The 57,671-nt window shown below is 39.4% G+C and carries 55 protein-coding genes, 1 other RNA gene and 1 pseudogene (1 of these 57 running past the window's edge); 22 read left to right on the forward strand and 35 right to left on the reverse strand.

The window, feature by feature from the left end; all coding sequences use genetic code 11:
• Positions 1-406: 406 nt before the first annotated feature.
• Positions 407-706 carry a hypothetical protein gene (locus PSI06_RS08970; RefSeq protein ID WP_273603571.1) on the forward strand — a complete coding sequence of 100 codons (300 nt, stop codon included), beginning with the start codon at positions 407-409 and terminating at the stop codon, positions 704-706.
• 73 nt (positions 707-779) lie between these two features.
• Complete coding sequence (locus PSI06_RS08975; protein ID WP_273603572.1) at positions 780-1,214, forward strand: hypothetical protein; 435 nt, start codon at positions 780-782, stop codon at positions 1,212-1,214.
• Here PSI06_RS08975 and PSI06_RS08980 read toward each other — a convergent pair.
• The 3 genes and pseudogenes from PSI06_RS08980 to PSI06_RS08990 form a co-directional block, all read right to left on the reverse strand.
• Positions 1,207-1,583: pseudogene (locus PSI06_RS08980) on the reverse strand (tyrosine-type recombinase/integrase); the annotation flags it as partial. The gene PSI06_RS08975 and the pseudogene PSI06_RS08980 overlap by 8 nt on opposite strands.
• 188 nt (positions 1,584-1,771) lie before the next feature.
• On the reverse strand, positions 1,772-2,341 hold the full coding sequence (locus PSI06_RS08985; protein ID WP_273603573.1) for a hypothetical protein: 570 nt from the start codon (positions 2,339-2,341) through the stop codon (positions 1,772-1,774).
• A gap of 325 nt (positions 2,342-2,666) precedes the next feature.
• A complete protein-coding gene (locus tag PSI06_RS08990) occupies positions 2,667-3,278 on the reverse strand; it encodes a hypothetical protein (RefSeq protein ID WP_273603574.1) in 612 nt (203 codons plus the stop codon).
• Between the two features lie 102 nt (positions 3,279-3,380).
• On the opposite strand from PSI06_RS08990, the gene PSI06_RS08995 reads away from it, so the two are divergent.
• A complete protein-coding gene (locus PSI06_RS08995; RefSeq protein ID WP_273603575.1) occupies positions 3,381-3,992 on the forward strand; it encodes a hypothetical protein in 612 nt (203 codons plus the stop codon).
• Positions 3,993-3,998: 6 nt separating this feature from the next.
• Here the strand turns inward: PSI06_RS08995 and PSI06_RS09000 are convergent, their stop codons facing one another.
• The 6 genes from PSI06_RS09000 to ssrA form a co-directional block, all read right to left on the reverse strand.
• Positions 3,999-4,562, reverse strand: a complete 564-nt coding sequence (locus PSI06_RS09000) for a YagK/YfjJ domain-containing protein (RefSeq protein ID WP_337944058.1) — start codon at positions 4,560-4,562, stop codon at positions 3,999-4,001.
• 296 nt (positions 4,563-4,858) lie between these two features.
• Entirely contained in the window at positions 4,859-5,302 is a 444-nt protein-coding gene (locus PSI06_RS09005) for a hypothetical protein (RefSeq protein WP_273603577.1), read from the reverse strand.
• Between the two features lie 9 nt (positions 5,303-5,311).
• Positions 5,312-5,566: a helix-turn-helix transcriptional regulator gene (locus PSI06_RS09010; protein ID WP_273603578.1), complete on the reverse strand. Its 255-nt coding sequence runs from the start codon at positions 5,564-5,566 to the stop codon at positions 5,312-5,314.
• Between the two features lie 73 nt (positions 5,567-5,639).
• On the reverse strand, positions 5,640-6,368 hold the full coding sequence (locus PSI06_RS09015) for a hypothetical protein (RefSeq protein ID WP_273603579.1): 729 nt from the start codon (positions 6,366-6,368) through the stop codon (positions 5,640-5,642).
• Entirely contained in the window at positions 6,368-7,606 is a 1,239-nt protein-coding gene (locus PSI06_RS09020; protein WP_273603580.1) for an integrase domain-containing protein, read from the reverse strand. Before PSI06_RS09020 ends, PSI06_RS09015 begins: the two co-directional genes overlap by 1 nt.
• Before the next feature lie 177 nt (positions 7,607-7,783).
• Positions 7,784-8,140, reverse strand: a transfer-messenger RNA (tmRNA) gene (gene ssrA / locus PSI06_RS09025).
• A 266-nt stretch (positions 8,141-8,406) separates the two neighbouring features.
• Between ssrA and PSI06_RS09030 the strand changes: the two genes are divergently transcribed.
• Positions 8,407-10,032 carry a DUF342 domain-containing protein gene (locus PSI06_RS09030; protein WP_054983045.1) on the forward strand — a complete coding sequence of 542 codons (1,626 nt, stop codon included), beginning with the start codon at positions 8,407-8,409 and terminating at the stop codon, positions 10,030-10,032.
• Here the strand turns inward: PSI06_RS09030 and rnt are convergent.
• Positions 10,016-10,708, reverse strand: coding sequence for a ribonuclease T (gene rnt / locus PSI06_RS09035; RefSeq protein ID WP_029774102.1), 693 nt, complete (start codon positions 10,706-10,708; stop codon positions 10,016-10,018). The genes PSI06_RS09030 and rnt overlap by 17 nt on opposite strands.
• A 363-nt stretch (positions 10,709-11,071) precedes the next feature.
• On the opposite strand from rnt, the gene PSI06_RS09040 reads away from it, so the two are divergent.
• On the forward strand, positions 11,072-11,950 hold the full coding sequence (locus tag PSI06_RS09040) for a flagellar protein MotY (protein WP_054983043.1): 879 nt from the start codon (positions 11,072-11,074) through the stop codon (positions 11,948-11,950).
• Positions 11,951-11,963: 13 nt separating this feature from the next.
• Here PSI06_RS09040 and PSI06_RS09045 read toward each other — a convergent pair whose 3' ends face one another.
• Positions 11,964-12,851 carry a DMT family transporter gene (locus PSI06_RS09045; protein WP_273603581.1) on the reverse strand — a complete coding sequence of 296 codons (888 nt, stop codon included), beginning with the start codon at positions 12,849-12,851 and terminating at the stop codon, positions 11,964-11,966.
• A gap of 206 nt (positions 12,852-13,057) precedes the next feature.
• Here PSI06_RS09045 and PSI06_RS09050 point away from each other — a divergent pair, with 206 nt between their 5' ends.
• The gene (locus PSI06_RS09050) at positions 13,058-14,260 is read left to right on the forward strand and encodes an aromatic amino acid transport family protein (RefSeq protein WP_096041392.1); all 1,203 of its coding nucleotides are present in this window, start codon (positions 13,058-13,060) and stop codon (positions 14,258-14,260) included.
• A gap of 44 nt (positions 14,261-14,304) precedes the next feature.
• Here PSI06_RS09050 and ggt read toward each other — a convergent pair whose 3' ends face one another.
• On the reverse strand, positions 14,305-15,978 hold the full coding sequence (gene ggt, locus PSI06_RS09055; RefSeq protein WP_273603582.1) for a gamma-glutamyltransferase: 1,674 nt from the start codon (positions 15,976-15,978) through the stop codon (positions 14,305-14,307).
• 95 nt (positions 15,979-16,073) lie between these two features.
• Positions 16,074-16,610 carry a GNAT family N-acetyltransferase gene (locus PSI06_RS09060; RefSeq protein ID WP_096041391.1) on the reverse strand — a complete coding sequence of 179 codons (537 nt, stop codon included), beginning with the start codon at positions 16,608-16,610 and terminating at the stop codon, positions 16,074-16,076.
• A 57-nt stretch (positions 16,611-16,667) separates the two neighbouring features.
• Here PSI06_RS09060 and PSI06_RS09065 point away from each other — a divergent pair, with 57 nt between their 5' ends.
• Positions 16,668-17,036 carry a hypothetical protein gene (locus PSI06_RS09065; RefSeq protein WP_024032265.1) on the forward strand — a complete coding sequence of 123 codons (369 nt, stop codon included), beginning with the start codon at positions 16,668-16,670 and terminating at the stop codon, positions 17,034-17,036.
• A gap of 235 nt (positions 17,037-17,271) precedes the next feature.
• Here PSI06_RS09065 and PSI06_RS09070 read toward each other — a convergent pair whose 3' ends face one another.
• On the reverse strand, positions 17,272-17,610 hold the full coding sequence (locus PSI06_RS09070) for a P-II family nitrogen regulator (protein WP_004588371.1): 339 nt from the start codon (positions 17,608-17,610) through the stop codon (positions 17,272-17,274).
• 179 nt (positions 17,611-17,789) lie between these two features.
• Between PSI06_RS09070 and PSI06_RS09075 the strand changes: the two genes are divergently transcribed.
• Complete coding sequence (locus PSI06_RS09075; RefSeq protein ID WP_273603583.1) at positions 17,790-18,359, forward strand: GspH/FimT family pseudopilin; 570 nt, start codon at positions 17,790-17,792, stop codon at positions 18,357-18,359.
• A gap of 78 nt (positions 18,360-18,437) precedes the next feature.
• Positions 18,438-18,968, forward strand: coding sequence for a GspH/FimT family pseudopilin (locus PSI06_RS09080; protein WP_273603584.1), 531 nt, complete (start codon positions 18,438-18,440; stop codon positions 18,966-18,968).
• Positions 18,969-18,974: 6 nt separating this feature from the next.
• Here the strand turns inward: PSI06_RS09080 and PSI06_RS09085 are convergent, their stop codons facing one another.
• The 13 genes from PSI06_RS09085 to murJ form a co-directional block, all read right to left on the reverse strand.
• Positions 18,975-19,400 carry a type IV pilin protein gene (locus PSI06_RS09085; protein WP_273603585.1) on the reverse strand — a complete coding sequence of 142 codons (426 nt, stop codon included), beginning with the start codon at positions 19,398-19,400 and terminating at the stop codon, positions 18,975-18,977.
• A gap of 10 nt (positions 19,401-19,410) precedes the next feature.
• Positions 19,411-22,629: a PilC/PilY family type IV pilus protein gene (locus PSI06_RS09090; RefSeq protein ID WP_273603586.1), complete on the reverse strand. Its 3,219-nt coding sequence runs from the start codon at positions 22,627-22,629 to the stop codon at positions 19,411-19,413.
• 1 nt (position 22,630) lies between these two features.
• Positions 22,631-23,161 carry a pilus assembly PilX family protein gene (locus PSI06_RS09095; protein ID WP_273603587.1) on the reverse strand — a complete coding sequence of 177 codons (531 nt, stop codon included), beginning with the start codon at positions 23,159-23,161 and terminating at the stop codon, positions 22,631-22,633.
• Positions 23,149-24,165: a PilW family protein gene (locus PSI06_RS09100; RefSeq protein ID WP_273603588.1), complete on the reverse strand. Its 1,017-nt coding sequence runs from the start codon at positions 24,163-24,165 to the stop codon at positions 23,149-23,151. The genes PSI06_RS09095 and PSI06_RS09100 overlap by 13 nt, the downstream gene beginning before the upstream one ends.
• 1 nt (position 24,166) lies before the next feature.
• Positions 24,167-24,736 carry a type IV pilus modification protein PilV gene (gene pilV / locus PSI06_RS09105; RefSeq protein ID WP_273603589.1) on the reverse strand — a complete coding sequence of 190 codons (570 nt, stop codon included), beginning with the start codon at positions 24,734-24,736 and terminating at the stop codon, positions 24,167-24,169.
• A 265-nt stretch (positions 24,737-25,001) separates the two neighbouring features.
• The gene (locus PSI06_RS09110; protein WP_273603590.1) at positions 25,002-25,706 is read right to left on the reverse strand and encodes a LytR/AlgR family response regulator transcription factor; all 705 of its coding nucleotides are present in this window, start codon (positions 25,704-25,706) and stop codon (positions 25,002-25,004) included.
• On the reverse strand, positions 25,703-26,737 hold the full coding sequence (locus PSI06_RS09115) for a sensor histidine kinase (RefSeq protein WP_273603591.1): 1,035 nt from the start codon (positions 26,735-26,737) through the stop codon (positions 25,703-25,705). Before PSI06_RS09115 ends, PSI06_RS09110 begins: the two co-directional genes overlap by 4 nt.
• A 40-nt stretch (positions 26,738-26,777) precedes the next feature.
• Positions 26,778-27,707, reverse strand: a complete 930-nt coding sequence (gene ispH / locus PSI06_RS09120; protein WP_029774112.1) for a 4-hydroxy-3-methylbut-2-enyl diphosphate reductase — start codon at positions 27,705-27,707, stop codon at positions 26,778-26,780.
• The gene (gene fkpB / locus PSI06_RS09125) at positions 27,707-28,147 is read right to left on the reverse strand and encodes an FKBP-type peptidyl-prolyl cis-trans isomerase (protein WP_273603592.1); all 441 of its coding nucleotides are present in this window, start codon (positions 28,145-28,147) and stop codon (positions 27,707-27,709) included. Before fkpB ends, ispH begins: the two co-directional genes overlap by 1 nt.
• A complete protein-coding gene (gene lspA / locus PSI06_RS09130; RefSeq protein ID WP_004588359.1) occupies positions 28,144-28,644 on the reverse strand; it encodes a signal peptidase II in 501 nt (166 codons plus the stop codon). The genes fkpB and lspA overlap by 4 nt, the downstream gene beginning before the upstream one ends.
• Before the next feature lie 12 nt (positions 28,645-28,656).
• Positions 28,657-31,485 (reverse strand): isoleucine--tRNA ligase, encoded by a 2,829-nt coding sequence (gene ileS / locus PSI06_RS09135; RefSeq protein WP_273603593.1) that lies wholly within the window; start codon positions 31,483-31,485, stop codon positions 28,657-28,659.
• 29 nt (positions 31,486-31,514) lie between these two features.
• Complete coding sequence (gene ribF, locus PSI06_RS09140; RefSeq protein WP_004588357.1) at positions 31,515-32,441, reverse strand: bifunctional riboflavin kinase/FAD synthetase; 927 nt, start codon at positions 32,439-32,441, stop codon at positions 31,515-31,517.
• 84 nt (positions 32,442-32,525) lie between these two features.
• Positions 32,526-34,064, reverse strand: a complete 1,539-nt coding sequence (murJ, locus tag PSI06_RS09145; RefSeq protein WP_407073068.1) for a murein biosynthesis integral membrane protein MurJ — start codon at positions 34,062-34,064, stop codon at positions 32,526-32,528.
• A 294-nt stretch (positions 34,065-34,358) separates the two neighbouring features.
• Between murJ and rpsT the strand changes: the two genes are divergently transcribed.
• On the forward strand, positions 34,359-34,619 hold the full coding sequence (gene rpsT, locus PSI06_RS09150) for a 30S ribosomal protein S20 (protein ID WP_004588355.1): 261 nt from the start codon (positions 34,359-34,361) through the stop codon (positions 34,617-34,619).
• A 110-nt stretch (positions 34,620-34,729) separates the two neighbouring features.
• Here the strand turns inward: rpsT and PSI06_RS09155 are convergent, their stop codons facing one another.
• Positions 34,730-35,113, reverse strand: a complete 384-nt coding sequence (locus PSI06_RS09155; protein WP_004588354.1) for a response regulator — start codon at positions 35,111-35,113, stop codon at positions 34,730-34,732.
• Positions 35,114-35,215: 102 nt separating this feature from the next.
• On the opposite strand from PSI06_RS09155, the gene PSI06_RS09160 reads away from it, so the two are divergent.
• From PSI06_RS09160 to smrA, 3 genes are all read left to right on the forward strand, one after another.
• Entirely contained in the window at positions 35,216-35,653 is a 438-nt protein-coding gene (locus tag PSI06_RS09160) for a hypothetical protein (protein WP_096739284.1), read from the forward strand.
• A 106-nt stretch (positions 35,654-35,759) separates the two neighbouring features.
• Positions 35,760-36,005, forward strand: coding sequence for a hypothetical protein (locus PSI06_RS09165; protein WP_083901815.1), 246 nt, complete (start codon positions 35,760-35,762; stop codon positions 36,003-36,005).
• Between the two features lie 129 nt (positions 36,006-36,134).
• The gene (gene smrA / locus PSI06_RS09170) at positions 36,135-36,716 is read left to right on the forward strand and encodes a DNA endonuclease SmrA (protein ID WP_273603595.1); all 582 of its coding nucleotides are present in this window, start codon (positions 36,135-36,137) and stop codon (positions 36,714-36,716) included.
• Positions 36,717-36,864: 148 nt separating this feature from the next.
• Here smrA and PSI06_RS09175 read toward each other — a convergent pair whose 3' ends face one another.
• Together PSI06_RS09175 and PSI06_RS09180 are read right to left on the reverse strand one after the other, a co-directional pair.
• A complete protein-coding gene (locus PSI06_RS09175) occupies positions 36,865-36,996 on the reverse strand; it encodes a hypothetical protein (protein ID WP_273603596.1) in 132 nt (43 codons plus the stop codon).
• Between the two features lie 96 nt (positions 36,997-37,092).
• The gene (locus tag PSI06_RS09180; RefSeq protein WP_273603597.1) at positions 37,093-38,013 is read right to left on the reverse strand and encodes a 2-hydroxyacid dehydrogenase; all 921 of its coding nucleotides are present in this window, start codon (positions 38,011-38,013) and stop codon (positions 37,093-37,095) included.
• Positions 38,014-38,175: 162 nt separating this feature from the next.
• On the opposite strand from PSI06_RS09180, the gene PSI06_RS09185 reads away from it, so the two are divergent.
• Positions 38,176-39,882, forward strand: coding sequence for a GNAT family N-acyltransferase (locus tag PSI06_RS09185; protein ID WP_029774118.1), 1,707 nt, complete (start codon positions 38,176-38,178; stop codon positions 39,880-39,882).
• 316 nt (positions 39,883-40,198) lie between these two features.
• Here PSI06_RS09185 and dapE read toward each other — a convergent pair whose 3' ends face one another.
• On the reverse strand, positions 40,199-41,383 hold the full coding sequence (gene dapE / locus PSI06_RS09190) for a succinyl-diaminopimelate desuccinylase (protein ID WP_273603598.1): 1,185 nt from the start codon (positions 41,381-41,383) through the stop codon (positions 40,199-40,201).
• A gap of 261 nt (positions 41,384-41,644) precedes the next feature.
• Here dapE and PSI06_RS09195 point away from each other — a divergent pair, with 261 nt between their 5' ends.
• Positions 41,645-42,298 (forward strand): OmpW/AlkL family protein, encoded by a 654-nt coding sequence (locus PSI06_RS09195; protein WP_004588347.1) that lies wholly within the window; start codon positions 41,645-41,647, stop codon positions 42,296-42,298.
• Between the two features lie 60 nt (positions 42,299-42,358).
• Here the strand turns inward: PSI06_RS09195 and PSI06_RS09200 are convergent, their stop codons facing one another.
• Complete coding sequence (locus PSI06_RS09200; RefSeq protein WP_004588346.1) at positions 42,359-42,895, reverse strand: thioesterase family protein; 537 nt, start codon at positions 42,893-42,895, stop codon at positions 42,359-42,361.
• A gap of 103 nt (positions 42,896-42,998) precedes the next feature.
• Here PSI06_RS09200 and PSI06_RS09205 point away from each other — a divergent pair, with 103 nt between their 5' ends.
• Positions 42,999-43,490 (forward strand): hypothetical protein, encoded by a 492-nt coding sequence (locus PSI06_RS09205; RefSeq protein ID WP_273603599.1) that lies wholly within the window; start codon positions 42,999-43,001, stop codon positions 43,488-43,490.
• 18 nt (positions 43,491-43,508) lie between these two features.
• Here the strand turns inward: PSI06_RS09205 and tyrR are convergent, their stop codons facing one another.
• The 3 genes from tyrR to bcsE form a co-directional block, all read right to left on the reverse strand.
• Positions 43,509-45,065, reverse strand: a complete 1,557-nt coding sequence (tyrR, locus tag PSI06_RS09210) for a transcriptional regulator TyrR (protein WP_004588344.1) — start codon at positions 45,063-45,065, stop codon at positions 43,509-43,511.
• Between the two features lie 209 nt (positions 45,066-45,274).
• On the reverse strand, positions 45,275-46,855 hold the full coding sequence (bcsG, locus tag PSI06_RS09215; RefSeq protein WP_273603600.1) for a cellulose biosynthesis protein BcsG: 1,581 nt from the start codon (positions 46,853-46,855) through the stop codon (positions 45,275-45,277).
• Positions 46,856-47,024: 169 nt separating this feature from the next.
• Positions 47,025-48,647: a cellulose biosynthesis protein BcsE gene (bcsE, locus tag PSI06_RS09220; protein WP_273603602.1), complete on the reverse strand. Its 1,623-nt coding sequence runs from the start codon at positions 48,645-48,647 to the stop codon at positions 47,025-47,027.
• Positions 48,648-48,761: 114 nt separating this feature from the next.
• Here bcsE and bcsR point away from each other — a divergent pair, with 114 nt between their 5' ends.
• The 6 genes in view from bcsR to PSI06_RS09250 are tightly spaced (at most 31 nt apart) and all read left to right on the forward strand, a layout consistent with a single transcriptional unit that may run on beyond the window.
• Entirely contained in the window at positions 48,762-48,941 is a 180-nt protein-coding gene (gene bcsR, locus PSI06_RS09225; RefSeq protein WP_273603603.1) for a BcsR/BcsP family cellulose biosynthesis protein, read from the forward strand.
• A gap of 31 nt (positions 48,942-48,972) precedes the next feature.
• Complete coding sequence (bcsQ, locus tag PSI06_RS09230) at positions 48,973-49,686, forward strand: cellulose biosynthesis protein BcsQ (protein WP_273603604.1); 714 nt, start codon at positions 48,973-48,975, stop codon at positions 49,684-49,686.
• A 2-nt stretch (positions 49,687-49,688) separates the two neighbouring features.
• Positions 49,689-52,358 carry a UDP-forming cellulose synthase catalytic subunit gene (gene bcsA, locus PSI06_RS09235; RefSeq protein WP_273603605.1) on the forward strand — a complete coding sequence of 890 codons (2,670 nt, stop codon included), beginning with the start codon at positions 49,689-49,691 and terminating at the stop codon, positions 52,356-52,358.
• Positions 52,351-54,597: a cellulose biosynthesis cyclic di-GMP-binding regulatory protein BcsB gene (gene bcsB, locus PSI06_RS09240; protein ID WP_273603606.1), complete on the forward strand. Its 2,247-nt coding sequence runs from the start codon at positions 52,351-52,353 to the stop codon at positions 54,595-54,597. The genes bcsA and bcsB overlap by 8 nt, the downstream gene beginning before the upstream one ends.
• The gene (gene bcsZ, locus PSI06_RS09245) at positions 54,597-55,724 is read left to right on the forward strand and encodes a cellulose synthase complex periplasmic endoglucanase BcsZ (RefSeq protein ID WP_273603607.1); all 1,128 of its coding nucleotides are present in this window, start codon (positions 54,597-54,599) and stop codon (positions 55,722-55,724) included. The genes bcsB and bcsZ overlap by 1 nt, the downstream gene beginning before the upstream one ends.
• On the forward strand, positions 55,715-57,671 hold the 5' portion of the coding sequence (locus PSI06_RS09250) for a cellulose synthase subunit BcsC-related outer membrane protein (protein ID WP_273603608.1). It continues 1,862 nt past the right edge of the window; 1,957 of the gene's 3,819 nt are visible here — the first part of the coding sequence; it begins with the start codon at positions 55,715-55,717; its stop codon lies beyond the right edge, outside the window. Before bcsZ ends, PSI06_RS09250 begins: the two co-directional genes overlap by 10 nt.

Consider the following 57,671-nt stretch of genomic DNA (forward strand, 5'->3'; position numbering starts at 1 on the left):
TGGTTATGGACTTATAATAATGAACGCCCTAACATGGGCATAGGTGGGATAACACCCATACAAAAACTGGAAAAGTTAAACAACGAAAATTCTACAGATAACCTCCATTAAAAATGGGGAGATTACCCCACTACAAGCACAGAATAAATTAAAGCCATAAAAAAACCGTTATTGGTGGGCTGGGGGGATTTGACCCCCGTCCGAAAAGCATCGATTGTTACAGCTAACGAATAAAAACAATGACTTACTTTAAAATCAAAAGCTTATTTGCTTATGGCATCTTCTAAAGTCTTGTGTAATCTTTTGATTTTGGGCATTATGTGGACATAGTTAAAGTTCAATATTCGATTGAATTTTGAGCTTGTAATCATTAGTTTGCAATAAACTAAACATCAAAGGAATTGAAATGAGCATAACTTTATTCACTACTGAAAATTTACCTGAGGGTTGTACTGTAAAAGAAACTTTTGGGATGATACAAGTCACTGGCACTGTTGAGGTATCTAGTAAAGGAATGATTCGTGGTATGTTGCAGCGCGACAGAAATGAATATCAAGAGGTTATAGATTCATTTGTCGATAATGCACCAATTGAAGCGAATGCTATTCTAGGTGTTCAAGTATCGACATCATCGCAACAGTTCAGTAATGGTACTTTTTTATACATTACTTACATTGGCACTCCGGCAATTATTGAAGAAAAATAAGTCATTTTTTCTTATGTGCTATCCATCTAATCTTCGAAAAAGAGTAGCATTTTTAGAATTATAGGGAGTTAATTTGGTATCTACTTTTTTAAATAATCTGTCAATAATTGAAACTTCACTATTATCGTTTGAGTTAGATGATTTAGACAACGCTGAAGAAACAAGAGCTAATTTATTTGCATTAATCAAAGTTGCATCTAAATTTGACGAGTACTTGGACCAAATAAACAGTGTAAGATTTAAACCAACTGATGTTTTCTATAACAAAGGTCATCATGCATACAAAGATCACTTTAACGCAGCTAAAAACAAATTGCTTATCGTTATTAAGAGTATCCGAAGGGAAGTGAACTATGGTGCTTTAGATTTGGTACCATTATCAAAGCCTGAGACTATATCTCTTCCCTGGTTATGGGAAAACATATCAGTAGGTTCCTTCTGGAAAGTAGGCGGTATTATATTAGTTACTCACGGATTTGCGTTTGGTATTGGTGTTTTGTTTAGCTAATTCTTGGCCCTAATTTGATAGCATCTTCTAAATGACTTGGTGCACAGTGCGCGTAAACCATAGTTTGCTCAATCTTTGCATGACCAAGTATCTGTTGTAACACTAAAATATTACCTCCGTTCATCATAAAGTGACTTGCGAAAGTATGCCTTAAAACCTGGCTACACTGCCCCTTAGGTAAATTAATATCTGTTTTATTTACCGCCCTTTCAAACGCCTTTCGACAATCAGCAAATAGTGGCCCTGATTTTTTAGGGATTTCATTAAACAGCTTTCACTAATTGGTGCAGTTCGATTCTTTTTACGTTTGGTATTAATAAAGGTGATGCGGTAGCTATCGCATGATTTAATAACTTGAAAGCCTTTTAACCCATTAATAAGCTAAGTAACAATTGCTTTCTATTTAGAATGAAAGTCTTAGGGGATTTATTGTTGCTTTGGGTAATGCACCATAAATTAGTATACAGATAATGCACGGTTAAATATCAAAGCAAATACTGTTTCAATCAAAATTATCGTGTTTACATTAAGATTAAACAATGAAATAAATTAAGGAACTAATTTATTTCATTAAATTCGATGCCATTTAATTTTCTTTGAATAACTAATTGCTTAAATTCTTCACCGCAAAATAGCCCTATCCCATCTAACAACTTAGATTTAAATAGTAATTTGCTATTTATATCTGAATCAATAAATGCAAAGCTTTTAAAGCCACTTCTTACTCCTTTAGAGTAGTCCTCAATGCATTTATCTAAATCTTCTTGGCCAAAAACACGCAAGTTAAAAAGTATCATTTCACAGCCATCTACGTCTATTTTTAGGAACTCACCATACTCATTTAAAAGCTGGTATAAATATTCATAAGCTTTCTTAGATAATAATAAAAACCCACCTTGGATAGAAATATCAACTTTTTCATAATCATTAAACAACGGCTTTATAGGCATAACATCTGGCCATATATTTTGAATAGAGTCATTATTGGCATGTAAATCAAAAATTTTAACCATAAACTCTGTTTCAGAAGTGTCTACGTATCTTTTTAGTGATTGATACAATGAGTAAGGGTCAAAATCTAGTATAGCCCCTTGGTCATTCTTACAGTTAATTCTATATACTTTCATGAGCATTATCCTAAAGTGGGGAAGCTACTAGAAATTTAAATAGGTCTATCAGTCATCTTCGCTACAAATTTTGCCTATCAAAAGCGCGATAGTAATTAAAATCTCATTCCACTATTTTTAAAACTATCTCTTTCTTCTTTAATTTTAAAGCAATATTTTAGACAATAAAAAACCCGCTAACCTATGTGGTTAGCGGGTTTCCTGTATCTGTTCGGATGTTATCGAACAGCGAATTGGTGGGCTGGGGTCATCTGAACCTAGCAACTAAGAGGTTGTTTATAATAACAATAGAAATCCGAATAGCTCAATGGTGTTACTTAGTGTGTTACATTAAGTTTTTGTAGCTATCCCAATCTTCTCCAAAAAGTCGATGAAATTGAGAGCTAGCTAACCCCCAAAACTCTTTCTCCAGTTCAATTACTTGAGCCCTTTCAAGCTCATATTTAGCCCAACGCTTGTACTTTGGCTTTGGAAAATACTCAGAGGACTCTATCAAATTATTTATATCGGGAAAGTTATCCCATATTTTCTTTCTAAGCTTTCTAATACGTCTTGCTAATCTCTCCTGCTTACCCTCACTTTGTGACGCATAACTCAGCTTCAAACAGGCTTTACAAGAATATCCTTTTTTAAACTCATACAAATGTTGACGCTTTATCTGGCAATAAGGACAGGTCAAATAAAGTTTTTTGCTAGCGCTTTTATCACACGTAATTAAGCCTATTTCCTGTCTATCTATTGTGTTAATTGTTCTGAAAAATCTAACCCCATTATCTATTTCCTTTAACTCTATAGATATTGAGCTGGATTCATCTGTTAAAGAGTAATTGCCAAGTGGTAATGTTAATAAGTCTTTTAAGTCTTTTGCGAATAACCTTGTGTAGGCTGCTGTATACTGCCGCACAATTAAACGGCCTTGATGAATACCTTTTGCCATAATACATTTACTTTATAACCTTGATGATCATATAGTAACATTTGTTTTAGTACGAAAAACAGGCGTTAAATTAAGTTTATTATTTAAAAAGGAGTTTATGAAATGAACAAAAGCTTACTGTGTATTGGCTTATTATCTTTAGCGGCATTAACTGGGTGCGAAAGTGTTAGTGACTCTCTAAACCAAATGGCAGGCCTAGGTGTAGTATCGCAAGAGCAATCAACGTTTGATAATGAAACAATTATTAAAGTGACACCTAATTTTTTATTTGAATCTCAAAGTGATTGGGGGGCAAATAACGTTAAATTGGGTGCCAGATGGAAAAGCTCTCAACCTGACAATATCATCATTGATTTAGTTTATGATTCGTCATCATCAAGTGGCTCATCTTATGCTCAAATAAATTCACTTGAAATTAATTTAAACAATACTAAACACTCTTTTACAACAAATTCAGCTACTTCATTTGATAATAGTGGTTATAACTCTGTTTCAAAAACAATTTACACCAAAAGCCAAAATGCGGTTGTAATACCTAAAGGACTTTTAGAAAAAATGGTTAGTGCTGACAGTTGTCTCATAAGGATCAATACAAATAAAGGTTATCAAGATTCTAATTTTTTAATAGAAAGATCAGGTGGTGGAGCTCCTACAGCCCTGCTATCAATCAAAGAGTTTCTTGTAGAGGTGAACTCTGAAATTAAAGTTGAATAGCTTTTCCTACGAATTGTTGTTTATCCTGATCCTGCTAGTTCCATAGTTTTTAGTTTGACTCTGCTTATACCCTTTGCCTCTAGTCTTTGCCAAGTATGAAATACGCCATACTGCGCGTTGAATAGAGGCCTCACATTCACGCTTTAAATTATAGTAGCAACGCTTAGGCGTGTACTCAGAGCCTTGTAAGTTGGTTTCCCATACGTCTTTCACTTTAATGAGTATATCGTGAGGGTGACGTACTTTGTGACCATCTAGCATAAGGGCATAGTGATAATGTTGCTGCTTTGCGGTTTCCATTTCACGACACCAAACAAACCCAACACGTTTGAGGCCATATTTACGCTTTAGCCACTTAAACAATATGCGATTAAATTTGCTCACAACCTCATTGTTGTCGGTGTATTTGTATAATCGGAGATCAAAACGAATTAGATGTACTTTGCTATGGTGGCTGAGCATCGCATTTACTTGCCCAATCATCTGTTTTGCCATGTGTGAATATATTCCGCTGTATTTACCATTGACCCAAAACACTGTGTTATTTACTTCAAGATAACGGGTATTCATTCTGTAAGGCATGGGATTCACTAAAGGATATTATTAATTACCTAGTACCAAGTTAGTTATTACTATCACGCTTTATAAGGTTAAAACTTAAGGTTAAATTAGGACTGCCATTTAAAATAAGGTCAAAAACCAATAAATGATGCTTATTAAAAATTTTTTAAGATTAAAGCTATAAGCTTATTGATAGTGTCTACTAACATAATTGTAACGGCAAATAATAAGGTTTATGATAAAAAAGCTGGTGGCGCAATGTCGAAGTTAAACCACCAGCCGCACTTTTAAAAAGTCTACTTAGGTTAGCCCTGAGTAGGCTTTTTACTTTTTATACGCTGTTGGTATTCTTTATCAGCAGCGGCCTTTTCTCTTTTGGCGCGCTCCAGCCTCTCAACAGCGCGCTTAGTGCCATAGTAAGAGCGGTCTTTATATTGTTTACGAGCAATCGCTCTTGCGTCCTTGTCATACTCCCAGTCACACGAAAGATGCCTTTCATCTAACCAATAAAAAGTTTGTTTTTTACCGTTATAAACGTCCTGCTTAGTGTGAATTAGCCAGTGCTGGTAGTGCTCACCCATTAGCTTTTGTAAATAAGCCCTAAAGCCACCACCTAGCTCATTACATAAAAAGTCTCTTGGTAGTTTATTTATTTCATTACTGCCGTATAAAAGCGAAAGTAATTCATACGCTGGGCTGCTAACTTCTGGTAGCGCACCATCAGGCGCAGTAAGTAGTATATTTTCCATATTAGCCCCTTATAGTTTCACTGAGCGATTAGCAACAAGCTCTTTAACCAAGCTTTTTAATTGCTGTTCAGAATAACCAGCAATCATAGCTTGAATAACTTTATCGCATTCACTTTCGACGAAACCTACAGCACGAGCCCCTAAGCTAACTGGGTTTGGAAATAAACCTTCTTGAATACGGTTATAAAGCGTCGACTTTGACCAGCCTGTTGCCTCTAAAACTAATGGACGACGAATAATTTTAAGAAAAGATTGTTTGTACATTGTAAACCTTAAATAGTTGTTATCGGACAGATTTAAGGATACAAAATTATTTTTTGGCATTTTAAGCGTGTTGCTAAAGTTTTTTACGTTCTCTGTAAGCTTTTCCCAAAGTTTCAGCTTTTATATTTCTATTCAGCTGCTCTCTGACGTATTCGCTCACTTTTTCCCACCGCTCACCTTTATTAAGCCTCCTTGTGTCGTTACACGTAGTTTTCTCAAAATACTCAAATGCCTGCTCATATTGTTCGGTGGTTAACCTTGTGTTGCTACCAATCAATGCTTCATTTCTATAATTACCTAAACTTATTTTTGATTCATTAATAGAAAAGTAAAACAGCTGAAAAGCCATAGTTAACCTTAATGAATTTTTTAAGCTAGCTTCATAATCTTCTCTTAAAAAATACTCTCTACAGCAATTTAATTCATGTAAGCAACTGGCAGCTTCTAAAGCTCCTTTAATATCTGGATAATCATCTTTCAGCACTTGTGATAATGATTTAAATGAATAGCGCTCCTGCTCTGTATTTTTAAAATCTTCAACAGGAAGGTTTTTAATTTGTAACCACCCAACGATTTGCTTTTCAATACCGTTAATTAATGTTTCGATATCGTAAGCATCGTTAACACCTTCTGACTCAACTATATTTTTTATATCGTCAAACTCTAGCATTTCATGACTACCAAAAGTCTTACTTTGATTTTTTATAGCTGATCTCTTTCCATAGTTTGAGCCATATTTGTTTTTCATTTCTGTAATCTCTACATCATCCACTGATTTAGTTTGTTTCTCTAATTTACGCATTATGAGCTCCTTCTCACTTTATCTTCTAGCACAATAATATTTTTTACTGGTTGATTAACTATTAAACTGCTCCACCAGTCCATCATTACCCTTCTACGCTCTAAGTAATCAGCCCTGTTATAAGCTCGCCTAACTTCATTTTTATCTATATGGGCTAGTGCGGCTTCAACTACATCAGCATCAAAGCCATGTTGATTTAATGTAGTACTGGCTAAGGCTCTTAAGCCGTGAGCCACCAGCCGCTTTTCATACCCCATTCGTTTAAGCGCCATATTCGCTGTTTGCTCGTTTATATGGCTACGTGGGTTTCTATCTGCTGGAAATAAGTATTCTCTATGACCGCTTAATGGCCTAAGACGCTCTAAAATCTCTAAAGTTTGCTCAGTAAGTGGTACTAAGTGTTCGCGCTTTTTCTTCATGCGCTCTGCTGGGATAGTCCAAAGCTTGTTCTCAAGATCTATTTCAGACCATTTAGCGCCTGCCGCTTCACTTGGGCGCACCATGGTATGTAGTTGCCATTCAAGTAGGTAGCGAGTCACAAGCTTAATACTGGCATAACTAATATCTTTCATTAGCTGCGGCAATTCTTCAGGCGCAATTGTTGGCATGTTTTGTTTTTGGGGCTTTTGAAAAGCAGAGCGTATACCCGCCAAAGGATTCGAATGTATAAGCCCCGTATTAACCGCAAAAGTCATTATCTCGTTTAGCCTTTGGCTTAGGCGCTTAACAGTCTCTAAGCTCCCCTTAGCGGCTATGGGCTTTAATACCTCTATTGTTTTAGGTGCTGTAATTTTGCTAATCGGCAATTTGCCTAACGGTGGGATTAGATGATTTTTAACAGAGCGCCAAAGGTCGATAGCATGCTTTTCACTTACTTGTGTTTGCTTTACTTCAAACCAGTTAATAGCAACGTGAGAAAATGTATTTAGAGCGGCTTCTGTTTGCTGGCGCGTATGCTCTTTTTTGTGCTCATTAGGGTCAATATCTTGTTTAAGTAGTTTTCGGAAGTCTATGCGTATCTTGCGCGCATCAGCAAGACTAACTTCAGGGTAAGTGCCTAAACCTAAATTTGAGCGCTGTTTTGTAAAAGGCTTTTGGTAACGAAATACCCATCGTTTAGAACCCGAAGGTCTAACACGTAATTCTAAACCGTACCCATCAGGTAAGGTATATTCTTTATCCTTTGCCTTTGCTTGCTTAACTTGCGTATCCGTTAGCGGTGTGACTATTTTTGGCATCTTTGTACCACCAATTTTGATTTAAAAGCCCTTGTGGTACTTACGATGGTACATAAAGTTGTGGATTTTATAAACTGTTAAAAACCCTTACTGGAACCACATGTAGGCTACATAGCTGATTATCATTGAATTTTAGGCAAAAAAAAGACGCCTAAAAGGCGTCTTAGTTCTTTGAGATGGTGGAGCTGGGGGGATTTGAACCCCCGTCCGAAAAGCCTCGACCGTCGGTACTACATGTTTAGTATTGTCATTTAATTAACCTTTAAATCCCGGACAAACACGGTAGATAAAGGCGAGGCCGCTTAGTTTTAACGCTTCAACCCCGGCCAGGGTTTCCGTCGCGATCAGGTGTTAGGGTGACACTCCAAAATCCAGTCCACAAGAATACATGGAAGGAGCGCTAGCCAGCCTAAGCTGCTAGAGAGTAGTTATCGTCGTTTGCGATTACTTTAAATTGCGGCTTTTTTACGAGGCAAACCGCACCTCGACATGCACCTCAGGCTTCTTGAATTCCGTCGAATCCTAATCAGCCCCTGAAATATGAATTTCTTTCAGTGAAGGCAGTATAACTGAGTAAACGACTGATACTCAAGGGGTGTGACACTTTTATTTTAGCTAACTGAATCAACTGAACAGTAAACAAGCACAAGTTTGTAAAAAAGCAAACAAATACTGAACATTTACTTAACATACCGGTCAAGTTGTGCTCAAATAAGGAGTTAAATTTTACACTAGCTATAAGGCTTTAGTAGTAAAAGTAATAATCATAATAACAGGCATATTACGTAGGGAATTTATAAATGTCGGTTTTTTTATTTAATGAACAAACGGGTGAGCTGGCGTTATCTGCACACCCTATTGATAATGGATTTCCGGTGACGAGTGCTCAACTTATTGAGCTACTTGAACAGTCGGATTATTGCGAGTTTGAAGTACTCTCTGGCAATATTGGTAAGTTATTTTCACCGAGTAAAAATTATCAGCAAGAATCATTAGTAATTGCCAAAGCTACGGACGCGAGCATTGTTATTAACGTTGATGAAAAAAACATGGTTGCAGAGGCTACGCTTACCACGGCCAAAGGCGGCGCATTACTCTCTATGGAGGCAGCTCAAGCAGCTTTAGTTAAAGCCGGTGTAAAAAAAGGCATTAGTCCTCGTGCACTTGATACGTTTTTAGGTCAACAATTTTCTCACCCTGCAGGTACATCATACAGCGCTATTGTGGCTCATGGCCGAAACCCTAAAGAAGGCAGTGATGCGAGGTTTGTTCGTCTTTGCTCTACTGCGCAAGACCGCGTACTTAGCCCCCAAGCAAAAGAAGGTGGCAAGGTCGATATGAAAGACCTTGGCGCGATTATTACGGTAAAACCCGGCACCCCTTTAATGCAGCGAGTAGCAGCTACTCCAGGTGAAGATGGCTATACGGTTTTTGGCGATATGATCAAGGCAACACCTGGTAAAGAACATCAATTACAGCCCTTTGAAGGCACAAAAATAGATCCTAATAACCCAAACATGCTCATTGCCGATTGTAAAGGTGTGCCTGTGGCCTTACCTAGAGGCATGCGGGTTGACGATGTTTTGTGTTTTCATAACGTAGATGTAAGTACAGGCCACGTTGATTTTGATGGCAGTGTAATTATATCTGGTGATGTAAAAGACGGTATGCGGGTTAAAGCCAATGGCGATATTACTGTATTAGGGTTTGTTGAATCAGGCACGATTGAAAGTCAAAGCGCGGTAACTATTATGCTCGGCGCTATTGGCCGTAAGCGTGAAAATGAAGAAGCATTTACTTGCGAAATTTCTGCCCAGCGTACTATTTCTATTGGCTATGCCCAGTACTGTAATATTAAAAGTGCGCAAGATTTATTTATAGAACGCCAAGCATTACATTGTAATTTAAGTGCAAGGCGCTTAATACGTGTGGGTAAAGCAGGTAACCCTCGCGGCAAAATAATTGGGGGAAATATTCTTGATGCTATGCGTATAGAAACAGGTGAACTAGGTGCGCCGGCAGGGACTAAGACCCGTGTGTTTTTAGCTCAAAACTGGCATGAACTGCGCTCAAAGCAGTCTCAAATAATTGATTTTGAAAAAGTGTTAGCAAGTAAAACATCTGCACTTAAACAAGCTAAAGAAAAAGCGATAAAAATTCCAGTTGCTGCTCAACGCCAACAGCTACTAGATAAAATTGCCGCTAATGAGCAGCATATAAAAACTCGCGCTATGCACGTACAACGTCAAAAAAGATTGGTGAAGCAAAAAATTTCTCAGCTATTGGCAACTAGCCGACTTAAAATTAACGAAATAATGCACCCAGGTGTGGAGCTTAAAATAGCAAAAGACACAAAACAGTTTTCGCGTATTTACCCACCCCACTTAGTAAAACTTTCTGAGGGAAAAATCACTCAGTCGTTTTAGTATCCTCTTCGGTGTTTTCAGTTTCTTGGGCGTCACTTTCAGGTAGTGGCGCTAATGGCCAGCCCCCTAGCTCTTGCCAACGGTTTACTATTAAACAATATAGTTCTGCTGTGCGTTCTGTATCGTAAAGTGCCGAGTGTGCTTGGCTGTTATCAAACTCAATCCCCGCGGCTCTACATGCCTTAGCTAGTACCGTTTGGCCTAAAGCTAACCCTGCAAGCGAGGTTGTATCGAAACTCACAAATGGATGAAACGGCGTACGCTTAATATTGTTACGCTCAATGGCTGCATTTAAAAAGCCATGATCAAAAGCGGCATTATGTGCCACTACAACTGAGCGTTGACACCCAGCAGCTTTTTGCGCTTTACGTACTGCTTTACAAATTTCTTTAATTGCTTCGTCTTCTGGTACAGCGCCGCGCAACGGGCTAAACGGGTCTATGCCGTTAAATTCAATTGCGGCTTGTTCAATATTAGCGCCTTCAAAAGGCTCTACATGAAAATGAACGGTATGATCTATGCTGAGTAACCCTTCGTCATCCATTTTTAAAATTGATACGGCAATTTCAAGTAGGGCGTCGGTTTCTTTATTAAAGCCGGCGGTTTCTACATCAATAACAACAGGAAAAAAGCCGCGAAAGCGTTGTGCGAAAAGTGTTTGCTCAGTATTTGCCATAGTCTTCTTGGTTTATGAGGATAAGCTCACTATTATGTCAAAATTGGGGGCTACTCGGCTAGGGCTTTATAAATTATTTAATTAATATATTGTAGGCATGCTATTTGCTTTTAAATAACTGCTAATTGTATTGGCTGTTATTAATCCCCATCGCATTAAATTACGGATACCAGTATGGCGCTTAAAAAATAGCGCAATAACAAGGCGAAAATTATTTATAGCTTTGTTTTACATCAGTAAGTTTAACGCAGTGAGCGGGCTATTTAATACGATACGAAGATTATGTTTTTAATTAAGTTGGTATAGAGCCCTACTTTAGCCGTACGCCAAAATATTGGCTTAGTAGATTAACCGGAGCGTTTTATGAAGTGTAAGTTGTTTTTTATTAGCGTAAGCCTTGGCACCGCCTTGATGAGTTATTCATCGCAAGCGGCTATGCGCCAATACAGCGCAAATCAAGATAACTCCAATTGGGAAGTTATAAAAACAACGCGCTTACAGTGCCAATTAAACCACGAAGTGCCCTACTACGGTGAGGCCATATTTAAGGCATCGGCTAGTAAAAACAAAAACCTAACCTTTAATCTAGATATGGTTGTGCGCCCCGACAATTACGATATAGCCGGTTTAAAGGCGGTGCCACCAGCATGGCGTTCAGGCCTGCCCGCGCGTGATATAACCACGATGAAGTTACTTAAAAAGTTTGATGGTGAGCTTGGTAATAAAACCGCATGGGAAATGCTAACTGAACTTGAAAAAGGGTTTCATCCTACCTTTTACTACCAGGACTGGCAAAATAGTGCCGACAAAATTGCCGTTGGTATTTCAAGCGTTAATTTTAAACAAGCCTATTGGGCGTTTTTACAGTGCCGCGATGAACTTTTACCATACAGCTTTGAAGATATTTCATTTACTGTAATGAACTACCAATCAAATAGCAGTAAGCTCACTAAAGAGTCGCAAAAGCGCTTAGATAAAATTGCTGAGTATTTAAAAAATGATACCAGTATTGAGTCTATAAGTATTGATTCGTATACCGATAGCTACGGTGGCCGTTGGAATAACTTAGATTTATCGCGTAAGCGTGCTAAAGCTATAAAAGATTATATGGTCAGCTTAGGTGTTGATGAGGGCAAAGTAGAAACCACAGGCCTAGGTGAAAAACGTTTTGTTGATACTAACGAAAATATTTTAGGGCGAAATAAAAACCGTCGTTTAATTATTCAAATAGCAAAAATGTAACCGCCCTAAACTGCTAACTACTGCTGCGCCGCTTTATGAGCTTATCGCCAAACTGAAAAAACGTTAGGCTCAAAAATATAATTATGGCTCCTATAATAAGCTCCTGACTTAAAGGCTCGTTATTAAGTAATGCGCCTAGCGCTAATGCAAAACTTGGTGTAATTAAACTACTTAAGGCTACAGTACTGGCGTTTAACTTTTGTAATACATGAAAATACGCTAGAGCCCCTACAATCGAGCCAAAAATACCTAAATACACAATACTCCATAACGAGCGAGCACTCCAATAATCCATACTTATTTGCCCATCTACCAGCCACCACAACAGTCCAAATAAAGGAGTAACAAAAACCAGCGCTCCAAAAGTGGTTGCCATAGGGTGAATAGCAATTTTTACACGTTTGATCATCACCCCACTGAGACTAAATAAAGTAACCGCCAATAACACATACATCAGCCCTATGCCCTGAGTTTGTGAGGTTTGTAGCTGGTTATAACTTACAAAATAAAGGCCTATTAATGCACAGCTCAGCGCTATTAATTTAATAGGACTAAATTTAGGCTCATTAAGTAACCTTTGTGCTAAAAAGCCAGAGAGAATAGGCGCAAGGCCAAACACTAATGAAATAATACCTGAAGGTACTGTGGTAGCAGCCATGTAACTTAATGACATACCGCCAAAAATACCCAAACTGGAGTATGTATATAACGTGCACGCGTTTTTGCTCCAAGGTACACGAATATTGGCTATAGCAACAATTAACCCAGCAACAAATAAGCCTATAATCATGCGCATTAAAACGGCGAGGGTTGGTGCTACAGTTTCACTGCTCCATACAATACCTAGAGGCGTAGTACACCAAATAATGACAAGTAGTAAATAAGATAATTTAACTGGCACACGCCATTCCTTTGCACTGAGGAGGTAGAAACCCTATTAAAGTAAATTATACGCGCGAAAGTAATACGCAGTACATATATAAACGTCTAAATACAGCTGTAAATTCATAGTTACATTATTATTTACCGACATTTATTGCAAAACTATTTATGTTTTAAGTAACTAGTTATATCTTGAGTGCCTCTCACACATTTTAGGATAGTTAAGTGCTTAAAAATAAAACAATAGGCAGCATGTTAATTGTTGCAGGCACCACCATAGGCGCAGGTATGCTGGCATTGCCAATTGCCTCTGCAGGGCTTGGATTTAATACCGCGCTTGCACTGATAATAGCCAGCTGGTTATTGATGACCTACACCGCTTTATTAATGCTAGAGCTCCACCAATACGCCCCTAGAGATGCAACGTTAAACACCTTAGCAAAGCGCTGGTTAGGAAAACGCGGCCAGTACGTTGCTAACTTTTCGATGATATTTTTGTTTTACGCCCTGTGCGCAGCCTATATAGCCGGGGGTGGCGCGCAGTTGCAGTCGCGTATTAGTAGTGATTTGAGCATAAACATAGCGCCCCAAATTGCCTCTATTGTTTTGGCCATTGTAATAGGTAGCGTGGTTACTTTAGGCACCAGTAAAGTAGATAAACTTAACCGCGTGTTATTTACGATTAAAATTTTAGTATTAGGCAGCTTGTTTTATATGCTTACACCCTATGTACAAGGTAAGCACTTACTTGAAATGCCCGTTGAGCAAGGGCTGATTTTATCTGCCTTACCCGTTATTTTTACCTCATTTGGTTTTCATGGCTCTATTCCGTCAATTGTTAAGTATGTGGGGCTGGAAACAAAAGTATTGCGTAAGGTAATGATTGCAGGGGCTGCTTTACCTTTAGTGATTTATATTTTTTGGCAACTGCTTAGCCAAGGGATTATGCAGCAAAGTGATTTACTCAATAGTAATGGCTTAACAGGCTTTGTAGAGAGTGTGGCAAATATTGCGCATAATCCGCAGGTAACAAGCGCTGTTACACTGTTTGCCGACTTAGCATTGGCCACCTCTTTTTTAGGTGTTAGCTTAGGGTTATTTGATTTTTTTGCTGATGCATTTAATAAAGGCGACACCAAATCAGAAAGAATAAAAACCGCACTAATTACTTTTATTCCCCCTTTAGGGTTTGCGTTATTTTACCCTCAGGGATTTATAATGGCGCTAGGCTATGCAGCCATCGCCCTTGTGGTATTAGCAATATTTTTACCGGTTTCTATGGTGTATAAGCAGCGTAAATCGGGCCCTCAAACGGGATACCAAGTGCGAAGTGGTAATATGGGATTAGCGGTGGCAGGGCTGTGCGGCGTTGTAATTATTGTCGCCCAATTTATGCAAATGTTGGGATTAGTACCCGCTATTGGTTAATAACAAAACTAACCCCTTTAGCTTAAAGGGGTTAGTTAAAAATGTTAAAATACCCGAGACTCACCACGGCCTGTAGCCTGAGAAGCTGCTTGTAACTCACCGTCTTTATTTACAATAACCTGCAAATCGCCAAAGCGGCGCTCATCCAGTGTGTAGCCCATTTTTATAAGTTCAGCTTGTGTGTTTTCACTGAGCCGTGCGTGTGTTCTGATCACGTTTTTAGGCCATAACTGATGATGAAACCGCGTGCTATTAACAATATCGTTGGCGCCCATGTTAAATTCAACCGCATTTAAAATAGATTGATACACCGAGCTAATAATTGTTGTGCCCCCAGGCGAGCCTGTGACCATTTTAACGCTGTTGTTTTTGAGCAGTATGGTTGGCGACATTGAGCTAAGCATACGCTTTTGTGGCTGGATTTCATTGGCTTTACCGCCGAGCGCACCAAAGGCGTTCATTACCCCAGGTTTAGCGCTAAAGTCGTCCATTTCGTCATTTAATATAAAGCCTGCCCCTTCAACCACAACACCACTACCAAAGCTTAAATTAATCGTTGTGGTATTGGCCACCGCATTACCCATTTTATCAATAATAGAAAAATGCGTGGTTTGCTCACTTTCTTTGAGGCCTGGTTTTATGTTTTCGGTCGTTGAAATAGCTGTTAAAGAAATATCTTTACTGCGCGCTTTTAGGTAATCAATATGAGTAAGCTCAGTCACTGGTACATCAAAAAAGTCCGGATCGCCCAAGTACTCAGCTCTATCGGCAAACACACGTTTACCTATTTCAGCAAGTAAATGCACGTATTGAGTAGAGTTATGTACCAGCCCCATTTCGCTTTTTTTAAGCTCAAACATTTTTAGCCACTGCAAAATAGCTATTCCGCCAGAGCTTGGCGGTGGAGAGGTTAATACTTCATAACCGTTCCAGTTAGCTTTAATCGGCGTGCGCGACACAGCCGTGTAATTAGCCAAATCAGTTTGGTTAATAATGCCGCCGTGCTGGTGCATAAAGTTGGCAATAATGCGGGCTGTTTCGCCTTTATAAAACCCGTCTTGACCGTTATCTCTTATGCGTTTTAAAGTAGCGGCTAGCTCAGGCTGTTTAAAAACCTGATTTGCTTTTATATCTGCAAAATAGTGTTTAAAATTTACATTTATATTTTGTTTGTCTAGATGAGCAATGTATTGTGCAACCCCCTGAGCCAATTTGGGCGGCACTTTAAAGCCTTGCTCTGCTAGGGTAACCGCTGGCTGTACTAATGTTTGCCATTTTAAGGTGCCGTGTTTTTGATGCGCCAGCCACATACCGGCTACGCTCCCTGGTACACCACTTGCGTGAATACCATAAATTGACTTGTTTTTAATTACATCGCCCTTGGCATCTAAATACATATCTCTGTGCGCTGCTTGGGGAGCGGTTTCGCGATAGTCTATAAAGTCGCCTTTTCCCTCTTTTTGAATAAGCATAAAGCCTCCCCCGCCAATATTTCCGGCTTCGGGAAGCGTTACCGCTAATACAAATTGCGCAGCAATAGCCGCATCAACGGCATTTCCACCTTGCTCTAAAATAGCTTGTGCTGTATCTGCACTAAACGAGTCAGGCATTGCGACAGCGCTTTTAGTAACTTGCTCCGCCTGCACGCTAAATATACAAAATTGTGCAATCAACACACTCTTAACAATGAGCCGGCTTGGTCGAAAAAATAACCCCATAAAACATCCTTACTTTATTATTTGAATCTCGCTTGGCTCATTTATGCATACCACAGAACGTTAGGTCAATGTTTATACAAGTAATTTTTTGTATGCTATAACGCCTTTGCGTATAAAACGGCATCCAAATCGCCTTGTTCATCAGTGTGTATATAGTTTTTAACCCAGGTAAATCCCAGCTTTTGCATGACGCTAATTGAAGCTTTATTATCGGCCAGTGCCATTGCCGATAGTGTTTTTATCTCTGGCTGTATTTTTAAGGCGTTACATAATGCACTAGCCGCCTCCGTTGCATAACCCTGTCCCCAACTAGATTGCTTAAAGCGCCACCCTATTTCAATATTTGTAAAATCGGGAGTTTGAGTAAAAAAGTGCATAGGCCTAACAAGCACCCACCCTATAAAAGAGTCCTCTTTTTTAAGGGTGATTTTCCACAGTCCCCAGCCTTTGTTTGCATTTTTATAGGCAAGCATTCTGGGGATCCCTATTTCTTTAATTTGTTTTAATGTCGAAGGCGTTCCTCGGTTTATGTATTTCATTACCGCGGGGTCTTGATCTAGTTCATGCAGCAGCGGCCAATCGTGTTCATTCATTAATTTGAAATTTAAGCGTGTTGTTACAGGTGTGTTCATCTTCGCTGTTCTATTATTAAGTGGAATTAATTATTTGTCTCTAAGGAGAGATAGCACATGAACAAATTAGCAGGTTTAGCTTTATTAGGCACTTTAATTACACTAACGGGCTGTGAAGATGCTCAGGAAGTACAAGAAGATGCAAAAGATAAAAGCGCGCAAATGCAAGAGCAGCTTGGTGATACATGGAACGATGTAAAAGATAAAGCTACAGAGCTTAAAAATGATGAGTCATTAAATGAGCTGCTTGAACAAAGTAAAGCAATGGGCTTAGACATGTACGACGATGGCAAAGAGATTGCCGTTGATGCATGGATAAAAAGCAAAGAAGCAGCCGGTGAATTAACCGAAAAAACGAAGCAAAAAGCGCAAGAAATCGCTGAAGAAATTGAAGAAGCGCGTGAAGAACATGCTGAAAAACAGTAATATTATTGATATTAATTCATTTAATTAAGTAATTTGCTTTGGGGTAAAAGCATTGTTTAGTAAGTGAAAATTGCTATTTAGGTGTTCTTAACAAGCGTTTTAACGCACTTTGCGTGAGGCTTAGCCCCTTAAAATACTTAATTATTATTGCTGATTGGTATTAAATAGTATTTACAAAAAAAGGCTGCAAATAACATTATTTGCAGCCTTTTTATTTATGCACTTATTACTATAATTAAATTGCTTCTTCGTCTTCTTCTGCGGTGCGTATACGTACTACACGCTCAACATCTGTGACAAATATTTTACCATCACCAATTTTGCCTGTTTGCGCTGTTTTTACTATTACTTCTATAGCGCGCTCAACATCTTCATCGGTTAGCACAATATCAAGTTTTACCTTAGGTAAAAAATCCACCATGTACTCAGCGCCACGGTAAAGTTCTGTGTGACCTTTTTGACGACCAAAACCTTTTACTTCACTTACAGTCATACCCGTAATACCTACATCAGATAGGGCTTCGCGTACGTCGTCTAACTTAAACGGTTTGATGATTGCTTCTATTTTTTTCATGCTCACTACTTATTAAAGCTTTAGTTGCCTCGATTTTAGACAATCATGGAGTTCATAGCAAACAAAGCAATTGAATTCGATGATAAAACAACCAAGCGTGGTATAATTATTTATAAGTCTGAATTATAAATCTTTCTCAACTAGCTATAATAATAACAAATGTAGTAGGTATAAATAATATGAAAAAATTCCAAACCGGTTTAACTTTATTAGAGCTCATGGTGGCAGTAGCCATAGTCGGTATTATTGCCTCTATAGCTCTTTGGGACAGTAGCGATATGCTTGAGGAAAACCGCGCTGAGAACTTCTTGCTTGAACTAAAGCGCAATATTAGTTTTGCTCGCTCACAAGCCGCCAGTACAGATGAAATTGTAATTGTCTGTCCTGTTCTCAGTACGAAGCCACTCAGCACCTCCAATCATACATGCAAAAGTGATTGGGGCTCAGCTAGCACTGCAATCTTATTCATCGATACTAATGATAACGATAACTATAATAGTGCGAATGATAGCCTAATACGTGTAATGTCGAGTATACCTTCTAATGACAAAATAAAATTTACGGGCGATAGCTACCTTCGTTTTGATACTAGCGGACGCATTACAACGAACCTTAACGACCCAAAAATAGATGATTTGACCGGTTTTATTTATTGTCCTAATAGTAATAACAAAAACAATAAAGCATTAAACGTATCTGTCTCTGGTACAGCTTTTTATCGTGGTGATATTGAAGAAACGTGCGATTAAAAAAACAGCAACCTAACTTGTTATATTTGTTTCATTTACTAGAATGAGTTAATCATTTATTAACTCAGGTCTTCAAGGATGAGATTATCTATATTAAAAAATAAAGGAGTAACGCTTCTTGAACTAATGGTATCGATGGCTATTGTCAGCATTATAAGCCAGTTATCTATGTGGTTTTACCCCGATTTTTTAGCTAAAAATCGCTTAGACAATCATATAAATCTCCTACACAGAAATATAAATTACGGTAGACTTTACGCAATTGAAAATGGGACTTACGTAACACTTTGTGCACTAAAAGAAAGTCAGTGCACAAAAGGTGAATGGAATAGCCAAATGTCATTGTTTATTGACAAAGATAAGTCAACGACTCTAGATGATGATGAGTTACTCCTAAGTACTTTCGATAATGTTCATGATGCTGATACCTTAGAGTACCCTCGAAATGCTATTACATTTCGTCCCGATGGCTCTTTAAATGGTTTTCAAAATGGGACTTTTATATATTGCCCCAATAGCGATAAAGCCAATCTCGAAGGATTGGCTTTATCTGTAAGTCAAACGGGTAGAATTCGCATCAAATCAACTGATAAATGCCAGAAAAAATAACTCTACTTATCTTCCCCAACAGGAGTCAACATCATTTCCATCGTTTGTTTTTGCCCCTTGCGCGCCTTTAGTACCTATATCAGTTATAGATAACGCAGTGCAATCATCATCATCTTTTACCGCCCCTGCCACAGGCTTTGCAGTGATTGTAAAAGAATTTGTATCGGTCACTTTAATTGTTAATTCAAAATGTCCATTCTCAGTTTTACTTTGTAGCCCTAAATCAGTAAATTTCTCTGTATACTCCCTATTATCAACATAATACTGCTCTTGCTTATTTGCTGCATCTAATAATGCTGCAGCAGCTTCAGCGCGAGAAGCACGTTTGACATATTCAGTATAATTAGGCAGCGCAATTGCAGCGATTATGCCGACGATAGCAACGGCTATCATTAGCTCAATTAAGGTAAAACCACGTTGTTTTTTTATCATTTAAGCCGCCTTAATCGTCTTCGTTCTGTATATTTTCATCATTTTCTTCGCGCTTATATATATACGTTTGCTGTGTTTTAAATCCAAACCCTAATGCTTTGTCATTAACAAGTTGTATTTTATCGTCTACAACTTTTAATCCTGGGCCTGTAATTTCAAGTGGTTGCAGCGGGTTTTCAGCATTTTCACCTTTAATCCCTGGGCCAATTAAGTAAAACTGACTTTTTACTTCCTCATCAGGAGCATCATCGCACTTACCATTATCATCACTATCTGCACATGAAGAACCAAAATAAAGTTGAGGTGTATCTGGTACCTCAGTACTTGTAGCAAATTTCAGATCGTCATAAACTTTTGTACCGTAGTGCAAATGAAATGCGTAAAGAGAGCCCCCTCCTCCACTTAATGAACATTGGTTTTTAATTGATGAATCCAATGTAGGAGTAAAAGATGTAAAATAAGCAACCCCACCAACAACAGTTGCTGCAGCTAACGACTTTTCACCAGTAGCGAGTTTATAACGCCACCCTTTAAAATCACCGCCTAATTCGGCTTCTAATTCAATAAAACTTGCTTTATTATTCAGCGCACTACCAAATGGGTCATCATTCATGTTCATTAAATCAGCAGGCTTGATAACAATAGGCTCTATGCCTTCAAATGATTTCGTAACTGTATTTTCATCTCTAATCATAAATAATTCATCAGCAGTACCTCCTCCATTAGGATTTGAACGATTTCCACTACCAATCACAATTGCATCATAAGGTGTATCTAATCGAGTGACTACACCATCATCGGTTATAGTTACTTTACTAAATATAGTTCTCGCCACTACGGGCTTGTAAAAAAAACGCCTATCGGCATCACTACCAAGATCTGCTAACTGAAAATGACTAAATTTGCCTTCATCTGATATATCTATACGCCAAATACCTCCACCGGTATCTGCTGCATATATCCGGTCTGTATAGCCATCATAATCTGAATCTAATAAGGTTACATCGCCAGCAATACTATATTTCCCATTAAATTCAGCATCCTTAGATGCATCTCCCTTAGGTGCTAAAATCCAAACTTTTTCGCCTGTTTTTGCATTAACAATATAAATACCACGACCTACTTCGTCCTCAGTTTTTATATTAGGCTTATCGGCATCATTCGAATCTTTATTGGTATCATAACCAGCCCCAAATATTAAAAGGGGTGTATTCCCTTTTGATTTTATATAAGCAACTTGGGGTTTAGACCACGTTTGGCCAAGGTTTTTAAATTCCCCTTCACCACCTTTAATAGTCCACATTAAACTTGGAAAGTCTGGCTTTGTAATATCCAAACCATAATAATTACGACCGCCTCTGCGCATACCTACCGCAGCCCAAACTTGATCGCCTTTAGTTGCGTTAATAGTTCCATCATTTAAACCATCACCATTTAGGCTTTGATTGTTGAAATAAACGCTAATAGGTCCATCGATGCCGTATTTTTTACTACTCTCTTTTTTTCGAAGCGGCTTAATAATTTTGTATAATTCCGATGGGATAAACGCCCAACTTTCACTAACTTTATTGTTCGTATCATCGTCTTTAAACATATGCAAAAAACCAGCATTAGTGCCAATTAGAATACGAATGTCACCGTTACCATAGTCTATTGCAACCGGCTTTGAGTGAAGTGGATCACCAAATATATCACCGCGCACTGCTGATGATGAAAATTCATTATCAACATCAACTCCGCGCGCCCAGTCTATAGTATTTTTTAGGTCAGATTCATTTACATCAAAAACAAGAGCTGCTTTTTTATTAGTATCATAGGCATTTTTAATCTTATCAAGACTAAAATCTATTAATGCATTCGTATTTGCGTTTGTAAGTATATTTCGAGTTTTGTCACTGCTTATTATTGCTGCATTGACTCCCCCCTCTTTTACAGAGCTGCCATCGGGGGTTCCATCAGCACTCCAAAATGTATGCGCACTCGTTTTGATAAGGCCATCACTATCAAACGCTTCTATATCCTTGGAATCAATAACTTTGTTACCTGATAATTTCAGTTTTTTTAGATTACCACGCCATCTAGTATGTTTTTCAGGGTAAAACATACCCAAGTATATGGCATCTCGACTACGCGTTTGATCTACATTATTACTCGCTACAGAAGGGGCTGTAAAAGTACTGTTTTCCTGTCTGATCTCCGCTACGGCATTGTTTAAAGCTTCAGAAAGCTTTTCTGGTGTAGTTGCAGGTAAATTTTTACCACCACCTAATGTTGCAGCTAGTTTTAATAAGTTTTGACCTTTTTCAGTCATACCAGAACCAAAGCCGATGGTATATAGACGCCCTGTTTCATTAATATCGGGAGTAGATGGATACAAATCAACAATAGTGTCGCCTGTTCCATGAATAACTTTAGCAAGCTGATGCAGCATGTTGTAATAATAGCGATCACCGGTAGTTAAATAACGACCAAAATACTTATTATGCTCAACGCTAATGTCAATATCGCTGTCATTATCACTTCCCAAAGATGGGTCTCCATCAGTCATATAAATAATATTTACTGAATTATCACAGCGCTTAGCTTCAGCCACACTATCAGCAAAAGGTGATATATAAGAGTAACTAGAAACGACATCTTCTAAAACATAGTTGCATACTTTCTTAGTCTTTTTTTTACCCTTCTTGTTGTAGTAAACAACATCTTCGCATTTTAGAACTTGTTCTTGGGTAATAATTGCAGATTCGATACCTGCATCTCTTTTATCTCGATCTACCAGAAGAGCATAATTCAACTCTTTTCCTGTAATATATAAATAAGCCTCCCACAGTGTTTCAGCTAATGGAGTCCCCCCACTTGCAGGCAGATCATTAATAGATTCTTTTATGTAATCGGGCGAACTACCAATGCCATTTAATACATAGCCACCATTGGTTCCATTAAAGCGCATTAATCCGAAATCGATTGAATCTTTATTATCATCGACTACTTTACTCATAGCATCTTGAGCAGCTTCGAGCCGACTAACACATGAACCGTAACAATCGCTCCTCCCAGTGCTTGAAGACCAAGCCATGCTTCCGGAAGTATCAAAAATTAATAGTACTCGCGGTTTTTCATCTGAATTAGCATCTTTATTTACATAAAGCTCAATATCCTCAGCGTATACATGCATATTAATTACTGATGTAAATAATAAAACGAGTACGATATAAAGTTTAAATTTCATCTTAAATCCCCTTACCCGTACTGGCCATTTCTTGGGCTATACCTGTTACAATAGTTAACTGATGCTTGCTTTTAGAGCCATATTCTATCGTAGTGGATACTTGAACCATATTGCATGAAACACCCGCTGTAAAACTATAACTACGAGGGCAATTAAGCTCTAGCGAACCATTATTTAAATTCGTCATTATGCTCTTCATTTCGTGTCCTGGCTCTGTAATATCCTTCTCGGGTATCATTATTTTATTACCATCACCATCAAGCTTACCTGAATCTGTGGCGGTTTCATCTGGAGTAAGAAAAAAGTCACTATCAGCCCCTTTTTTAGCTTCTGACGCAATGACTCTTAACACTTCGCCAATCAATTGATTTTCTGCAACTTCTCGCTCTTGCGCTGCATTGGTAATTTTAATATCAATCGTACTACTACTCATAAGGGTAACTGCGATACCAGTTACAGCTATTACCATTATTAATGCAGTGATAAGCACGACACCTTGCTGCTTGGTTGGCAAAGACTTTAGATTTTCCATAAATTACCTCCAACATTACTTAAACGAATAGTTGTAGTAAAAACTGTTCTTCTATAGTTATCATTAAAATTTAATTCTCGCTTCCCAGCTCCCTCACCTAAAGTATATTTTTGGTTTTTAAGTTTTATTCCAGAGTCTGGTTGAAGTGCACGGATTAATAAAAAAACTTGCACCGTTAAAATACCTTTGCGGTTTTCCCATTCAGCAGCAGTAATTGTGCTGGGGCTTTTGTAAGTATCAACTCGACTGTCGCTATTCGTGTCTAATCCAAACAAAAAACGCATATTTTCGACCCCTTCCATTATCGTTTCAGAGGTCATTTTTCCATTTACTAATCGTTTTCGTCTTAATGCGGGAACTTTTATTTTTTGATTATTTACTAAATATTCTTCTTCTTTAATATAATAAACGTGATGACTGTATGGCCAAATAGTTGCATTGATATTTGTCGGGATATATTTGCCGGTTACAAAGCGTGCTTGTTCTTGTTCTGCGATAAAATAATTTATTTTATCGCTCGTAGTATTAGTACCTGCTACAGCATCATATTGAGGATCACCCTGTAAAAACTTGAGCTGAAGTATATCGGTCTCTTTATCATTGGCAGGAATAATGCCATCTTTTATGCAATTTAGGTTATCTTTTCTGGTAGTCGTTTTTGCATAAATAGTACGAAAATTACTACTAGTACTACTGGTTAAACTTGGAAAGCTGCCGTTATTATCTCCCTCTGAGCAATCATCTGCGACCCCTGTCGCGGTAACCGTTGTGTTTGCTGCAGTAAATGAATCATCGTAATAAGTTCCCCAAAAGCCCACTTGCTCTATATCGCGCTGCATAATATTAATGGCTAAACGACCTGACTCTTGTAGCTCGCCTATTGACATTGTGTCTTTCGTAGTTGTTTTCATACTGGTAAAAGTAAACATGACACCGCCCAAAATCAAACCGCCAATAAATAGTGAAATCATAACCTCTACAAGAGTAAACCCTTTTTGCTTCATGTTAACTCCTCACATATATATAACTGGTTAAAACCACTAAACGGCGTTTGTTATTAGCTTCACTACCACAAGTAACCTTTTTTGTAACTGCATTCGCATTAAACTCTTGGCGACCTTGCCATGATATGATTACTTCAATGTTAAACCCTTTACCTCCAGTATCTGCTGCTAATGTTTGATTGATACATATTGTAGCATCATCTAAAGTTCCTGTATTTTCACGAGCTTGAATAGCTCGCTTCCATTGCACTATATCCATAGCCACTATCCCTGATGAATCACAGGTTTTTCCAAAACAAGAAGAATCAGTTGTAGCAAGTGCGCCGCTGCTATCTATTTCAGACTCACCATACTTTTTAATAGATGCAATGGTATCATTTGCTCTAATGCGCTGAATAATATCATTTCCTAACGCCACCGCGGCTGCGCGCTGCATAGAGTCAAAGCTTGCCTGCTTAGCTTTTGCTTGCAGTGCAACAGCGCCTAATAAGCCAAAGCTTAAAATAATAAACGCAATCAGCACTTCAATTAAGGTAAAGCCTTTTTGAGGTTTTTTGTGAGGTGAATGCATAGTAAAAACCAAATAAATTTTATCTGATTATAAGTTTATGCATTGAAAATGTAGATGCAATATATACTAGGACAAGCGGTTAAATTTGTTGATAAACGGTTAACAGCATCAAGCCAATTGAGCTAATTGATGATTAAAGTTACTCTATCTGGAGGCGATTTAACTCCAGCGCAATGCTGCTAATTTAGTGGGCTCAATAGCGGCCTCTGCCTTACTTAAAAAGCCAAGCAACCTACTAAAAATTCAACCTAAAACATAACAGGCTCTAACTTAGCGCATTTTTTACTGTTTTTAGCTCTCGCCTACTTACGCTTAATTGCTCCTTACATCCGGCTAGTTCTACGCTATGTACACCAGGGCTTTGGGTATGCAAGGCAACAAGCTTTTGTTTGTTTATGAGCGTGTTTCTGTGAATACGTAATAATTGCGTTGGGAAGCGTTGCTCAAGTTGTTTTAAGCTTTGTTCAATTAGGGCCTCGCCCTCTTTAAATACCATATTGGTGTATTTTTCTTGGGCATTAAAGTAATACACTTGATCAAGTTCAATACTTTTTATTGTGCCACCAAGCTGATAACTAATTTTTGTAGATTGCTGCTTTTGCATATGCGCTTTATTTAAACGCCCTGCTTGTGCTAACACTTTATTTAATGCCTGTTCAGTAACGGGTTTTACTAAGTATCCTGCGGCACTGAGCTGTAGCGCATCAAGTGCATGCTCGGGGTAAGCCGTTACAAATACTATTGCCGGTGGCACGCTCAGCGTATTGAGTTGCTGCGCTACCTCTAGGCCATTAATACCCGGCATATCTATGTCTAAAAAAACCAAATCGGGATGAACCTGCTTGATAATGGCAAGCCCCTGCGCGCCGTTATCACCTTCGCCTTTAACTAAAATATGCTCGTTGTGCTGCAGTAGCCGCTTTATTCTAGCGCGAGCTAGCGGTTCATCATCAATAATTACAACATTCATTGGGGGTTCTCAAACTGCTTAGGGATCACCACTTTTACTCTAAATACATCCTCTTTTTGTGTGATCGTTAGTTGGGCTTTTTCTTTGTAATATATAAACAATCGCTGGCGAATATTTTCAAGTGCCATGCCGTTATTTGGTCTTTTTAACGCCTCATTATGAGTGATCGGGTTAGAAACAATCAATGTTAAATACCCTGTTGTGACGTGTAGCTCTACACTAATAACGGCCCCTGTTTCACTGGGCTCTACCCCATGACACACCGCATTTTCTATTAACGGCTGAAGGGTTAAGCACGGAATACTAATATCTGGTAAATCAGCAGGCACTTGCCAATTAAGCTTTAAACGACTGCCAAAGCGCCAAGTTTCCAGCGCAACATATTGTTTTGATAAGGTCAGCTCATCTTCGAGAGAAACGCGCTGTCCCGAGCGCATAGCCGCTTGCGACAACGCCGCAAGCGCAAGTATTGCTTGCTCTGCAGCATCGGCATCATGATGTGTTAACTCGGCGGCGGTATTAAGGCTATTGTACAAAAAATGAGGGCGAATTCTGGCTTGCAAAGCATCAAGCTCCGCGCGCGAGAGCGCTTTTGTTTGCTGCTCTTTTCCAAAATAAATCAGTAAAAACTGTACAAATAAAGCCGTGATCAAAAAAACAATTAAGCAGTTTCGTAATACAAAATAAATACTCGTTTCATTATTTGTAATATCTAAAAAGTAGCGGGCACACAGCACACTAAATAGAGCGGTACTGACTAAAAAGGAAATAAAAAAAGCAAAAAGTTGGGTGGTTTGCGGCTTTTTTTGTAAAACCCCCCGAAAAGAGTATAAAGCAGAAATACTGACCAAAACGGTCATATGAGAAAATAAACTAATTACGCCAAGGCTTTGCCAGCTATCCCCCTCAACAAAAGGAGCAAACGCTAAGATAGTAGCAACAACTTGGGTAACAATAAGCGTGGCAAGTACCCCGCGCTCATTAAAAAGAGCCGAAAAAAGCAATGTTTCACCTTGCGGCAACTTGCTCATAACGGCTCTCCTTGTAATCTAAATAATTAATTTATATAGATTAACGCAGCTCAACAGGAACCGCAAATACGATATTCTCTTCTTCACCAGGGTTTTCAACTACCTGCTTGCCGCCTAGCTCTTTTAAGCGTGCAATAACTTGTTGTACAAGCACTTCTGGCGCAGAAGCCCCCGCAGTTACTCCCACAGCGTTAGTTTCGCCAAACCACTGTGCTTCAACATTTGTTGCATCATCGATTAAATAAGCGGTTGTGCCCATTTTATCTGCAAGTTCACGTAAACGATTAGAGTTAGAGCTGTTTTTTGCCCCCACAACTAATAACACATCTACTTTGTCTGCTAAATCACGCACAGCATCTTGACGGTTTTGTGTCGCATAGCAAATGTCATCTTTTCGCGGGCCATCAATTGCTGGGAATTTTTCGCGCAGCGCATCAATTACATCTGCAGTGTCATCTACTGAGAGCGTTGTTTGGCTACAATAAAATAGGTTATCAGCATTTTTAACGTTAAGTTTGGCAACATCTTCTGCGGTTTCTACAAGGTAAATACCACCGTCGTTATTGTCATACTGCCCCATAGTACCCTCAACTTCTGGGTGACCATGGTGACCAATTAAAATACACTCAATACCTTTACGGCTCGCACGCGTTACTTCCATATGCACTTTAGTAACTAATGGGCATGTTGCGTCAAATACTTTTAAATCGCGGCGTTTAGCTTCTGAGCGTACTGCTTGCGATACACCGTGGGCGCTAAAAATAACAATGCTGTCATCAGGTACTTGGTCTAGCTCTTCAACAAATACGGCACCACGGTTTTTTAAACCATCTACTACGTAGCGGTTATGAACGACCTCGTGGCGTACGTAAATTGGCTTTTCAAAAATATCTAAAGCGCGCTCTACTATGCTAATTGCACGGTCTACCCCTGCACAAAAGCCTCGCGGGTTCGCTAATAAAATATCCATTAGCCTTGCACCTCAATAATATCTACTTCAAACGTTAAACGTTGACCTGCTAACGGATGATTAAAATCTATAGTAACGGACTCACCTTGTACTTCGCGTACCAGTCCTGGCAGCTCAGTACCATCTGGCTGAGTAAAGGCAATAATTGCGCCGACTTTAGCTGGCGTTTCTGCACCAAATTTACTGCGTTCTACATAGTAAATATTATCTGGATTAGGTTGGCCAAAGGCGTCTTCTGGTTCTAACTCAAACGTTTTGCTTTCGCCTGCACTTAAACCTAGTAAGCACTTTTCAAAATTAGCCGTTAAGCTGCCATCACCCATCGTTAACTTGGCTGGTTTATTATGCACCTTGGTTGAGTCTGCGGCAGAGCCATCTTCTAGTTTAATAGAAAAGTGAAAAATAACCTCTGAGTTATCACCAATTACAGCTTGGCTCATGCTTTATGCTCCTTCGGACTTTCGCCTGTAAAGGCATCAAATAATAATAATGCGGCACCAATACAAATTGCACAGTCGGCAATATTAAATACTGGAAAATGCGAGTTTTTATAAAACACATGTATAAAGTCAATTACATAACCATAAGCAACACGGTCATATAAATTACCAATAGCGCCAGCAAGCACTAACGCATAAGCACTACATAATATTTTATTTGTCGCTGGTAAACGCTTTAACCACCACACTAATAGCGCACTAATAGCAATGGCAATAAAACTTAAAAACCAACGTTGCCAGCCACCCGCTTCACTTAAAAAGCTGTAGGCCGCTCCATAGTTATGTACGTAGGTAATACTAAAAACAGGCAGTAAATTAATCGACTCTTGATAAGCCATGGTATTTACAACAAGTGTTTTAGTGGCAAAGTCTATTACAAGCAGTAATAGACTTAACCAAAGCCACACTAAACCACTTTTTTGGGCTAGTTTGCTCACTGAGTAAAGCTCCTAAGCGAATTGACGCTTTTCACCTTCGCCGTCAACATTGCTTACACAACGACCACAAATTTCAGGGTGTGCAGGCTCTGAACCTACATCATCGCTGTAATGCCAACAACGCTCACATTTAGTTGCATCTGTAGCTGCTACGCTAATGTACAAACCTTCAATTTCAGTTGTTTGTGTATCACTTGGCTGGCTATCTACTGCAGATACAGTGACCGCAGACGTTAGTAATACAAAACGTAGTTCATCACCTAATGCTGCTAACTTATCAGCCAGTGCTTTTTCGGCGTATAAGTTAACGCTTGCTTGTAACGTTGCGCCAATTACTTCTTCTTTACGGGCTGCTTCTAGTACGCGGTTTACTTCGTCACGTACATTTAGAATCGCTTGCCAGTCATCGTTGCTAAATTGGCTGTTTGTCGGTGCGTGTAAACCGTCGTACCATACCGATGTAAATACGTAATCGCTACGCTCGCCCGGTAATGCTTCCCAAATTTCTTGAGCTGTAAAGCTCATAATTGGTGCCATCCAACGAGTCATTGCTTCAGCAATATGATAAAGCGCAGTTTGACAAGAACGACGTGCATGACTGTCGCTTTTTGCTGTGTACTGGCGGTCTTTAATTACATCCAAGTAGAACGAACCAAGCTCACCTGTACAGAAGTTCATTAGCTTTTGCGTTACTAATAGCATTTGGTAGCTATCGTAAGCTGCTAAAATTTCTTCTTGTAATTGGGCTGCACGGCCAACAATCCACTTATCAAGCTCAACCATATCATCAACAGCAACTTGGTCTGTTTTTGGATCAAAACCACTTAAGTTAGCTAACAAGTAACGGCTAGTGTTACGAATACGGCGGTAACGATCTGCAGAGCGTTTAAATATTTCATCCGATACCGTCATTTCGGCGGTGTAATCGGTAGAAGCTACCCATAAACGTAAAATGTCAGCGCCAAGTTTATTCATCACGTTTTGTGGTGAAATAACGTTGCCTAACGATTTTGACATTTTGCGGCCGTTTTCATCTACGGTAAAGCCGTGCGTTAGTACTTGCTTGTAAGGTGCGTGACCGTTAATAGCAACTGAGGTCATCATTGATGACATAAACCAACCACGGTGCTGATCAGAACCTTCTAGGTATAAATCGGCTGGGCCAGCTAACTCTTCACGTGCATCAACAACACACGCATGTGTTACGCCCGAATCAAACCATACATCTAACGTATCTTGTACTTTCATGTATTGCTTGGCATCTTCTTCGCCTAACAAGGTGGCAGGCTCTAGGTCATACCATGCTTGAATGCCTGATTTTTCTACCAGCTCTGCAGCTTGCTCAATAAGCGCTTGCGTATTTGGGTGTAAAGCACCAGTGTCTTTATCAACAAATAAAGCAATTGGCACACCCCAAGTACGTTGGCGTGAAATACACCAATCTGGGCGACCTTCAACCATGTTCGCAATGCGGCTTTCGCCCCACTCTGGCAACCATTGGGTGTTTTTAATTTCGCTTAACGAGTCTTGACGTAAGTTAGCCTGATCCATGCTTACAAACCACTGCGGTGTAGCACGGAAAATAATAGGCGTTTTGTGGCGCCAACAATGCGGGTAGCTATGCGTAAGCGCATGATGATGCATTAAAGCACCGCGCTCTGTTAGTACCTCAATTACACTGGCATTTGCTTTAAATACATGCTGACCAGCAAATAATTCTGTACCAGGCAGGTAAACGCCATTCGCGCCCACAGGGTTTGCTACTTCAAGATTGTAATTTAAGCCTGCCGCGAAATCTTCTTGACCATGGCCTGGCGCGGTATGTACCACACCCGTACCTGAGTCAGTAGTAACGTGGTCAGCTACAATTACCGGTACATCAAAATCGTAAAATGGGTGAGCAACGTGTAAGTGTTCAAGTGCTGCACCTTTAACATAACCTAGTACGTGGAAATGATTAAAGCCATAACGGTCCATTGCATCTTTAACAAGCTCTGAGCCTAAAATTAAACGTTGCTGTGAGCCTTCATCATCTACTTGTACTAAGGCGTACTCTAAATCTGCATGCACTGCTACCGCACGGTTAGCGGGTAAGGTCCACGGTGTTGTAGTCCAAATAACAGTACCTACACTGCCTTGGCCTTTATGGCCATCGGCTAAATCAAAGGCGTTAACAACTGCGTCTTGATCTGCAAATGTAAAACGTACGTCAATCGCTGGAGATTGCTTATCTTGGTACTCTACTTCTGCCTCTGCTAATGCAGAGCCACAGTCTGTACACCAATGCACAGGCTTTGCACCTTTATGAAGGTGGCCATTTTTAATAATACGACCAAGCACGCGAATAGCGTTTGCTTCAAAGTCATAGTTCATTGTTAAGTAAGGTTTGTCCCAATCGCCAAACACACCTAAACGTTTAAAGTCTACTTTTTGACCTTCAACTTGCTTTTTAGCGTAAGCACGGCATTTTTCACGAAACTCGCTCGCGGTTACTTTAACGCCAGGCTTGCCTACTTTTTTCTCAACCATTAACTCAATTGGCAAACCATGACAGTCCCAACCAGGCACATAAGGTGCATCAAAGTCAGATAAAGTTTTAGACTTAACAATTATGTCTTTTAAAATTTTATTTACTGAGTGGCCTAAATGGATATCGCCGTTTGCATACGGAGGGCCGTCATGCAAAATAAAGGTCTTTTTACCTTTTTTAGCGCTGCGAATTTGACCGTACAGGTCGTCTTCATACCATGCTTTAAGCATTTTTGGTTCACGTTGTGCCAAATTGCCACGCATTGGAAACTGTGTTTCCGGTAAATTCAAAGTATGTTTGTAGTCGCTCATTAATCCTACTTTCCGTATCTATCGGCTACCTAATTTAAACCAAAACACTGTTTTGCGGCGGCAACATCGGTTGCAATTTGTGCCGTTAACTGTGTTAATGTCTCGAATTTTTTCTCATCGCGAAGTTTTTTTATTAACTCCACGTGCATAAACTGTCCATATATATCTTGTGCAAAGTCAAAAAGATGAACTTCTAACAAAGCACGAGTTCCATTAAAAGTGGGCTTGTTACCAATATTGGCTACCCCATAAACGTGTTTCCCGGCAATGTTTGCTTTTACGGCAAACACCCCATTTACAGGGCAAACTTGGCGTTTAAGCGCTATATTTGCAGTTCGAAAACCAAGCTCTCGCCCTCTTTTCCAACCATGTATTACACGCCCTGAAATAGCATAATTATGCCCTAGCATTAACTTAGCATTTTCTAAGTCGCCTGCGGCTAATGCTTCACGTATTAGTGTGCTGCTTACTCTAGCATTTAATTGGCGAAAACTCGCGGTGCTTTTTACATCCATGCCCGCTTGTTTGCCCATACTGAGCAGTAAATTAAAATTCCCTTGGCGCTGTTTACCAAATTTAAAATCATCACCTACTGTGAGTGCTTTAACGCCTAGCTTTTTAATTAAAATATCACTAACAAATTGCTCAGCGTGCATATTGGCAAATTGTTGGTTAAAGCTAATACAAATAACCCGCTCAATACCTAAGTTACTTAGTAATCTGAGTTTGTCGCGTAACCGAGTAAGTCGAGCTGGCGCATTGTTTTTAGCAAAAAACTCTTGCGGCTGCGGCTCAAATAACATCACAGTACTGGGTAAGTTATGTGCTTTGGCATCCGCTAACAGCCCTTTTAACACTTCGCCATGGCCTAAATGCACACCGTCAAAATTACCAATAGTCAACACACAACCATAATGTTGCGCTCGAATATTGTGTATACCTCTAATTAACTCCATGCCACCTAATGCCTTTTTCAGCGAGTATTATTAACGACTTTAAAATCGTTCAAAACCACAGGGCTGCCGATTATAATCTTTTTTTTAGTTTGATTCAGTAGTTGCTACACTTTTTATCGTATTTAGTCTTACACCAAGTAAAAACAGCACCGCAAAGTAACTTATTGCAGCAATTACTAGCAATGCAATTAACAACATTACTTGCTCAGAAAAATGCCATGTAGCCCAATAATAACGGCTGCTGACGTACCACGTTAGAGCGCCCATTACCAAGCTTGCCACTATGCACTTTACGCTAAAGCGCAGGCTCATTGCAGAGAACTGATACACGTTTTCTTTTTTAAGTTGCCTGTAAAGTAAAAAAGCATTGCAGCTGGCCGACATAGACGTTGCTAAAGCAAGCCCTAAATATCCTATAAACGGGGCTAACATAATATTAAATACCATATTAAGCACCAGCGTAATAATACCAATGCGCACAGGTGTTTTGGTATCTTGGCGCGAGTAAAAACCCGGCGCTAATACTTTAATAAGCATAAAGCTAACTAACCCTACCGAGTAGGCAACCACCCCTAGGCTTACCGCTTTAACATGATCAACATCAGCGTCTTTAAATGCGCCGTGATCAAATAACACAGTAATGATAAGCGGGCTTATAATCATTAAACCAACCATGGCGGGTATGCCTAAAAAAATCACAAAACGCACACCCCAATCTAACGTATGCTGAAAATCACTGAGCTTTTTACTGCTATGTAATTTAGAAAGTGCAGGTAAAATAACAGTGGCAATACCAATACCAAATAAACCAAGTGGAAACTCAATTAACCTATCTGAGTAATAAAGCCATGCGATAGAGCCCGTCATTAATAGCGAGGCAATCATGGTGTCGAGCAGGAGGTTAATTTGGCTTATTGAAACACCAAATAATGCCGGTAGCATAAGCTTACGCACTTTTTTAACGTTCTCGTCTTGCCACGCCCAGCGAGGACGTGCCAGCATTTTTGCTCGGTATAAAAATGGTAACTGAAACAACAATTGCACCACTCCGCCCACAAATACACCAATAGCTAACGCATACGCCCCCACGCTAAATTTGTCGTGCAATAAAATGGCGCAGGTAATAATTGAAACATTAAGTAATACGGGCGTAAAAGCAGCCACTGCAAAACGGTTATACACATTCATTACCGCACCGCTAAGTGCTACCAAACTAACAAATAACAAATACGGAAAGGTTAACTTTAATAATGAGCTTGCCAGCACAAACTTTTCTGCATTAGGGCCACCTTGCCACCAATCTATAAACCAGCCAGTACCAAATAACGCGGCAATAATAGGCGAGGCAATAACGCCAAAAATAGTCACACAAAGCAAAATAGTGCCCAGCGTACCGGCAGCCTGTGCTACAAATAACTTAACTTTATCATCGCCATGGTGTTCTTTAATTTCACTAAGTACAGGCACAAATGCCTGAGCAAAGGCCCCCTCTGCAAATAGACGGCGTAAAAAATTGGGAATACGGTTAGCAAACAAAAAAACATCAGCAGCTGCACTAGCACCTAATAAGTTTGCAACGACAGCGTCTCGTACTAACCCTAAAATACGCGATATCATTGTCATACAACTTACAATCATACCGGAGCGAAATAATCCTTTTGACACCTTAAACCTACTTAAAAACCTTTAGTTAGCGCAATTATGCCACAGTCTTTTTTATAAATCGCTTTAAAGCACTAGGCTGGGCGTCTGTGCTTTGTTACAATAGCAATATTAACTGCTAAAGCGGCAAATTGATGTTCGTTATAAGGAGCAGTTTTTCTTGAGTTGTTAAATTTAAATTGACATTCATGATAAAAACAGGCATATTCCACGGCCTTTAATTTAAGCTTTATTTAAGATTGTTAGGAGCAAACCTTGGCTAACATCAAGTCTGCAAAAAAACGCGCTATCACTAGCGAAAAAAACCGTCAGCACAACGCAAGCCGTCGTTCAATGATGCGTACTTACTTCAAAAAAGTAACCGCTGCTATTGAAGCTGGCGATAAAGAAGCTGCACAGCAAGCTTTCTCTGTTGCTACACCTATCCTAGACCGTTACGCAACTAAGGGTCTAATTCATAAAAACAAAGCAGCTCGTCATAAGAGCCGTTTAGCAGCTAAAATTAAAGCGCTATAATTTGTTTTATGATTAAAAAACCGGCCTAGGCCGGTTTTTTTATATCTAAATTTGGTATTTAGCAATCCGCTAAACTTTAAGCTAATTTAACGCATTACTATTAAAGCTGGTTAAACGTTTTCCAAATCGGGATAAAACTTTTTCAACATGGCCGCAATTTTTTTAGGCGTAAATGGCTTAACCACAAATCCTTTAGCACCTTTATCAATGGCTTCTTTAACATTTTCTACTGCTGAATGGGCCGACACCATCACCACATTAGTTTCAGGGTTAATATCATTAATTTGCGCGATTAACTCTTTACCATCGCCGTCAGGCAGTTCAATATCTAAAAAAATCATATTGTAATTAGCTGCTTGGCATTCGCTAATGCATTGTTTAGCCGTTGAAGCCTCTTTAACGTTTTCTATTCCTAAGTGCATGAGCGTTTGGCTCAAAAAACTACGCACTGTGCTAACATCATCTACTATTAAAATTGATAGCTGCGTATCCATGTATCTTCCTCGTAGGCTAAAAGCATTGTATAAGTTATTATATAATTAGATATTTAATCATTTTATTATAGAGACCTACGCTCAAAAGGCCAGATTTGCTTTATGTCAAACAACACAAAAAAACAATCATTGCTTGGTAAAACACCACAAAAAAGAAAAACCCCTGTAAAAAAGCCCCGCAATAGGCCGCAAACAGCACCGCAATCTTCAGCTAACCCAACATCAACCCCAGCGGAGCAGCCTGTAAAGTCTAAAAAAGGGTTACTTATTACGCTGGCTATCATTTTTGCTGTAGCCATTATTTTTCCAAAACCAACTTTGCTCACCTATAAAAAATTAGGGTTAGTGAGCGAAAGTATTTATTGGCCAGGGGTCTTTGGATATGGCCGCACATTACTTGATTCAAACTTACACCCGCAGCTAGACGAGAAGCGTAATGCCCTTTATTTATGCGCAGATATGAAGGCGCCGCAAAGCTGTCAAAAGTACCAACTAATAAAAAATAATGGCTTTTTTGCAGCACTAGCTAGCTATATTTAGCATTAAAAAAACTAATCTGAAAATTTAAAATTACTTGGTTGAAAGGTGTGCAAAAGATCAACATAATGGCGCTCCTTTTTTCAACAACTGAACTATTGAAACGACCATGCTAAACGAGCTAGATTGGCTTTTAAACACTGTATTACTTGCACTAGGTTTAGGTGCATTCTTTATTAACCACATAACAATACTGCGTGTTGCAGCGATTAGTGCATGTGGTCTGTTATTTTTGTCTTTTAGCTTGGATTTAATGTCGTCGAGTGTTATTTCGAATATGAGTTTAGTGTTGATCAATACATTTTACTTGTTCAAAGTATATACGTTTGGACAATTTAATGTAACGCAGAGTTAACATTTCCCCTTAGAATATTTTATAGCCCAGCCTTGCTGGGCTTTTTTATTTGAAAAAATTAAAAGGCTTGGGGAACAGATTGAACTAAGATAAAATTTATCTCGTATTAATCCTCATTTAGGTCTTACTATGTCTTTATCTGATTTCGATTTATTTTTATCTTCTATGGAAGATGTAAAGCCTATAAACCACGATACTGTAACTCCCCTTGCAAGTAATCTCAGTGCCACCCTTGCCCAACAAGAAAAACGCAAAGCTGCCGAGCTTAGCCTTGCGAATGACGAAAATTACTTACAATCTGAGCATGTAGAGCTTTTAGACCCGCATGCATTACTCAGTTTTAAAAAAGATGGCGTACAAAGCGCAGTATTTAAAAACTTACGCTTAGCTAAATACCAAGTTGATGCCACTTTAGATTTGCATGGCCAATTACTTAAAAACGCACGCACAACATTATTTAACTTTATTACTGATTGCCACCAGCGAAACATTCGCGTTGTACTAGTTCGCCATGGCATTGGTATAAAAAATAAAGCTAAGCCCGGTATACTAAAGAGCTATGTTAATAAGTGGCTACAGGCTCTACCTGCGGTACTAGCGTATCATACCGCTTTAAAGCACCATGGTGGCAGTGGCGCAACGTATGTGTTGCTTAAAAAAAGTGATGAGAAAAAGCATGAAAACCGAGAGATCCATGCTAAACGGTACTAATTAACTTATTTTACTAAATACCAGTAACGAAGCGCACTTTAGTAATTAAATGACCTAATGAAAGGTGGGTACTCTTTAATGATCTGGCTTTATTAAGCCAAAAACAAATTAACAGAGCCCACTTTTTATAATGTGCCTACAAATACGCCTATTCACTTTGTGAAGTTTCACTTTGTGGCACTTGATCGGCACTTGCTTGGTTAAACCAAGCAGACACGCCTAGCACTATAATAGAAACCACTACTAAACTTAGTTTTACTCCGCCTTGACTTGATTTCATACGTTACTCTTATTATTTTTATTTTAGTGACTAAGCTTCACAATAATTAAAATTACAAATGTTAACAAGCTGTTTGTTAAACTGTTTTGCTATCTATTAATAACCTTTTGTTCTATTAACACGATTATTCAATGTAAGGCCGCTTTTTAGGCGATTAATATTTTCTGCAATTTGCGCTGTTACGCTATTTAAATCAGATAACGCGGCGCAGTGTGGTGTAATCGTTATTTTAGCGTTATGCCAAAATGGGTGGTCGTGCGGTAGCGGCTCTTGGGTAAATACATCGAGCGTGGCAGCCCTTAACATTTCACTATTAAGTGCGTTTATTAAATCTTGCTCTACTAGGTGCTCTCCTCTGGCAACGTTAATTACACACGCATGGGCCGGTAACTTAGCTAATAAATCGGCATTAATAATACCCTTAGTATCTTTTGTTAGCGGCAGTAGACATACCAAGTAGTCAATTGTGGGCAGCATTTCATTAAGGCCTTGCTGCTGAGAATATAAATGCACCTGCTCATCACTTTTTTCAGTTTTTGACCAAGCGCTTACCGTAAAGCCATTCAGGGTTAGTTTTTTGGCGCACGCTTTACCTAGCTCACCAAAGCCTAAAATACCCACGTGATTATATTTATATGCGCGCTTAGGTTTATAATTGCATTGTGATTGCTTAACAAAATACTCTTTTAATCGCAGCTTGTGCGCAAATACATGGCCTAGTACGTACTCTGCCATATCTTGAGCAAGCTCAGTATCAACAATGCGAACCACGTCTACTTCTTTAGGCAATAAAGACATATTAATACTATCTACACCCGCCCCAAACGATGACACCGCTTTTAAGTTAGGTAATTGCTGCCACAAATCATCTGGTGCATTCCAGGCTAATACAAACTCTACATTGTTGAGCTTTTTACACTCTGGCCATTGCATTATCTCTTCATTGGGTAATAGCTCTTTTAGCTTTGCAATTAGCTTTGTATTATCTCGCCCGGTAATGGCTACTAATACCGACATAGAAACTCCTAATTTTATTGAATAAATTTTATCTACACTAATAAACAACTGAGCAGCTCGTTATGTGCTCTTTAAAAAGTCACACAACTGCAAAGTAAATGTCACACCCTTTTTTTACTCTAAACAGGATGGCGAATAGGCCAAATTGTAAATGAGGTTAATATGATAAGCGTTGATAAAGTAATAGCAGCAAACTTACCACAATTAGAGAACTCCCCTAAAGTAAAAGGTTTAGTTAAAAAGGGGCTTGGCTACTTATTACATGAACAAGAATTTGTCGCCTTTGGCGATGCTTACCCCCATTTACAAGGGCTAGAGTTTGTTGAACAAGTGCTTGATGAGCTTGACTTTGATACCCGCTACAAACCAAAACAAATTGAAAACATACCCAGCGAAGGTAAGTTAGTTATTGTGGCTAACCACCCCATTGGCTCGCTCGACGCACTTGCGCTGATAAAAGTACTTTCCAGCGTTAGGCAAGATTTAAAAGTGGTTGCCAATCGCATGCTAATGTCGGTCACCCCTATGCATTCATTGCTGTTGCCAGTAGATAATTTATCGGGAACCAGTAAAAAACAAGAATTAAGTAATATACAAAAACACTTAAAAGATGAAGGTGCGTTACTTATTTTCCCTGCGGGAGAGGTCTCGCGTTTAAGCCCTACCGGTATTAAAGATTGCAAGTGGAACAGTGGCTTTTTACGCATGGCTAAAAAAGCAAACAGCCCTATTTTACCTATTTATATAAAGGCCAAAAACAGCCCGCTTTTTTATGGCACCTCAATGATTTACAAACCACTTGCGAGCTTATTATTAGTAAAAGAAATGTTTAAGCAGCGACAAAAGTCATTAGAGTTTGAAATTGGTGCTTCCATTCCGCCTGAGTCATATTTAATCGAAAACTTAAAAGATAAAGAAATCGTTAATCTCATTCGCAAGCAACTTTATCGCCTTACCACTAAAAAGCCCCTTCCTCTTAAAACCCAAACCCCTATTGCAATACCTGAGTGCCGCAAAGAGCTTAAAAAAGCCATAGAGAGTTGTCAGTTATTAGGCAAAACACAAGATGGCATGCATATTCATTTATATCAGTACACTGGCAGCTCACCAGTGTTTAGAGAGCTTGGACGACTGAGAGAAATTGCCTTTAGAGCGGTAGGTGAAGGCAGCGGGAAACGCCGCGACATCGACAAATATGATATGGATTACCAACACTTAGTGCTATGGGATCCTACGCAGCTAGAATTAGTGGGGGCATATCGCCTTGCTTGTGCAAAGGAAATAATAGAGAAACATGGCCGAGAAGGCTTATACACCGATAGTTTGTTTAGTTACACACAAGCAATGAAACCGTATTTAGAGCAAGGTATAGAACTTGGCCGCAGCTTTGTGCAACCTAAATATTGGGGGCGTAAAAGCTTAGACTACTTATGGTACGGTATTGGCGCATTTATTAAAAACTACCCGCAATATCGTTACTTATTTGGCGCGGTGAGCGTTTCTAACGCCTTACCTGAACAAGCAAAAGCCATGCTTGTGCATTACTATCAACATTATTATAAATCAGAACAACACCTCGCCACCCCCAATAACGAGTTTAAATTAAGCGAGCAACAACTCACTCAGTGTAAAACTGTTTTTAGTGGTAACGATGTAAAAGAAGACTTTGTAGAATTAAAACATGTACTGGCCAATATGGGGGCACAAGTTCCTACGCTATTTAAGCAATATACTGAGCTGTGCAAGCCTGGCGGCGTAAAGTTTTTAAGCTTTAGTATCGACCCCGACTTTAACAACTGTATTGATGGGTTAGTGCTGGTAGATTTACAAAACGTAAAAGAAAATAAAGCCAAGCGCTATTTAGGTTAGGGCGTGTTGAACTTTACGGATTGAAATTTGTTCAATCTAGGGGCGATTTAATCGCGGCGCGAGGTTTGTAACCTAGTGGGCTAAGTAAAAACCGAGCAACAAAGAGTTTATCGCCCCTAGGCAGAACCCGAAGGGCAGCGCATGTTTGGCATTTATGCTGCGTTATCGCCTATTTATGGGGAATAACCACACTTCATAGGCTCTGCCTTGCCTAAAAACCAAACATACTGCTGCAAACTCAATCATTAAAGATCAACACGCCCTACTCAAACAAACAGCGAGGTGATTCTCGCTGTTTATTTTTATTGGGCGATTACTATTTATGGCTAAAAATTCGTGCTAATAAGTCTGTGTAAATGGCCTCAATTTTAAGTAAATCATCAACCGGAACATGCTCGTTTACCTGATGAATGGTACTATTTTTAACGCCGCATTCAATAACTTGGGTATGCTGGTTTGCAAAAAATCGCCCATCAGAAGTACCGCCACTGGTACTTAACATGGGGTAACTCCCTGTTTGCGCATAAATGGTGTGCTCTAACTGCTGCAATAAACTCCACCCGTTTGTTGGTGGCGTATAATAGGGCTCACACGCTCGCTCCCATTCAATCTCAAGGTGCTGAGCGTATTCACTCAGCGCCGCTGATATACAGTGCTTTATTGCATTGCTTGTATAACCATGGCTATATCGCACATTAAAGGTAATTTCGCATTCACTAGGCACTAAATTATCAACAACATTATTTATATTAATGCCGGTCACTTGCAAGGTGGTCTTAGAGCTTGGCTCATCGTCAGGCCATGTTAAATTACTTAAACAATTTACAATATTACCCGCAATATGCGCAGCGTTTATAGTGTTCTGTGGGTAGGCAACATGTCCGGCCTTGCCGTGAACTTTTATACGAGAAGAAATAGCGCCTCGGCGACCATTTTTAATTGTATCGCCTACGTGTGTAGAGCTTGTCGGCTCACCAACAATACAGCCATCAAGCTGTATATTATTTTTTGCTAAACGCGCGGCTATTACCTCTGAGCCAAATTCTGCCTCTCCTTCCTCATCGGAGGTAATAAGCCAGTAAAAACGCCCTTTTTTATTTTTAGTCTCTTTTAATAGTGCCTTAGTAGCACCAAGCATAGCGGCCACGCCGCCTTTCATATCGGCAGCGCCGCGACCATACACGGCATTATTAATAATATTGCCAGCAAAAGGCGGGCTTAGCCAGTTGCCCGACTCTGCGGGCACAACATCAATATGCCCAGAAAACGCAACACAAGGTCCTTCTTGTTCAAAACTAACGTAGGCAATTAAATTGGTAACGCCTTCACAAGTAAACTGCTCACAGTTAAAGCCAAGCGCAGTTAACTCATTGCTAAGCCAATCTATGGCACCGCCTTGGTTAGGCGTTACAGACTCAAACCTAATAAGCGTTTGCGTATTTTTTACCACCGCGCTTAAAGGCTTACTTACACTGTTTTGCGATACTTTTGCAACAGACATAACAACACACTCAATAACCATAAGAGAGATTATTAAAGCGCGAGAATATGACCAAATAATGGCAAAGTTAATACAGTGCGATGACCGTTAAATACATAGCTGTGTCAATTAATTAAAATACTTTTTGCACTGACTTTAATCTAAATCAAGAAAAGGGTTCACATACTTCAAACATTTTTGAAACTTTGATCTAGAACAGGTTTTCAACGCTCGGAGATTGTAATAATGGCGTCAATCAAAAAGTAGTTATTGGAGCACAACATGAAAACCCAAATCAGCATTGCATTACTTACCTCTTTACTTGCTATTACCCCTGCGGCACACGCTAACCTTAGCGTTAATGTTGGCGCTATTAATGTAAATCCAGATAACAGCAGCTCGGCAATTAACGAAGCGCCAACACTGGGTCTAAAAGGCGACTCTGACACGCAGCTAGGTATTACAATCGATTATGCATTTAACGATAAGTGGGTGGTAGAGCTTATTGCCGCTACGCCGTTTTCGCACGATGTAAATGGCGCGGGTGGGTTAGCTGGCAATAAAATTGCCGACATCAAACAGCTTCCGCCATCATTGGTTGCGCAATACCACTTTTTAGATACAAGTTACGCGCTACGCCCGTTTATTGGTGTAGGGTTAAATTACACCACCTTTTTTGACGAGCAGCCTTCACAAGCGCTAAAAGCAACCCTAGGCACTGATGATGTTGAAGTAAAACTCGATGATTCGTTTGGCTTTATTGCACAAGTAGGCGCTAACTATAAAATCGATCAACATTGGGGGCTACATGCCATGGTGTCAATGATTGATATAGATACCGATGCCACAGTGTATGCAAACGGTGCAAAAGCCCTTACATCAACCGTTGAGCTTGACCCTGTCGTTGCCATGTTTGGTGTAAGGTACAGTTTTTAAATAAGTTTACAGCGCCTATGTTCTATGTGTTTAAGGCCGAAAGGCCTTATTTTATGAAAATTATTTAGGAAGGTTATTCACCTTTTTTTGCTCAAGCATTTCTTTCCAATGCATAATTTCACTTGGCAAAATAGGCGCTACACCATCAAACTCCGCTACTTCAAGCATTTCTTCAATACTGACAATGCCTTTTTTGTTTTTAAACACACCGCGCACATACGCTATAGCGTGCAGGCCACGCGCAGAATGAAACTTTTGTTCAATGTAAAAATATTTATGATCCCACCCCACCAGCTTGGTACTAATGGTATAACGCTGCATAGGTTTAATATCGCGAATATAAGTAATGGCTGTAGCATTAACAATAGGAAACCAACGGCGCTTCATTACTTGTTTTAATAGACCAATTCGCTCAATCATCCAAGTGCGTGACAAGTCCATCATAGCCAAATAACGCGAGTTTGTTAGATGCAGGTTTATATCGCAGTCTGTTGGCAGTGCTTTGTAATCAATATCAACCGTATCAAGTAACTGTTGGTAGTCGCGGTTGCGCTTAATTTTAAAAAATAATAAAAGAAGTCTAATATATAAGTTCACGAGAAGGTCTTACCAGTATAAAGTTAACTCAGTGTAACATAGCCACTTGTTAAGGCGAATGTTCTGTTTTAATCTCAAATTATAAATATAAAAAAGTCATAGTATGAAATATAAATTAGCGACACTTTTCACAACCAGTTTATTATGCATTAGCACCTGTGCACTGGCCGATTTTACAATTAAAGGCCCAGGTACGGTAACTTACCCAACAGGTATAGAAAAAACCTTTAATTTTGGCTTTGCATGGCAGCAGCTTGGTAAATTTTCGATAGGTAGCAAAAGCTACAATATGTCGCAATTACCTAACTCATACTCGGTGGCAATCACTTTAGCTAAAGACGATAGCCAAGTGTGGGTACAAGAGTTTAATAATGGCTTTATTGAAGCGTTTGATTGGCAAATAGGTAAACATACTGTCAGTTTAAAAAAGCAGCAATTTAAAGACCCCGTAAAAGGCAATTACGTGATTGAGCTGAATGGCCGCAGTTACTTTTTTACTCGTAATAACGCAAGCATAGTGATTAATTTTGATGAAAGTGGCATAGAAACTATCGCCATTGATGGGGTTACTAAAAACATGGGCACTAAGAGCTAGTGCCCAGTAAAGCGGCTATTAAACTTTAACAGTTTTGCGATTAATACCGTAATCTCTTAGTTTATTTGCCACTGCAGTGTGGCTAAGCCCTAAACGCTTAGCTAATTGTCTTGAGCTTGGGTAAGCCGGATACAATTTGCGTAGCAAGGTTGCTTCAAAACGTTTTACAGCTTGATCTAACGACCCTTCAAAATCTGACTCTAAGTAGCCTAAATCGTGGGTAAAGGTGGGCAATTGCAAATGCTCTACACGTAGCTCGCTATCATCAAGTAACGACACCGCCCGATAAATTGCATTTTCTAGCTGGCGCACATTACCTGGCCACGGGTACTCTTGTAAAAAGCGTAAGCACTCTTGTGATAAAAGCGGAATTGCATGGCCGTTTTGCTGTGCGTACTTTTGAATAAAGTGCTCGGCTAATGGGCCCACATCAGCTTTACGGTCTCTCAGTGGTGCAATCTCTAATGTGAGTACATTAATTCGATAGTATAGGTCTTCTCTAAATACGCCCTCTTGCACCATTGCGGGTAAATCTTTTTGTGTGGCTGCAATAATACGCACGTTTACTTTTACTTCGTTTTCGTCGCCCACTTTTCTAAATGTGCCGTCTTGTAAAAAGCGCAGCAGCTTTGTTTGTAGCTGTGTAGACATTTCGCCAACTTCATCTAAAAACACAGTACCGCCATCGGCTTGCTCTAGTACTCCGCGTTTAGGTGCGGTGTTTTCTTCATATCCGGCGTAACCAAATAATTCAGATTCAGCCACATCATCAGGCAAAGATGCGCACGAAAGTGCAATAAACGGCTTAACCGAACGATTAGAGGCATAGTGGCACGCACGAGCAAGGAGCTCTTTACCTGTGCCTGTTTCTCCGGTTATTAAAATGGGGGCTTCTAGCTGCGACATTTTGCGTGCTTCGCGCACTACACGGCGCATAGCAGTACTAAAGTTATGAATAGTTGCAAAGCTTTCTTGCCCGTAACGTCTAAAGGCACTGACCTGCTGACCAAGGCGGCTTTGCGATTTTATATTAATAACCGCACCAGCTAACACGTCACCTTCACCTCCTTGCGGGACGGCAATCGGTAAAATATCGGCAATAAAGTCTTCACCTGCAACATCTACCCGGGTTGTTTGTCCAAGTACTTCTTTGCCTTCTAACCAACGCGTAAAGTTAAACCCTTTTAGTAGGTTATTAATATTGGCCCCTACTACTTCTTTTTCGCTCAACTGTAGGTCTTTACAGGCAGCGTCGTTACACAAACGTACCCACCCTTTTGCGTCAATCGAAATAACACCATCGGGAAGTGCACGCAGCAGTGTATTTAATTCGTTATGCTCTCGCTCAGAGGGTAAAAAGGCGGTTGTGCGAACATCATGTACGCCATCAATCAAACGAATAGAAGGCATAATTTTTTGAAATTGCTCAAATTCAATTTCAGGAAAGCTTACATACATACGGCAATTTACCGAATCAACCTCAATCCCTTTTAAGTCAACATCGTAGTTTACTAAAATATTTAGGATCTCTTGGGCAATACCTACACGGTCGGCACAATGAATATCTAGACGCATACATCCTCGAATAAGGAAAAACTATATTAGCCGAATAATACGCTAACTCCGTTATTCAATACAGTAAATTGTAAACAAATTTGGACAAACCACCGCCTTTATCGCTGTAAACTCACGCCTATAAACATCAAACTATAATAACGTGCAGCTTAAAACTAAAAAACGCAGCGTGTAAGCTGCGTTTTAAAAGGGGTTATGCATATATGCTATTAATTTTGCGGGTATGGGGTCCAGTCTCCGCCATCTAATTGAATATAAGGGCGCTTATTAACATACATCATTATTGTATCGGCGTTTTCGGCTACTTTAGGTGCACGAGGCAGCGTATCAACTAGGTCGGCAATATTGCCATTACCTGCAAAAAAGTTTGTGCTAAGCACGCCACTAATTAGCTCCGATAAACCAAAGTAACTTGTTGATTCGCTTACAAGCGTTTGTGAATAGCTTTGTACATTTTTACCAATAAACTTAATCGCCACCGGAACAGATACAATACTTGGACTTGGTATCTCACGAAGCCCAGCAAATTGCACTTTATCGCCTTTTAATGCTGCGCCGTGTTCAGGTACTATCATCAGCATGACATTACGACCACGTTTTTCTAGGTTTTTAATAAACCCGTTAATATCGTTAAATAAGTTTTTATGTCTAATTGGGTAACTTTCAAGGCTACTCATGCGGGCTTGATTCGCTAGTTGATTGCCATCATGCAAACTGGTGGTGTTGTAATACATAGCACATGGCGCGCAGTCTTCACCTTTTTTATTTAACCATGAGTTTAGTACTGCCCCGTCTGAGTAAATAGGTTTGTTGTCAAACCCGTATTGAGCTACAGGTAAGTTAGTTATATCGTAAGGCTGCTCATCTATTTTACCAAACTTTTTCACCAAACCTTTAAACTCATCAAAGTGGCCGTCGTGGTTCATAACCACATTGCTTTTGTAACCTAAGTTTTCTAAATTTTTAAACAAATGACACTGCTCTGGCGCATTTTCAAATAAGGCAGTTTGGCTTGTTTGACCACAACTTGCTCGTAGCAGGCGAATTGCAGCAGGCCCAGAGTACGAAGTCGCCGAATTAAAATCAGAAAACACCACATCAAAATCGCTATATAAATCATCTAGGCTTACGCCAATAGCCTCTAGATCAGCCACGGCCATCGAGCAAATATTTAGTACTATGACATCAAATAACTCGCCATTATATTGCTGAGGGAATTGGCTTGCTAGCAAACTTTGCTGCTGATAAAACTCTTTTAATTGCTGATCAGGCGATTTTGCTTCTTGTGTTACCACCTGTGCTTGTGCACGAGGCGCTGCTGTTTGAACATTATTAGCCGCGACTGGCTGTGTAATTAAATTATCCTCGTTGTTTGTGCCCTGCCAAGCTACAAACATAAGCCCAACTATTGTTACGGTGGTAAAGCGTATCCACTGTGAGCAATACCAAAAGCACACAGTAATAACAAACAGTGCCAATAACATATCAACATTAATAACACGCGCCATGAGCTCTAAAAAGTAGCCAAAGCTAAAGTCTTGCACGTTACCAGCTTGGCGTGTTAAGCGGTCTATAGGGGGCAACCACGAATCTTTATAAAATAAAACAATGGCCATTACTGCGCCTAACCAATGTTTGGCTTTATTTAGTAAAGGGTGCGTGTAAGAAATAGCAAAAAAAGCAGCCAGCGCTGCATTTGCTAATAAGCCAAAGTCGATTGCACCATAATAAAAAAGTGCAAACTTAACTAAAAAATAGAGGTTCCACACCCCTAAGCCTGATAATTTCACTATTTACCCTTCTTTATTCTATTTGGTTTGTAAGGTTCGAGTACTTCATGTTTAAACGTAAGCTGAGCATAGTATTTTTTTATTTTTTTCAGTATTAACGACCCCGACATACATAAAAATACGCCAACTAGCATCGCTAAAATTGCTGTAATCAATAATTGATTAATACTCATACGTTACTCTTTATGGCCATTTTAAACGGCACAGCATCTGCGCGCTCGTTTTTAGTAAACTCTGGTGTTTCTAAATCAGCTGCAACACTTGCATCTATTTTTTGCGAAAATTTATAGCTTTCATTCTCTTTTAATTGGGCAGAGTAATCGGTTATATCTTGGCCCGCATAATAACGCCTAAGCTGTTTACATTCTTGCTGAATATAAAAATGATCGGAAATAATATTTTGCTGCGCAAAAAAATCGTTTGTTTCTAATTTAAACAAGTGCTTTATCGCATTGTTTACATCATTTTCGCGACATGCATGTAAATACAAATACACGGTGTTTTCTACCAAACTGAATACGTCGCCCTCACGCTTTATATGAAATAAATGCAAAGGGTGAATTGGATCAATCCGAGGCAAAAGCTCTAATTTAACCAACACCCCGCTTACCCCTAAATTTACAGCTGAGTCGCTGTGAACTTCTACCTGTTTGGTAAATTCTATAAAAGGCAAGTAACCTTTAGAAAAGGTATTTTCGGTAAATTGAAGTACATGTTCAATAGAAGGCGGTAACGGTCTTGAAAATTGAAACCCTTGAATTGACTGCACCTGTGAGAGCAACCTAGAAGGCTCTGAAAAACTATACAAAATTAGATTAACACCTAAGGTCAAAAATAAGCATTCATCTTGATGGCGGATCACCCCATCAAAGTTCTGAATCACTAATTTAAGCCAGCGACCACAGTTTTTTCTCAGCTCAAAGCATTGCTTGGCAAGCAGGCCTAAATCGGTATACCGCGAAACTGCAAATACCAATGTTGCCGCCTCTAATTTAGGGCCTTTTGCAAAAAGCGCATTGTTGTCTTTTATTATTTTATATTTTGCAGGAAGCTTGGTCCCTTCAGGAATAGCTCCTTGTACAATCCACACGTCGTCTTCATCTGCAAATACACCCAATGTTGAGGTTTGTTGTTCCGTAATACTATTTTGCTGCACTTTAAAGCAGCCATTTTCAATCATTAATGGATACTGTACAGAGGCGATGATACCTGTACTGTGATGCCAATAATCGTACTCTAGTACGCGCACTGTTGAATCATTTTCAACATATACCAACCCGTCGAGGTCCGAATTTAACCGCCTTAATAAAAAGCGATAGTTAGTCACCTCAGGGCCAGAAACTAAAAATAAGACGGTCGCTCCTGATTGTGTACTAAATTTTTTATAGGTCTGAACACTTTGAATCAGCTGCTTTTGATCCAATGAAGCTAAATCAGTCGTACTAAAGTGGACAATGACTAAAGCGTTATTTAGCTGTTTATAAGCATTTAGCTCTTTTAGCGTATTGTTAATTATTTGTTGCTTTGGCCAGTCGCGTGTATCTGCCGAAAACCTAAACGGATGCACTTTGTGTTGGTCAAATGCATGATTTAATGCATTGCTAAAAGGGCCTTCAAAAAATGTTTCTATTTGAGAAGAAACAATATAAATATCAGTGGCCGAAGGTTTATTAATTGCATGTAATGCCAGTTCAGTAGCAAAATTGTCTAAAGGGGCTAAAATTGCATATAACGATGCAGGTTTTAGCTCTGCAGCAGAGGACTGCAAGCCTGAAATGTTAAAGTTTTGCACTGAATTTAGCCTATAAAAAATACTTTTTTACTAGTTTTACCCGCTATTCTATATATAATAGACAAATATTGTCCACTTTAAATAAAAATAATAAACTTCACCATAAAGGCAACAATGCGTAATTTAACGACAAAAAGCTCTGAAACCTTAACATCAAATGACATTGAGAACCTTGCACGACGTTTTGGCGGCAAAAGTGAAGATTACGTTGAAATTGTTAATAAACAAAAAAATAAACAAACAATAGAAAAATACGCATTACTGAACGAAATACACCGAGCAGTAAATACGTAAGTGATAATTAAAACGACAGGTAAACAATCCTTTGCAAAGAGTTTTTCTAAAAGGCATTAAAGGCGGCACTGGCGCTACTTCTATGGTTGCCAACTTAGCCTGCGTATTAAAAAAGTCGGGCTCTGACGTTATCACTATAGATTTAGACTCTAAAAGCGATTTGGGCCTGCACTTTGGCCTGCCTTGGCAGTACAACCAAGGCTGGAGTAACGAGCAGGACTTTGAAGAAGCCTTGATGCACTTTCATCAAGATAGTGATGGCATAGTGTTTTTACCTTTTGGCGATAAAAGTGTTAGTACCGCAGCGTTATTCGATTTTATAAACAATTGCAATAAACTGGATTATAACAATGCTGCTTGGCTTCTTTTTGATTGCCCTGCACATATTGATATCACCCACTATCCGCTCGATAAAAACGACATAGTGATTGAAATAGTTAATTGTGATGCTATTTGCCACAGCTTAATTTATAAAAAACTACAAACGTTAAAACACACTGACAACCAGTGGAAACACTTCTTTTTAGTCAATCGTTATAACTCTGCATCAACACTTGAGTTTGACCTGTTTTCTTTATGGCAATCTACCTTGCCGCTTATGGCGCCCTTTTTTATAAATAGTGATGAAGTAATTAAAGAGTCTACAGCCTATAGAAATGTAGCGCTTAATTGTGCACCTTACAGTGTTGCTAACGATGACTTTGAAACACTTGCCGGCTGGCTTGTAAGTAAATCAGCCCTGTAGTTATGAGCTTTTCTTTATTTTATAAGCGCCCAATACACAGTACTTTGTATTTACTGTTAAGCATTATTTTTACTGAAAAACTTGTACGTTATATTTTATTTAAGTTTCATAGTTATTTTAACCAGCACAAAGTAAACGTAATAGAAGCCTTTTTAATGCCTTTTATTACTCTGATTAGTTCATTGTTTATCAATATAAAAGACCACAAAATTAACTTTGAACTTGTTTTGTATGATTACTACCCGCATCTTCGCTTGCCCTACCGCACGTTTATTTATTCAAATATTTTGCGCTTTATCATTCAAAGCGTTTATTTGTTATTTTTTAAATACAAACCTAAAAATAACTCTGTAAGGGAGCGGCTATCAAATCAGTTTTATAATGGGGTAAGTTATTCACTTAAACAGTTGCGTTGGTTTGACTTAAAGCTAGGTAGATTACTAAAGCGTTTGTTATCAAAAAACGTTAAGGGTTCTAAAAAAAGTGCTTTTAAAACCATGGCTGACGCTAAGATTTGGCAAAATAAACTAATAAAATATGTGGTTGTTGCCTTTATATTGTTTTTACTGGCTATTTTTATAACCATTCCGTTTAGCCTAGAAGCGCAAGCCGTGTTTATTAGTTTTATTTTGATAGTGGCATACGGGCTTAAGCGCGTTAAAGGGCAAATGGCCACGATTGTAATGATCACCCTATCGGTAACCACTTCATCGCGTTATTTATGGTGGCGCTACACAGAAACCCTCAATTGGGATGACCCTATTGCGCTTACATTAGGCGCAGGCTTGCTGCTGGCAGAAACCTATGCGTGGCTAGTGCTCATTTTAGGCTTTTTTCAAACTATAAACCCCCTTGAGCGTAAACCTGTTCCGTTACCAGAAAACACTGACTTATGGCCAACAGTTGATGTATACATTCCTACTTATAATGAACCATTAAGTGTTGTACAACCTACCACGCTTGCGGCTATGAGCATTGATTGGCCTGCTGATAAGCTCAACGTTTATATTCTTGATGATGGCAAACGTCCTGAGTTTAAAGAATTTGCTCAAAAAGTGGGGGTGGGTTATTTAACACGACCCGATAATAACCACGCTAAAGCCGGTAATATGAATAGCGCCATGCGCTACACTAACGGCGACTACATTGCTATTTTTGACTGTGACCACGTACCTGCCCGCTCATTTTTACAAATGACCATGGGGCAATTTTTAAAAGACAGCAAAGTATGTTTAGTGCAAACACCGCATCACTTTTTCTCAGCAGACCCGTTTGAGCGTAATTTAAATAACCACAGCCAAATCCCTAATGAAAACATGCTTTTTTATGGGTTGATCCAAGATGGTAATGACATGTGGGATGCCACCTTTTTTTGTGGCTCATGCGCTGTTTTAAAACGCGAAGCACTCGACAATATTGGTGGCTTTGCATTTGAAACGGTAACCGAAGATGCCCACACTGCTCTGCGTATGCAACGTGCCGGTTATAAAACCGCTTATATAAATATCCCACAAGCTGCAGGCCTTGCCACCGACAGCCTCTCTGCACATATTGGCCAGCGTATTCGTTGGGCTCGGGGTATGGCGCAAATATTTAGGCTCGATAACCCAATTTTAGGTAAAGGGCTCGATATACCACAGCGCCTGTGCTACTTAAACGCCATGCTGCACTTTTTATCGGGCATTCCGCGTATTGTATTTTTAACCGCGCCACTGGCGCTCATATACTTTAATGCTTACATTATTTATGCGCCGTTTTTAGCTATTTTTATTTATGTAGTGCCTACACTCATACAAATAAAAGCGACCAACTCACGAATTCAGGGTAAATATCGCTACTCTTTTTGGGGGGAAGTGTATGAGTCTGTTCTTGCCTGGTACATATTAAAGCCGACAACCGTTGCGCTAATAAACCCTAATAAGGGTAAGTTTAACGTAACAGAAAAAGGCGGCTTAAATGATAAAGAGCATTACGATTGGGGTATATCTAAACCCTACTTGGTACTTTTACTCATAAACTTAGTTGGCATGCTTGTAGGTGTTTTACGCTTAGGCTTTGGCGATCCGAGCCAAGTGGGCGTTTTGTTAATCAGCATGGGCTGGGCAATTTATAATATTATTATTTTAGGCGCTGCGGTAGCCGTTGCTGCAGAAGCTAGGCAAGTAAGGCAGTCACACCGTATTAAGGCAAACTTTCCGGCTGGCGTGCGCTTAGCAAATGGGCATACGTTAAAAGTTAAAATTACCGATTACTCTGATAATGGGGTGGGTATTGAAACAGAGCACGCTCATTTATGCCGAGTAAACGACAAAATAGAGCTATTAATGAGCCGCGGTAATAAACAGTTTTCGTTTACAACGTATGTATGTAACACCCGAAACAAACAAATAGGCTTAACGTTAAAAGATCTCTCGCTCGAAAAGCAAAAAGCATTTATACAGTGCACCTTTTCAAGAGCGGATGCGTGGCTTGACTGGCAAAATAATTTTCGTCATGACCGCCCTTCATATAGCTTTAAAGAAGTACAAAAAACAAGTTTAAGAGGATTTAGTAATTTATTGTTTCATGCTCCTAAGCCATTACAACCCTTTGTAAAACTAATGACAAAAATTGTTGTATATATAAACTCTTTCACCCCTAAAAAACCAATAGTGCATTATAATTATGATTAAAAATTTGCTTAATACATTTCTAATACTGTTTTTAACATGCAGTGCTTACAAAGCATGTGCTATTGAGCCAATGCACGATAAATCTGTGTTTATAAATGGCTACCCAGAAAGCGCCAACGTGTCTAGTTTAAGATTAGACTTTGCTGCTTTAGGCTTTGATGGCTACAAGCTTGATGGCATAAACAACAACTCAAGAGTGGATTTTACCAACCGCATTGATAAATTAAGCACCGATTTACAGCTTAATTTTTCGTACACAAACTCGCCATCATTGATTGCTAACGTGTCGCATTTAAAAGTGTATTTTAATGAAAACTTAGTCACTGTACTGCCCATAAATGAGCAACTAAGTGTGGTTAAAAATACCGTTAACCATAGCCTAAAACTCAATGCTAAGTATGTACAAGACTACAACCAAGTACGGTTTGAGCTTGTTGGTTATTATGATTTACGTTGCCAAGATTACTTTAGCCGCTCTATTTGGACCGAAATTAATAAATCGAGCAATATCACGCTCAATCAAAAGCAACTGGCAATAGATAGCCGTTTAGAATATTTACCAGAGCCCTTTTTTGATGCCAAAGATTACAATAAGTTAAGCTTACCGTTTGTGTTTGCAAAAACACCTAACACCAAAACGATTGAAGCGGCTGCGACTCTTTCAAGCTGGTTTGGCGCGCAAGCTGACTGGCGTGGTGCTGATTTTCCGGTGGTGATTAACAAATCATTAGATACGCACAGCGTGGTTTTTATTACCAACGATTCAAAGCCTGACTTTTTAAAAGACTATCCCGATGTGGAAAAGCCAACCGTTGAGATTATTTCAAACCCACTACATAGATACAGCAAAATGTTGCTTATTTTAGGGCGTGATGAAGACGATTTAAAAACCGCCGTCACGGGATTGGCCTTTGGCCATAAAGTCATGACCGGCAGAACAGCTAGCATAGAAGCAATTAACCAACTACCGCTTCGCAAGGCGTACGATGCCCCGCGCTGGTTACGCGCAGATAGAGCTGTACACTTTGACGAATTAATTGATTTTGACAATCAGCTACAAGCACAAGGGCTAAATAACGGACCCGTAAAATTAAACGTGCGCTTTGCTCCAGATTTATTTACTTGGCGCGAAAAAGGCATCCCCATTACATTGCAATATCGCAGCACACCCGAAAGCGAGCCTTTGGACTCTCGGTTAAATATGTTGATTAATCAAAAGTTTATTAGTGGATATTTGTTAGATAATGACGACTCTGCACTCAATACTACAAAAACATTATTGCCGCTTATTGCCAATACCGATACTACACAAAACGCAGAAAACTTTTCACTGAATGGCATAAACTTAGCTACTCGGAACGAGCTAAACTTTGATTTTAGATTTGGTGTGCTGAAAAAAGGTGAGTGTGCAATAGCACCACCTGGTGGTGAGTTTGGTGTTATTGATGGTAATTCTAATATTGATGTAAGTGGCTTTGATCATTACATTGCCCTGCCAGATTTAAATGTATTTGCGAACAGTGGCTTCCCGTACACCAAATATGCCGATTTACAGCAAACACTTGTACTAATTGACCAGCAGCCTTCTGCAAAAGCGTTAACTTTGCTGTTTAATCTTACCGGTCATTTTGGCGCAATAACGGGGTATCCAACCCACAGAATGACAGTGGCCCATTTAAATGAAAATGTTGATTTAGACGACAAAGATATTTTAGTTGTTGCAAAGCCTGGCAGCACAGCTCAGCAACTAGATGAAGATGCGCATACAAACGTACTTTTAACGAATAACCAGCGTGAAATAAAGCAAGCAATTTACAACGGTGCATACGATGAGCAAGCCACAGATAAAATACAAGTGAGTGTAAAAAGTAGCGGAGATATGGCGGTAATTACAGCTTATCAATCTCCTTTTGATTCTGAACGCTCTGTTGTATCACTTAATGCCACCACTGAAAAAGCATTTGGCTTAATTGATAAAACCCTTATGGACTCGCAAACATTAAGCCAATTAAAAGGCAGTGCTGCGGTTATAAACTCACAAGGCGTTAAAACAATAAAAACCGAAGAGCAATACTTTGTCGGTCATATTCCTGTACATACGCTGGTGTGGTTCCATTTATCTGACCATCCATTTATTTTAGCCCTGCTTTCTATATTAACGCTGTTACTAATTTCATTTATTTTATGGCGATTACTACAAGCACTCACCCATAAGCGTTTAGCTGAAGGAGATGAATAATGACATTACTTAACCGAGCATTATTAGTAGCCGCTTTTTTAAGTTTTTCTGTGTCAGCGCAAACGCAGCAGTGCGAGCCTTGGCAGGGGTGGCACGTATTTAAAAATCACTTTATTAGTGATGAAGGCCGCGTAATAGACCTAGGCTCAAAACAAAATATTACCACCTCAGAGGGGCAATCATACGCGCTATTTTTTGCGCTAGTAGCAAACGACAAAGCCGCGTTTGATACCATTTTAGATTGGACACAAGACCATCTCTCTGAAGGCGATTTAAGTACACGTCTGCCAGCTTGGCAATGGGGTGAAACAGGTAATGATAGCAGTGCAATTTTAGACTCAAACCCAGCATCAGATTCTGATTTATGGATAGCATATAGTTTATCGCAAGCAGCTATTTTATGGGATGACCGCCGCTATAGTATTTTAGCTGCTGTATTAGCGCAGCGTATTATGCGAGAAGAAACCGCCTATATTTCAGGGTTAGGGCTTACTTTATTACCCGCCCCTGCTGGGTTTGAATTTGAAAATAACACCTATAAACTCAACCCAAGTTATTCACCGTTATTTATTTATCAGCAATTTAGCAAATTATACCCGCACTCACCTTGGCAGCAATTACATGAAGCGTCTGCAAAGCTTATTTTGGATACCGCTAAAAACGGAGTGAGCCCTGATTGGGTGATGTATAGCCCAGCAAAAGGTTTTTATTACGATAAAAAAGCAACCGATTTAGGCAGCTTTAATGCCATTAGGGTTTACTTATGGGCCAGTATGATGGCGAACGATGCGCCTTACAAAGCACAACTAAGCGAGCAGTTTACCCCTTTTGTAGAGGCTATAAACAGCCGTGGCTATGTCCCTTTAAGTACCTATGCACGCTCTGGCAAAACCCAAAAGCGTGGCCCATTAGGCTTTAATGCTGCCCTATTGCCCATGCTAAAAGAAAATGGCGATGATTCTTTGGTTATGGCCATTCAACAAAAGTTAATGGTCGATAAGTCATTCACACAAACACGCTATTACGACAGTGTATTAAATCTGTTTGGTAGTAGTGCGCTTAATAAGCGCTTCTTAATAACAGCAGACGGGACGCTCAAGCCAAGGTGGAGCACTGAATGTCGTTAAAATGGGCTGTTGTTTGTACGTTAGCAGTCAGCGCAAGTGTGCATGCTAAAACAAATAATGACATTGATACACACTCTGTTGAGTGGCTTTTAAGCCAAATCAATATTGGTGAAGTGCAAGAAAATAAAGATTTAATTGCCGATAGCTTACAAAAGTTATTGGCCATTGCCCCTAATCGAATAGAAAGCCAGTGTGCGCTTGCTCGTTTTGAGTTTGCCAATGGTAAGGCTATACAAGCAAATCAAATTTTAAGAAAAATTGACGGTAACAACACACGTACCCACCCTTGTGTAGAACAGTTACGATTAATTGCTAGATTAGAAAACGAAGACAAAGCAGATATACAACAAGCTAAATTACTTGCCCGTGCGGGACGTTACGAACAAGCGCGATTAATTTACAGCAGGCTTTTTAAAAACACCTATCCAAGCTTAGCGTTTGAGCTTGAGCATTTAAGTTGGTATGCACAAGAGCAAAGCCAATGGCAAAATGTAAAAAAAGGCTACGAAAGGCTACTACGCAGTTACGAAAACATCGGCGCGGTAGATATTGCATATGCGCGCCACTTACTCAGAAATAATCCCACTGATAGCACCGCGCTAACTATTTTAAGTAAATATGGTGCCACCTCTCGCTACAGTAATGAAGTAGAAGCAATCTGGTTAGGTGCTTTATCTAACATGCAATTAAATAGCGCTACAGAAAAGCAATTTCAGCGCTACTTTAGCGTGTATCCGTTTAGCAGCAAAGGCGAATTACAGTATCAAGATTTCAAAAAAGATTTAAAAGCGCGACAAAAATTATTAGCTAACCCGGCCTACCAACTATGGCTTAAAGGTGAGGCGTTACTTGAAAAAAACAAGCTCGTTGCCGCAGAGCCGCTTTTACTAAAAGCGCTCAAAGGGCGCCCTAACGATGGCGCAATTATGCGCAGCCTTGGCACCCTTTATTTGCGTATGGGTAAAAATCAAACGTCTTATAATTATTTTACTAAGGCGTATTCGCATACCCCCGATTTTGCCGAGCGAGAAACGCTAAAAGACTTAGCTGCCACAGCGAAGTTTTGGCTTTACATACGCCAAGCTAAAGAAGCCATTAATAATAGCCAGTTTAAAACGGCGTTGCTTAAATTAAATTTAGCCGGCACACTTGAACAAGACCCTGCTAGCGTTTTGTATAACCGCGGATTGTTACAATTTGCTCAAGGTAATTATTCACAAGCGGCCGCTATTTATCAAACCGTGTTAAAAAATGATCCGCTTAATAATGGCGCTCTAACAGGGTTATTAGAAATTGTTGAATTGGATAACAATGAGCAGTCGTTAATCAAGTTTTATAATGCTTTATCTCAGTCTCAAAAAGCACAACTTAAACCTGTGTATGCGGCAACGTTAAGTAGCCAGCTTCGCGAAAAAGCACGCCAATATAGTGATGCAGGCGATACAGAGCTTGCTGAGAAAACCTTAAAAGAGGCAATTGAACTGGCCCCTGAGCAGCCTTGGCTTTATTACGATTTAGCGTTTATTTATCAACAAAACGGGTTAACTAAAAAGGCAAAAACGTTATTTAATAATGTGCTTTGGCAGTTTCCGCTCAATCCACAGTTACGTTATAGCCATGCTTTATTTTTACGCTCAATTGATGATTATCAAGGCGCTTTAAACACCTTAGAGTATGTGCCGGTTAATGATCGAAATGACGACATAACTTCTCTTGAGCAACAACTTAGGCTCAACGAGTCTCTTCGACAAAGCGAGCGACACTTAAATACTAAAAATAGAACCACGGCTATTTTTCATTTAAGTAATTTAGAAGCGCAAAATTTAACTCCAGTAATGAAAGCCGAGCTATCGCGTAGCTGGTATCAAATAGATGAGAAAAAACACGCTCTAAAGTTAATTAATACTGCATTAAATACTGAGCCTACTTTATCACCTTATTGGCATA

It is taken from the genome of Pseudoalteromonas sp. GABNS16E (assembly GCF_028598715.1).
In the GTDB taxonomy this organism is placed as follows: domain Bacteria; phylum Pseudomonadota; class Gammaproteobacteria; order Enterobacterales; family Alteromonadaceae; genus Pseudoalteromonas; species Pseudoalteromonas atlantica.

Excerpts from the sequence above, each read along its gene's own strand:
- dapE (WP_273603598.1), bottom strand. The coding sequence starts at position 41,383 with ATGTCTGTTGCAAAAGTATCGCAAAACAGTGTAAGTAAGCCTTTAAGC.
- PSI06_RS09015 (WP_273603579.1), bottom strand. The coding sequence starts at position 6,368 with ATGCGTAAATTAGAGAAACAAACTAAATCAGTGGATGATGTAGAGATT.
- PSI06_RS09080 (WP_273603584.1), top strand. The coding sequence starts at position 18,438 with ATGAGATTATCTATATTAAAAAATAAAGGAGTAACGCTTCTTGAACTA.
- PSI06_RS09100 (WP_273603588.1), bottom strand. The coding sequence starts at position 24,165 with ATGAAGCAAAAAGGGTTTACTCTTGTAGAGGTTATGATTTCACTATTT.
- ribF (WP_004588357.1), bottom strand. The coding sequence starts at position 32,441 with ATGGAGTTAATTAGAGGTATACACAATATTCGAGCGCAACATTATGGT.
- PSI06_RS09115 (WP_273603591.1), bottom strand. The coding sequence starts at position 26,737 with ATGAGCAAGTTGCCGCAAGGTGAAACATTGCTTTTTTCGGCTCTTTTT.
- PSI06_RS08985 (WP_273603573.1), bottom strand. The coding sequence starts at position 2,341 with ATGAAAGTATATAGAATTAACTGTAAGAATGACCAAGGGGCTATACTA.
- fkpB (WP_273603592.1), bottom strand. The coding sequence starts at position 28,147 with ATGAGCCAAGCTGTAATTGGTGATAACTCAGAGGTTATTTTTCACTTT.
- ggt (WP_273603582.1), bottom strand. The coding sequence starts at position 15,978 with ATGGGGTTATTTTTTCGACCAAGCCGGCTCATTGTTAAGAGTGTGTTG.
- bcsB (WP_273603606.1), top strand. The coding sequence starts at position 52,351 with ATGATTAAAAATTTGCTTAATACATTTCTAATACTGTTTTTAACATGC.
- PSI06_RS08990 (WP_273603574.1), bottom strand. The coding sequence starts at position 3,278 with ATGGCAAAAGGTATTCATCAAGGCCGTTTAATTGTGCGGCAGTATACA.
- bcsR (WP_273603603.1), top strand. The coding sequence starts at position 48,762 with ATGCGTAATTTAACGACAAAAAGCTCTGAAACCTTAACATCAAATGAC.
- PSI06_RS09085 (WP_273603585.1), bottom strand. The coding sequence starts at position 19,400 with ATGATAAAAAAACAACGTGGTTTTACCTTAATTGAGCTAATGATAGCC.
- PSI06_RS09005 (WP_273603577.1), bottom strand. The coding sequence starts at position 5,302 with ATGGAAAATATACTACTTACTGCGCCTGATGGTGCGCTACCAGAAGTT.
- PSI06_RS09110 (WP_273603590.1), bottom strand. The coding sequence starts at position 25,706 with ATGAATGTTGTAATTATTGATGATGAACCGCTAGCTCGCGCTAGAATA.
- PSI06_RS09175 (WP_273603596.1), bottom strand. The coding sequence starts at position 36,996 with ATGAAATCAAGTCAAGGCGGAGTAAAACTAAGTTTAGTAGTGGTTTCT.
- PSI06_RS08970 (WP_273603571.1), top strand. The coding sequence starts at position 407 with ATGAGCATAACTTTATTCACTACTGAAAATTTACCTGAGGGTTGTACT.
- PSI06_RS09090 (WP_273603586.1), bottom strand. The coding sequence starts at position 22,629 with ATGAAATTTAAACTTTATATCGTACTCGTTTTATTATTTACATCAGTA.
- PSI06_RS08995 (WP_273603575.1), top strand. The coding sequence starts at position 3,381 with ATGAACAAAAGCTTACTGTGTATTGGCTTATTATCTTTAGCGGCATTA.
- ispH (WP_029774112.1), bottom strand. The coding sequence starts at position 27,707 with ATGGATATTTTATTAGCGAACCCGCGAGGCTTTTGTGCAGGGGTAGAC.
- rnt (WP_029774102.1), bottom strand. The coding sequence starts at position 10,708 with ATGGCAAATACTGAGCAAACACTTTTCGCACAACGCTTTCGCGGCTTT.
- murJ (WP_407073068.1), bottom strand. The coding sequence starts at position 34,064 with ATGACAATGATATCGCGTATTTTAGGGTTAGTACGAGACGCTGTCGTT.
- PSI06_RS09070 (WP_004588371.1), bottom strand. The coding sequence starts at position 17,610 with ATGAAAAAAATAGAAGCAATCATCAAACCGTTTAAGTTAGACGACGTA.
- PSI06_RS09065 (WP_024032265.1), top strand. The coding sequence starts at position 16,668 with ATGAACAAATTAGCAGGTTTAGCTTTATTAGGCACTTTAATTACACTA.
- PSI06_RS09180 (WP_273603597.1), bottom strand. The coding sequence starts at position 38,013 with ATGTCGGTATTAGTAGCCATTACCGGGCGAGATAATACAAAGCTAATT.
- pilV (WP_273603589.1), bottom strand. The coding sequence starts at position 24,736 with ATGCATTCACCTCACAAAAAACCTCAAAAAGGCTTTACCTTAATTGAA.
- smrA (WP_273603595.1), top strand. The coding sequence starts at position 36,135 with ATGTCTTTATCTGATTTCGATTTATTTTTATCTTCTATGGAAGATGTA.
- bcsA (WP_273603605.1), top strand. The coding sequence starts at position 49,689 with ATGAGCTTTTCTTTATTTTATAAGCGCCCAATACACAGTACTTTGTAT.
- PSI06_RS09020 (WP_273603580.1), bottom strand. The coding sequence starts at position 7,606 with ATGCCAAAAATAGTCACACCGCTAACGGATACGCAAGTTAAGCAAGCA.
- PSI06_RS09165 (WP_083901815.1), top strand. The coding sequence starts at position 35,760 with ATGCTAAACGAGCTAGATTGGCTTTTAAACACTGTATTACTTGCACTA.
- PSI06_RS09195 (WP_004588347.1), top strand. The coding sequence starts at position 41,645 with ATGAAAACCCAAATCAGCATTGCATTACTTACCTCTTTACTTGCTATT.
- PSI06_RS09000 (WP_337944058.1), bottom strand. The coding sequence starts at position 4,562 with ATGAATACCCGTTATCTTGAAGTAAATAACACAGTGTTTTGGGTCAAT.
- bcsZ (WP_273603607.1), top strand. The coding sequence starts at position 54,597 with ATGACATTACTTAACCGAGCATTATTAGTAGCCGCTTTTTTAAGTTTT.
- PSI06_RS09075 (WP_273603583.1), top strand. The coding sequence starts at position 17,790 with ATGAAAAAATTCCAAACCGGTTTAACTTTATTAGAGCTCATGGTGGCA.
- tyrR (WP_004588344.1), bottom strand. The coding sequence starts at position 45,065 with ATGCGTCTAGATATTCATTGTGCCGACCGTGTAGGTATTGCCCAAGAG.
- PSI06_RS09010 (WP_273603578.1), bottom strand. The coding sequence starts at position 5,566 with ATGTACAAACAATCTTTTCTTAAAATTATTCGTCGTCCATTAGTTTTA.
- PSI06_RS09095 (WP_273603587.1), bottom strand. The coding sequence starts at position 23,161 with ATGGAAAATCTAAAGTCTTTGCCAACCAAGCAGCAAGGTGTCGTGCTT.
- PSI06_RS09205 (WP_273603599.1), top strand. The coding sequence starts at position 42,999 with ATGAAATATAAATTAGCGACACTTTTCACAACCAGTTTATTATGCATT.
- PSI06_RS09060 (WP_096041391.1), bottom strand. The coding sequence starts at position 16,610 with ATGAACACACCTGTAACAACACGCTTAAATTTCAAATTAATGAATGAA.
- PSI06_RS09155 (WP_004588354.1), bottom strand. The coding sequence starts at position 35,113 with ATGGATACGCAGCTATCAATTTTAATAGTAGATGATGTTAGCACAGTG.
- PSI06_RS09160 (WP_096739284.1), top strand. The coding sequence starts at position 35,216 with ATGTCAAACAACACAAAAAAACAATCATTGCTTGGTAAAACACCACAA.
- ileS (WP_273603593.1), bottom strand. The coding sequence starts at position 31,485 with ATGAGCGACTACAAACATACTTTGAATTTACCGGAAACACAGTTTCCA.
- PSI06_RS09185 (WP_029774118.1), top strand. The coding sequence starts at position 38,176 with ATGATAAGCGTTGATAAAGTAATAGCAGCAAACTTACCACAATTAGAG.
- PSI06_RS09040 (WP_054983043.1), top strand. The coding sequence starts at position 11,072 with ATGAAGTGTAAGTTGTTTTTTATTAGCGTAAGCCTTGGCACCGCCTTG.
- PSI06_RS09030 (WP_054983045.1), top strand. The coding sequence starts at position 8,407 with ATGTCGGTTTTTTTATTTAATGAACAAACGGGTGAGCTGGCGTTATCT.